Origin of the sequence: Flavobacterium piscis (genome assembly GCF_031457575.1) — a bacterium.
GTDB classification, from domain to species: domain Bacteria; phylum Bacteroidota; class Bacteroidia; order Flavobacteriales; family Flavobacteriaceae; genus Flavobacterium; species Flavobacterium piscis_A.
In genome coordinates this window covers 288,358-346,028 of record NZ_JAVDWQ010000005.1, presented here as the reverse complement: position 1 = coordinate 346,028, position 57,671 = coordinate 288,358, and the positions used below count along the sequence as shown (strand labels likewise).

General features: G+C 32.2%; 47 protein-coding genes (1 of these 47 running past the window's edge). 23 read left to right on the top strand and 24 right to left on the bottom strand.

What is annotated here, in order from left to right; translation table 11 throughout:
- Positions 1-865 carry the 5' portion of a M42 family metallopeptidase gene (locus J2W48_RS09975; RefSeq protein ID WP_310280817.1) on the bottom strand. It extends 224 nt beyond the left edge of the window, so only the first 865 of its 1,089 coding nucleotides appear in the window; it begins with the start codon at positions 863-865; the stop codon falls past the left edge of the window.
- An 83-nt stretch (positions 866-948) separates the two neighbouring features.
- Here J2W48_RS09975 and J2W48_RS09970 point away from each other — a divergent pair, with 83 nt between their 5' ends.
- From J2W48_RS09970 to J2W48_RS09955, 4 genes are all read left to right on the top strand, one after another.
- Positions 949-1,629: a DUF4294 domain-containing protein gene (locus J2W48_RS09970; RefSeq protein WP_310280815.1), complete on the top strand. Its 681-nt coding sequence runs from the start codon at positions 949-951 to the stop codon at positions 1,627-1,629.
- A gap of 237 nt (positions 1,630-1,866) precedes the next feature.
- Positions 1,867-4,002, top strand: a complete 2,136-nt coding sequence (locus tag J2W48_RS09965) for a TonB-dependent receptor (RefSeq protein ID WP_310280813.1) — start codon at positions 1,867-1,869, stop codon at positions 4,000-4,002.
- Between the two features lie 21 nt (positions 4,003-4,023).
- The gene (locus J2W48_RS09960; protein WP_310280812.1) at positions 4,024-5,139 is read left to right on the top strand and encodes a tetratricopeptide repeat protein; all 1,116 of its coding nucleotides are present in this window, start codon (positions 4,024-4,026) and stop codon (positions 5,137-5,139) included.
- A 6-nt stretch (positions 5,140-5,145) separates the two neighbouring features.
- The gene (locus J2W48_RS09955) at positions 5,146-6,285 is read left to right on the top strand and encodes a PepSY-associated TM helix domain-containing protein (RefSeq protein WP_310280810.1); all 1,140 of its coding nucleotides are present in this window, start codon (positions 5,146-5,148) and stop codon (positions 6,283-6,285) included.
- A gap of 79 nt (positions 6,286-6,364) precedes the next feature.
- Here the strand turns inward: J2W48_RS09955 and J2W48_RS09950 are convergent, their stop codons facing one another.
- A complete protein-coding gene (locus tag J2W48_RS09950; protein ID WP_310280808.1) occupies positions 6,365-9,058 on the bottom strand; it encodes a valine--tRNA ligase in 2,694 nt (897 codons plus the stop codon).
- A gap of 241 nt (positions 9,059-9,299) precedes the next feature.
- Between J2W48_RS09950 and J2W48_RS09945 the strand changes: the two genes are divergently transcribed.
- The gene (locus tag J2W48_RS09945) at positions 9,300-9,680 is read left to right on the top strand and encodes a DUF1573 domain-containing protein (protein ID WP_310280806.1); all 381 of its coding nucleotides are present in this window, start codon (positions 9,300-9,302) and stop codon (positions 9,678-9,680) included.
- 70 nt (positions 9,681-9,750) lie between these two features.
- On the opposite strand, the gene J2W48_RS09940 is transcribed toward J2W48_RS09945, so the two are convergent.
- Both J2W48_RS09940 and J2W48_RS09935 read right to left on the bottom strand, forming a co-directional pair.
- Complete coding sequence (locus J2W48_RS09940) at positions 9,751-10,230, bottom strand: hypothetical protein (RefSeq protein WP_310280805.1); 480 nt, start codon at positions 10,228-10,230, stop codon at positions 9,751-9,753.
- Between the two features lie 163 nt (positions 10,231-10,393).
- Complete coding sequence (locus J2W48_RS09935; RefSeq protein WP_310280803.1) at positions 10,394-11,725, bottom strand: PDZ domain-containing protein; 1,332 nt, start codon at positions 11,723-11,725, stop codon at positions 10,394-10,396.
- Between the two features lie 121 nt (positions 11,726-11,846).
- Here J2W48_RS09935 and J2W48_RS09930 point away from each other — a divergent pair, with 121 nt between their 5' ends.
- The 6 genes from J2W48_RS09930 to lgt all read left to right on the top strand — a co-directional run bounded on the left by J2W48_RS09930 (position 11,847) and on the right by lgt (position 17,165).
- Positions 11,847-13,043 carry a pyridoxal phosphate-dependent aminotransferase gene (locus J2W48_RS09930; protein ID WP_310280801.1) on the top strand — a complete coding sequence of 399 codons (1,197 nt, stop codon included), beginning with the start codon at positions 11,847-11,849 and terminating at the stop codon, positions 13,041-13,043.
- A gap of 197 nt (positions 13,044-13,240) precedes the next feature.
- Positions 13,241-13,912 (top strand): GTP cyclohydrolase I FolE, encoded by a 672-nt coding sequence (folE, locus tag J2W48_RS09925; protein ID WP_310280799.1) that lies wholly within the window; start codon positions 13,241-13,243, stop codon positions 13,910-13,912.
- Positions 13,913-13,998: 86 nt separating this feature from the next.
- Entirely contained in the window at positions 13,999-14,253 is a 255-nt protein-coding gene (locus J2W48_RS09920; RefSeq protein WP_310280797.1) for a four helix bundle protein, read from the top strand.
- A 181-nt stretch (positions 14,254-14,434) separates the two neighbouring features.
- Positions 14,435-15,913 carry a cysteine--tRNA ligase gene (gene cysS / locus J2W48_RS09915; protein ID WP_310280796.1) on the top strand — a complete coding sequence of 493 codons (1,479 nt, stop codon included), beginning with the start codon at positions 14,435-14,437 and terminating at the stop codon, positions 15,911-15,913.
- A gap of 22 nt (positions 15,914-15,935) precedes the next feature.
- Positions 15,936-16,175, top strand: coding sequence for a membrane protein insertion efficiency factor YidD (gene yidD / locus J2W48_RS09910; RefSeq protein ID WP_310280794.1), 240 nt, complete (start codon positions 15,936-15,938; stop codon positions 16,173-16,175).
- A gap of 57 nt (positions 16,176-16,232) precedes the next feature.
- On the top strand, positions 16,233-17,165 hold the full coding sequence (gene lgt, locus J2W48_RS09905; RefSeq protein WP_310280792.1) for a prolipoprotein diacylglyceryl transferase: 933 nt from the start codon (positions 16,233-16,235) through the stop codon (positions 17,163-17,165).
- A 670-nt stretch (positions 17,166-17,835) separates the two neighbouring features.
- Here lgt and secDF read toward each other — a convergent pair.
- The 7 genes from secDF to J2W48_RS09870 form a co-directional block, all read right to left on the bottom strand.
- Entirely contained in the window at positions 17,836-20,808 is a 2,973-nt protein-coding gene (gene secDF, locus J2W48_RS09900; RefSeq protein ID WP_310280790.1) for a protein translocase subunit SecDF, read from the bottom strand.
- Between the two features lie 225 nt (positions 20,809-21,033).
- Positions 21,034-21,969, bottom strand: coding sequence for a malate dehydrogenase (locus J2W48_RS09895; RefSeq protein ID WP_310280788.1), 936 nt, complete (start codon positions 21,967-21,969; stop codon positions 21,034-21,036).
- 77 nt (positions 21,970-22,046) lie between these two features.
- Positions 22,047-23,987, bottom strand: a complete 1,941-nt coding sequence (gyrB, locus tag J2W48_RS09890; RefSeq protein ID WP_310280786.1) for a DNA topoisomerase (ATP-hydrolyzing) subunit B — start codon at positions 23,985-23,987, stop codon at positions 22,047-22,049.
- Between the two features lie 274 nt (positions 23,988-24,261).
- Positions 24,262-25,878 carry an asparagine synthase B gene (gene asnB, locus J2W48_RS09885; protein ID WP_310280784.1) on the bottom strand — a complete coding sequence of 539 codons (1,617 nt, stop codon included), beginning with the start codon at positions 25,876-25,878 and terminating at the stop codon, positions 24,262-24,264.
- Between the two features lie 225 nt (positions 25,879-26,103).
- Positions 26,104-27,780, bottom strand: coding sequence for an asparagine synthase B (asnB, locus tag J2W48_RS09880; protein ID WP_310280783.1), 1,677 nt, complete (start codon positions 27,778-27,780; stop codon positions 26,104-26,106).
- A 382-nt stretch (positions 27,781-28,162) separates the two neighbouring features.
- Positions 28,163-29,731 (bottom strand): hypothetical protein, encoded by a 1,569-nt coding sequence (locus J2W48_RS09875; protein WP_310280781.1) that lies wholly within the window; start codon positions 29,729-29,731, stop codon positions 28,163-28,165.
- 18 nt (positions 29,732-29,749) lie between these two features.
- Complete coding sequence (locus J2W48_RS09870) at positions 29,750-30,199, bottom strand: hypothetical protein (protein ID WP_310280779.1); 450 nt, start codon at positions 30,197-30,199, stop codon at positions 29,750-29,752.
- Between the two features lie 189 nt (positions 30,200-30,388).
- Between J2W48_RS09870 and J2W48_RS09865 the strand changes: the two genes are divergently transcribed.
- The gene (locus J2W48_RS09865) at positions 30,389-30,934 is read left to right on the top strand and encodes a DUF2911 domain-containing protein (RefSeq protein ID WP_310280777.1); all 546 of its coding nucleotides are present in this window, start codon (positions 30,389-30,391) and stop codon (positions 30,932-30,934) included.
- A 66-nt stretch (positions 30,935-31,000) separates the two neighbouring features.
- Here J2W48_RS09865 and J2W48_RS09860 read toward each other — a convergent pair whose 3' ends face one another.
- The 3 genes from J2W48_RS09860 to J2W48_RS09850 all read right to left on the bottom strand — a co-directional run bounded on the left by J2W48_RS09860 (position 31,001) and on the right by J2W48_RS09850 (position 36,838).
- Positions 31,001-32,731: a TonB-dependent receptor gene (locus J2W48_RS09860; protein ID WP_310280775.1), complete on the bottom strand. Its 1,731-nt coding sequence runs from the start codon at positions 32,729-32,731 to the stop codon at positions 31,001-31,003.
- Positions 32,732-32,856: 125 nt separating this feature from the next.
- Complete coding sequence (locus J2W48_RS09855; RefSeq protein WP_310280774.1) at positions 32,857-33,720, bottom strand: PhzF family phenazine biosynthesis protein; 864 nt, start codon at positions 33,718-33,720, stop codon at positions 32,857-32,859.
- Positions 33,721-33,823: 103 nt separating this feature from the next.
- The gene (locus J2W48_RS09850; protein WP_310280773.1) at positions 33,824-36,838 is read right to left on the bottom strand and encodes a tetratricopeptide repeat protein; all 3,015 of its coding nucleotides are present in this window, start codon (positions 36,836-36,838) and stop codon (positions 33,824-33,826) included.
- A 428-nt stretch (positions 36,839-37,266) separates the two neighbouring features.
- Here J2W48_RS09850 and J2W48_RS09845 point away from each other — a divergent pair, with 428 nt between their 5' ends.
- The gene (locus J2W48_RS09845; protein WP_310280771.1) at positions 37,267-37,950 is read left to right on the top strand and encodes a cell division ATP-binding protein FtsE; all 684 of its coding nucleotides are present in this window, start codon (positions 37,267-37,269) and stop codon (positions 37,948-37,950) included.
- A 4-nt stretch (positions 37,951-37,954) separates the two neighbouring features.
- On the opposite strand, the gene J2W48_RS09840 is transcribed toward J2W48_RS09845, so the two are convergent.
- Complete coding sequence (locus J2W48_RS09840) at positions 37,955-38,791, bottom strand: class I SAM-dependent methyltransferase (protein ID WP_310280769.1); 837 nt, start codon at positions 38,789-38,791, stop codon at positions 37,955-37,957.
- Between the two features lie 96 nt (positions 38,792-38,887).
- On the opposite strand from J2W48_RS09840, the gene J2W48_RS09835 reads away from it, so the two are divergent.
- Together J2W48_RS09835 and J2W48_RS09830 are read left to right on the top strand one after the other, a co-directional pair.
- A complete protein-coding gene (locus J2W48_RS09835; protein ID WP_310280767.1) occupies positions 38,888-39,772 on the top strand; it encodes a glycosyltransferase in 885 nt (294 codons plus the stop codon).
- Positions 39,773-39,778: 6 nt separating this feature from the next.
- Positions 39,779-40,714 carry a glycosyltransferase family 2 protein gene (locus J2W48_RS09830; protein WP_310280766.1) on the top strand — a complete coding sequence of 312 codons (936 nt, stop codon included), beginning with the start codon at positions 39,779-39,781 and terminating at the stop codon, positions 40,712-40,714.
- Here the strand turns inward: J2W48_RS09830 and J2W48_RS09825 are convergent.
- Together J2W48_RS09825 and J2W48_RS09820 are read right to left on the bottom strand one after the other, a co-directional pair.
- A complete protein-coding gene (locus J2W48_RS09825; protein WP_310280764.1) occupies positions 40,701-41,099 on the bottom strand; it encodes a sugar 3,4-ketoisomerase in 399 nt (132 codons plus the stop codon). The genes J2W48_RS09830 and J2W48_RS09825 overlap by 14 nt on opposite strands.
- 13 nt (positions 41,100-41,112) lie before the next feature.
- Entirely contained in the window at positions 41,113-41,934 is an 822-nt protein-coding gene (locus J2W48_RS09820) for a glycosyltransferase (RefSeq protein ID WP_310280762.1), read from the bottom strand.
- Positions 41,935-42,109: 175 nt separating this feature from the next.
- On the opposite strand from J2W48_RS09820, the gene J2W48_RS09815 reads away from it, so the two are divergent.
- Positions 42,110-42,997, top strand: coding sequence for a glycosyltransferase family 2 protein (locus tag J2W48_RS09815; protein ID WP_310280761.1), 888 nt, complete (start codon positions 42,110-42,112; stop codon positions 42,995-42,997).
- An 860-nt stretch (positions 42,998-43,857) separates the two neighbouring features.
- On the opposite strand, the gene J2W48_RS09810 is transcribed toward J2W48_RS09815, so the two are convergent.
- From J2W48_RS09810 to J2W48_RS09780, 7 genes are all read right to left on the bottom strand, one after another.
- Positions 43,858-44,511 (bottom strand): acyltransferase, encoded by a 654-nt coding sequence (locus tag J2W48_RS09810; protein ID WP_310280759.1) that lies wholly within the window; start codon positions 44,509-44,511, stop codon positions 43,858-43,860.
- 94 nt (positions 44,512-44,605) lie between these two features.
- Positions 44,606-46,096: an O-antigen translocase gene (locus J2W48_RS09805; RefSeq protein ID WP_310280757.1), complete on the bottom strand. Its 1,491-nt coding sequence runs from the start codon at positions 46,094-46,096 to the stop codon at positions 44,606-44,608.
- A gap of 4 nt (positions 46,097-46,100) precedes the next feature.
- Positions 46,101-47,201 carry a DegT/DnrJ/EryC1/StrS family aminotransferase gene (locus tag J2W48_RS09800; RefSeq protein WP_310280755.1) on the bottom strand — a complete coding sequence of 367 codons (1,101 nt, stop codon included), beginning with the start codon at positions 47,199-47,201 and terminating at the stop codon, positions 46,101-46,103.
- Positions 47,201-48,148, bottom strand: coding sequence for a FemAB family protein (locus J2W48_RS09795; RefSeq protein ID WP_310280753.1), 948 nt, complete (start codon positions 48,146-48,148; stop codon positions 47,201-47,203). The genes J2W48_RS09800 and J2W48_RS09795 overlap by 1 nt, the downstream gene beginning before the upstream one ends.
- Before the next feature lie 8 nt (positions 48,149-48,156).
- Complete coding sequence (locus J2W48_RS09790) at positions 48,157-48,759, bottom strand: trimeric intracellular cation channel family protein (RefSeq protein WP_310280853.1); 603 nt, start codon at positions 48,757-48,759, stop codon at positions 48,157-48,159.
- A gap of 16 nt (positions 48,760-48,775) precedes the next feature.
- Complete coding sequence (locus J2W48_RS09785; protein WP_310280750.1) at positions 48,776-49,183, bottom strand: PH domain-containing protein; 408 nt, start codon at positions 49,181-49,183, stop codon at positions 48,776-48,778.
- 25 nt (positions 49,184-49,208) lie between these two features.
- Positions 49,209-49,952 (bottom strand): RDD family protein, encoded by a 744-nt coding sequence (locus J2W48_RS09780; protein WP_310280747.1) that lies wholly within the window; start codon positions 49,950-49,952, stop codon positions 49,209-49,211.
- A 20-nt stretch (positions 49,953-49,972) separates the two neighbouring features.
- On the opposite strand from J2W48_RS09780, the gene J2W48_RS09775 reads away from it, so the two are divergent.
- The 7 genes from J2W48_RS09775 (at position 49,973) to J2W48_RS09745 (ending at position 57,609) form a co-directional block, all read left to right on the top strand.
- Positions 49,973-50,953, top strand: coding sequence for a stage II sporulation protein M (locus J2W48_RS09775; RefSeq protein WP_310280745.1), 981 nt, complete (start codon positions 49,973-49,975; stop codon positions 50,951-50,953).
- A gap of 11 nt (positions 50,954-50,964) precedes the next feature.
- Positions 50,965-51,738, top strand: coding sequence for a DUF4129 domain-containing protein (locus J2W48_RS09770; protein ID WP_310280743.1), 774 nt, complete (start codon positions 50,965-50,967; stop codon positions 51,736-51,738).
- On the top strand, positions 51,731-52,936 hold the full coding sequence (locus J2W48_RS09765) for a DUF4350 domain-containing protein (RefSeq protein ID WP_310280740.1): 1,206 nt from the start codon (positions 51,731-51,733) through the stop codon (positions 52,934-52,936). Before J2W48_RS09770 ends, J2W48_RS09765 begins: the two co-directional genes overlap by 8 nt.
- A 39-nt stretch (positions 52,937-52,975) precedes the next feature.
- The gene (locus J2W48_RS09760) at positions 52,976-53,989 is read left to right on the top strand and encodes an AAA family ATPase (RefSeq protein WP_310280738.1); all 1,014 of its coding nucleotides are present in this window, start codon (positions 52,976-52,978) and stop codon (positions 53,987-53,989) included.
- A gap of 269 nt (positions 53,990-54,258) precedes the next feature.
- The gene (locus J2W48_RS09755) at positions 54,259-55,545 is read left to right on the top strand and encodes a DUF58 domain-containing protein (protein WP_310280852.1); all 1,287 of its coding nucleotides are present in this window, start codon (positions 54,259-54,261) and stop codon (positions 55,543-55,545) included.
- A gap of 34 nt (positions 55,546-55,579) precedes the next feature.
- Positions 55,580-56,614, top strand: coding sequence for a serine hydrolase domain-containing protein (locus tag J2W48_RS09750; protein ID WP_310280735.1), 1,035 nt, complete (start codon positions 55,580-55,582; stop codon positions 56,612-56,614).
- A gap of 206 nt (positions 56,615-56,820) precedes the next feature.
- Entirely contained in the window at positions 56,821-57,609 is a 789-nt protein-coding gene (locus tag J2W48_RS09745; RefSeq protein ID WP_310280733.1) for a TrmH family RNA methyltransferase, read from the top strand.
- The last annotated feature ends 62 nt before the right edge of the window (positions 57,610-57,671 follow it).

Genomic DNA, 57,671 nt, shown 5'->3' with positions numbered 1-57,671 from the left:
TTTTATTTTCTTCGGCAGTATTTACAATCAATTCACGCAGGTTATTTTGTACTGCAGGTGCATAAGCAATTACAGGTCCTTTGCCCATTTTAAGATCACCTTCAACTTTTTTGTCAATCATTGGGGTTGTTGTATCGTGACAAACATCAGTTACGATAGCAACGTTTGGCTTGATTCGTTGTGAAATCATTTCGGCACCACGAAGCCCAATTTCTTCCTGAACAGAGTTTACAATATATAATCCAAAAGGAAGTGTTTTGTTATTCTCTTTCAGTAAACGAGCTACTTCGGCAATCATAAAACCGCCCATTCTGTTATCAATCGCACGACAAACAAATTTATTTTCATTCAGAATCATAAATTCATCAGGGTAGGTAATCACACAACCTACATGTACTCCCATTTCTTCAACCTGTTCTTTGGTTTCACATCCTAAATCAATAAAAATATTACTTAATTTCGGGATTTCTTCCTTATCACGTAAACGTGTATGAATAGCCGGCCAGCCAAAAACGCCTTTTACGATTCCTTTTTTTGTATGGATATTAACCCGTTTTGATGGTGCAATCTGGTGATCAGACCCTCCGTTACGTATTACATATAGCAAACCATCATCTGTAATATAATTTACATACCACGAAATTTCATCGGCATGTCCTTCGATCACTACTTTAAAGGGAGCGTCAGGATTGATCACTCCAACAGCAGTTCCATAAGTATCGGTAATAAAAGTATCTACATAAGGTTTTAAGTAATTCATCCAGAGTTTTTGGCCTTCGCTTTCATAACCGGTCGGTGAAGCGTTATTTAGGTAGCTTTCCAGAAAAGCAATTGAAGTATCATTTAAAATTGATTTTGTACTCATAAAAAATATTTTTTTGCTAATTTATAAATTTGGTATTACAGTTGTGTATATAATGCATAATTTTACACTTAAATATATATTCCATGAGATTTACAACTTGTATTTTATGTTTTCTTTTGATTTCTTTTGCTGCTAAAGCGCAAATAACTCCCAAAAATAATTCTGAAATGGACTACACGCTTACTGAAAACGATTCAATTCTGAATGACACAATTGAATTACCGGAAATTATTATTTCAAAAGAAAAACTGGATCCTGAGGCTCAAAAGCAGTTCATGATTCTTCAAAACAGGGTTTATAAAGTGTATCCTTATGCAAGACTTGCTGCGGACAGGCTTACTGCTTTAAATAATGGAATGGGCCGTTTAAAAACCAGTCGCGAAAAGAAAAAGTATTTTAAAATTGTGGAAGACTATCTTAACAATGAATTTGAAGCCAGCCTTAAAAAACTTTCACGTAAACAAGGACAAATTCTGGTCAAGCTGATTCATCGCCAAACCGGAATAACGACATACGAACTGGTAAAAACTTTAAAAAGCGGTTTTAAAGCCTTCGTATCCAATACGACTGCCAATATGTTTGACATTAGTCTGAAAAAAGAATATAAACCCTATGAGGCCAATGAAGACTACCTTATTGAAACCATTCTCGTCAGGGCATTTGAATCGGGCAGATTGCCCTATCAGAAACCTTCGAATCCAGTTAATTACGATGATCTCGCCAGCCACTGGGAAGAAATGGCAAAAACGCTTAGTAAAAAGTAATAGCTTTAAATATAAACCCCGATCCATTTAAAAAACGGATCGGGGTTTTCTCATTAATTAATTATTATGGAAATAGATTATTCCTTAAAAATTATCATCAAAAAATACATTTTGATAAAATAACAAATGTTAAATTTATTGTAGAATAATTACTTATATTTATTCTAAATAAACTTTGTTAATTCAAGTTCAGGTATTACATTTGCGCCTTATTTTTAATAAAACCAAATAAGCCTGATGAAAAATATTTTACTTTTTATAATTTTTCTTTATACCTCTCTCCTATTTTCACAAAATGAAACTCAAAATCACAAAAAAGATTCTATCTCAAATCTTCATGAAGTTGTTGTTTCTTCAAAAATTGGAGTTACACAAATAGAACCACAAAAGATAAGATTCTCCACAAGTGATCTTACCTCTCAAAATGGAGGAACAGCTGGTGATATCTTAAAAAGTATGCCGTCTGTAGCTATGGGAGGAAGTCCTAATCACAATCGTGACATTCGTTTAAGAGGATTATCAAATGGTTATACACAAGTATTAATTAATGGTAAAAACTCAGGCATAAGTGGAAATAATAGAGAAACGGTACTGGACCAAATTCCGGCAAGTGCTATTGAATATATAGAAATCATTACAAATCCAAGTGCAGAATATCAAGGGGATGGAATTAATGGGATTGTGAATATTGTACTAAAAAAAGGGTATATAAATAACGAATTAAAAGGAAGTGTCACGTTTATGGCAGACAATGCTGATGGTTACAACGGAAGTATTTCATTATCTCAACAAAAAGATAAATTTGGCTATATAGTTTCTTATGATCGTTTGCAACGAACTATAAACAACGATAAATTTGTAGAAAAAAACAACTACAAAAATGGGATTTATGATGGAACCCAATTAACAAATCAGCTTGAAAAGAAATCTTTCCTGAATGAGAATTTACGATTGAATACCAATTTTAAACCATGGAAAGAAGCTGTTATAAATGCAGGTCTGACATACGGTAAACAATTAGAGGTTAAAAATAAAAATATAGACATCAATACTACAAAAGCGGATGAAACATTTAAAGATAGTTCCATTCGTACAGAACCTGAAACTAAAGATAATAAATACTACGAATACAATTTTGACTTTAAGCAATCATTTAAAAATAACGGGGTTTTAAAAGCGGCATTTAGTTATTTAGATTTTAATCAACCTAAAACAAAAAACATTAACATTCAGAAATTGAATGAAAATGGAACTTTCAACGGTAATCCAACTTTACAAGAAGAAACTGAAATGCTAAATGATGATAACTATTTTGGGAACTTGGATTATAGTTTACCTATTGGTAAAAACAATAAGTTTAAAACAGGATATCGTCTGGCTTCATTAAATAGAGAATTATCCAATTCTCTAGCTACTTTCAACCATACTACTGGTGTGTGGGAAACAGGACTAAGTAATGAAAAAAATTATTCATTTACCGAAAATACACATGCCTTTTATATCATTGATGAATTTAACTGGAAATTCTTAAAAATTAATGCGGGACTTAGAGCCGAACAAACCTACTTAAAATTGGAATCTCCATTAGATGCTATTGATGTATCGCGTGACTACTCAATGCTACTTCCAAATCTTACTGCACAATTCACTATTGACGAAACTCAATACATTTCATTAGGATTTGGTAAACGTTTAAGACGTCCTGCCTTTCAGGATTTAAATCCTTTTATTGATAATCGGGATCCTTTAATAATCAAACAAGGAAATCCTGATTTAAAACCTGAGTATTCCTATAATTATGAAATAGGTTACCTTAAAAATTTTAAAAATTTCAATGCTGGTGTTAATGTATTCTATCGTGATATTCATGATCTTATTCAAAAAGTTACCACCGAAGATGAGAACAATATTTTATATGAAAAACCGGACAACTTTACGGGAGCATTCTTAAAAGGAATCGAATTAATCTCTTCAGCAAAATTTACAAAATGGTGGACAGTAAACGCCAGTTACTCCTATTTTGAATCAGAAATTAGCGATTCTATGTTTAATGGTGACGCACTTAAAGATCAAGTTAAATATACCGCAAAACTAATTATGGATTTTAATTTACCTCAAGAATTTAAGGTACAAGTTATTGGAAATCTTATTGGACCAAAACCTTCACCTCAAGAATCTGAAAAGGAATTATACTTTGTTGATTTAGGGGTATCTAAAAATTTTCTTAAAAATGGAACATTCATGTTACGTGTATCAGATATCTTTGACACCATTATAAAACAAAAAACAAAAATAGCAACTAATTCCCTTACTTATGAGACTGAAAACACTAGAGGCCAAATCATAAGCGCTGGGGTAAAATGGAATTTTTAAAAAACATATAAAAATAAAAAAATGAGAAAAATTATTTTAACCACTTTATTATTTATCTGCATAACAGCTAATGCACATAGAACAGAAGTAAACATCCTCGATACCGAAGCAGGAAAAATAGCCGCTTTAGCAAAAGTAGGTGGAGAAATGGGGCGTTATTTTGACAAACAAAAAGGTTTGGAAATTCTTTCAAGAGCACTTTCGGAAATCTACACTATTGACAATAAAAATTACAGAGAAACGGTACTTGCGGCTATTGCTAACGAATATGCAGGATTAGATGAAATCAAAAAAGCAATTAATATAACCCGTAGTATAACTGATGTGCATTTATATGCTACCAATATGGGGAAAATTGCTAATAAATTAGTAAAATCAAATCCTACATTGGCAAATGAATTATTAAACGAAGCTGTAACCAAAGCTCGTAAAGAAGCAGAAGAGCATGATTTACCTGCTTTGTTAGCTGAATTATCAGGAAAGTACATCCGCTTAAATAAAACTGATGTAGCTCAAGAATTACTTAAAGAAGCAAATTTAGCTGTAGAAAAAATCAAAAACATTCATTTGGATGATAAATTGAGTTTGTATGCTGAAATAGCTGCTAATATGGTAGCTGCCGGACAAAAAGAAGACGCTTTTAAACTTTTTGACAAAGCTTATACCCTTTCTTCAAAAATAGAAGATCCTTTCGAAAGAGCAGCTATACTAACTATGTTAGGTGGTGAATTAGCTGAAAAAGGGCAACCTGAAAAAGCAATTCAAATGCTTGACAAAGCACTAAAAGTAAGTTTGTTAATTAAAGACGAACAAAAAAGAACAGATGTAACTAGCGAAATAGCCAGGAATTATGGTCAATCTAAAAAATTTGAAAAAGGAATTGAAATTGCTAAAGGAATTCCAGATGCATATTTCAGCTCAGAAGCATTGATTGTTCTTGCAAAAAATTATGCAAAAACAAAACAACCTAACGAAGCCTATAATTTATTAAAAGAAGTTGTAAAAAAAACTAATGCTATTTCTTCTGAAAGTAAAAAAGCAACAATCCAATCAAAAGCTGCAGCTGAACTAACCGAATTAGGAAAAAAAGAAGAAGGAAAATCTTTATTAGAAGATGCTTTAAAAATACTTATTTAAAAAATCGTGAGTAATAAAAAAAGTCTTTGGAAAATACATGCCTGGCTTGGTCTTTATGTGGGAGCGATGATATTGTTATTCAGTATCACAGGCTCCTTCATTGTTTTTAGAGCTGAACTTGATGCAATACTTAATCCAACATTATATAAGGTAACAGAATCTAAAGAAAAAACTGTTTCATTAGATGGAATTTCAAAAAAAGTACTTTTAAAATATCCCAATTATTATTTGCATCATTTTAAATTTAATGGAGAAAACAAGCCTTTTGAAGTAAAAATAAAACCCGTTAAAAATTATGCTAAAGATAAAAAGAAGAAAGATTTAGATATATTCATTAATCCTGCTAATGGAGAAATAAATGGTATTAGAGAACCAGAATCAGGCTTACTTTATTGGGTAGCTAAATTGCATACCAACTTGTTGGCGGGCAAAATAGGCAGATATATTGTTGGTCTATTTGGATTAGCCTTGCTTATAATGCTCGTTATTGGTTTGTTTATTTACGGGAACTTCATGAAGAAAAAGCGTATGACCCAAATTCGCTGGGGTGAAGGAACTAGAAAAATATCTGCAGACTGGCACAAACTTTTAGGTATAACAACAGTACCTTTCAATCTAATTTGGGCAATTACAGGTATTACATTTGCATTTTTACCAAACATTCTCGAAGCTACAATTGGCAAACCTAATCAAACTTTTGCCAAGCCCGCAACGCTTACAAAGCCTATAGCGATTAAGCCTTTCTCCTATGACCAAATTGTTAATTCTGTTGTTTTAAATTTCCCCGATGCAAAAATAAAAACAATCCGTGAGGCTTATAACGACAACCCATTTATTGAAGTTAAACTTGATTATAATAGTCCGCTAATTAAAGATGATGCCGCAAAATTATATATTGATAAAGATAGAAAAGAAATAATAAGCCATTTTGATCCCAGATTAGCAAGTTTAGGTACTAAATTATTCTATAGCCAAGATCCTTTGCATTTTGGAACTTTTGCAGGACTTTGGTCAAAAATCATATATTCTTTATTCGGCTTATCTTCTGGTATTTTATTCATTACTGGATTTGTAATTTACAGGAAAAGAAAACAAACTAAGAATAAAATCAACTTTTCTAAATGTCAGACACATTTACAACTTTAAAACTGTTGTAATAAATAAAAAATCCCAATCTTAAAAATTAATTTTAGATTGGGATTCTTATTATAAAAAGCTGTTTTTTTTACTTCAAACCAGCTAAACTCTGCTCAATCGTAGCAATTTTAGCCAAAGCATCTGCTTCTTTTTGTTTTTCGTTAGCCAAAACTTTCTCCGGCGCTCCGGCAACAAATTTTTCGTTTGATAATTTTGCCTGAACCGATTTTAGGAAACCTTCTGTGTAAACTAACTCTGCTGCCAGTTTTGCAATTTCTTCTTCAACATTAATATTTCCTGAAATCGGAATGAAATATTCATTTGATTTTACACGGAAAGATAACGCACCGTCCACTTTTACAGCAACATATTCAAAAGCAGAAATGTTTCCTAATTTAGTTACAATTGTATCAAAATAAGTTGAGATATTCTCACTATTAATGGCTTTTAATTCGATTGCATCCTTAAACGGAATATTTTTGTCCTTTCTGATGGTTCTGATTCCGGAGATTACTTCGATTGTATTTTCAAAATCAGCAATTAAACTCGCATTAAACGGTTTTAATTCTGGCCATGTTGAAACAATTAAAGCTTCTTCCGGGGTTCTGTCAGCAATTAAATGCCAAATTTCTTCTGTTAGAAAAGGCATAAACGGATGAAGTAATTTCAAGTTACTTTCTAACATTTCGATTGCTTTATCAAACGTAACTTTATCAATTGGCTGTTGATATGCCGGTTTGATCATCTCTAAAAACCAGGAACAGAAATCATCCCAAACCAATTTATAAATCGCCATTAACGAATCGGAAATCCTGTATTTCTCAAAATTATCTTCAATATCAACTAAAGTTTGCTGCAACTTCGCTTCATACCATTCGATTGCTACTTTTGATGATTCAGGTTGTGGAATAGTTTCAGAAACTTCCCAGCCTTTGATCAGTTTAAAGGCATTCCAAATCTTGTTTGAAAATCCTTTTCCCTGATTACACAATTCTTCATCAAACATAATATCGTTTCCTGCCGAAGCACTCAAAAGCAATCCTACACGAACACCATCGGCACCAAACTTTTCGATCAAGTCTAAAGGATCAGGAGAATTTCCTAATGATTTAGACATCTTACGGCGTTGTTTATCACGTACTAAACCTGTTAAATATACATTCGTAAACGGTTTTTCACCTGCATATTCGTAACCTGCAATAATCATTCTCGCCACCCAGAAAAACAAAATATCCGGACCGGTTACCAAGTCATTGGTTGGATAATAATATTTGAAATCTTCACTTTCCGGATCCATTATTCCACCAAAAACAGACATTGGCCATAACCAAGATGAAAACCAGGTATCTAAAGCATCAACATCCTGTTTTAAGTCCTTAGTCAAAAGTCCAAAGTCCTTAGTCTTTTCTTGTGCTAGTTTTAGAGCATCTTCTATGTTTTCAGCAACTACAAAATCTTCTTTTCCATCTCCATAATAATACGCTGGAATTTGTTGCCCCCACCATAACTGGCGAGAGATATTCCAATCACGGATATTATTCAACCAATGTGCATATGTATTTTCAAAACGTTTTGGATGTAATTTAATATCACCATCAACCAAAACAGATTGGATTGCCGGTTTTACTAAATCTTCCATTTTAAGAAACCATTGATCTGATAATCTTGGTTCGATTACCGCTTTAGTTCTTTCAGATGTCCCCACTTTATTCAAATGGGTTTCGGTTTTTGCCAAAGCTCCAATTTCTTCTAGTTCTTTTGCAATTTCGGTACGAACCACAAAACGGTCTTTTCCCTGATAATGTAATCCAAAACTATTTAGCGTAGCATCTTCATTAAAAATATCAACGATTTCAAGATTATGTTTCTCTCCTAATGTTTTGTCATTCATATCGTGAGCAGGAGTCACTTTCAGACAACCAGTTCCAAATTCGATATCTACATATTCGTCCTCAATAATCGGAATCACTCTTCCACAAATTGGAACAATTGCTTTTTTACCTTTTAAATGTGCAAAACGCTCATCATTTGGATTGATACAAATAGCAGTATCTCCAAAAATAGTTTCCGGACGAGTTGTAGCAATCGTCAGAAATTCCTCCCCCGACCCCTCCGAAGGAGGGGAGTCAGGCGATTCGGCTCCCTCTCCTTCGGAGAGGGCTGGGGTGAGGATTTTATATTTTAAGAAAAATAATTTTCCTTGTTGTTCTTCGTAAATAACCTCTTCGTCAGAAAGTGTTGTTTTAGCTTCCGGATCCCAGTTTACCATTCGGTATCCACGGTAAATCAAACCTTTGTTGTACAAATCAACAAAGGATTTAATTACAGATGCTGACATGTCTGGATCCATAGTAAATTTGGTTCTTTCCCAGTCGCAGGAAGCACCTAATTTTTTAAGTTGCTCTAAAATAGTTCCTCCGTATTTGTCAGTCCACTCCCAAGCATGTTTTAAGAACTCCTCACGTGTCAAATCGTTTTTATTGATTCCCTCTGCTTTTAATTTGGCAACCACTTTTGCTTCCGTTGCAATAGATGCGTGATCTGTTCCCGGAACCCAGCAAGCATTAAAGCCTTTAAGACGTGCTCTCCGAATTAAAACATCCTGAATTGTATTGTTCAGCATATGCCCCATGTGCAAGACCCCTGTAACATTTGGGGGCGGAATTACAATAGTATAAGGTGTTCTATGATCTGGCTCTGAATGAAAATAGTTGTTTTTCATCCAGTAATCATACCATTTATTCTCGATTGTTTTAGCGTCAAATTGTGCTGGAATTGTCATTTTATCGTTTCTTGTTTTATCGTTGAAATCGTTTAACTGTTTAATCGTTTACCTTCAATCAAATAAACGATTAAACAGTTAAACAAATAAACCTTTATACTTTGGTTCAGTTATTGTAATTGTAACTGACGACAAAAGTAAATAATTAAGTACACTATAAAAAACGAAATAATAACGAAATATTAATTTGTGTATTAATTAAAACAAAGTATATTTACTTACAACTTTAAACAATTTCAAAATGAAAAATGTTGCCACATTTATTGTAATAGTCTTATTTAGCACAATAGGTTATTCCCAAAAGGGACCAAAAATTGAATTTGCTGCTCAGGATAATACTATTGATTATGGTAAAATATCGAAAACTGATAATGCAGTCCGATCATTTGATTTTACAAATACTGGGGATGCACCTTTATTAATAACATCAGCAGAATCTACAGTAAGTTCTATTATTGTTACTAAACCAGCTGCAGCCATCATGCCTGGTAAAAAAGGAAAAATTGATGTGAAATATAATATGGCTGCCGGTCCTATTCGTAAAACGATTACTGTTGAAACCAATGCAGTCAATTATCCTGATGGAAGAGTTGCCCTAAAAATTAAAGGGGAAGTTTTATAAAAATTAATTCTAAAAAAAAGCCGTTTCTCAAGTTTAAGAAACGGCTTTTTTTTAGAATTCCGTTTTATTTTTATTCGTCATCACAGTCAATATTTGTAAATTTATATTTTACTTTGTCAAAATCTATAGGCTTATTCTTAACAAAATAAGAAACACCCATACTGGTTTCTATTGCACCATTCCCTAGAATAAGTTCTTTATCCCTTTTTAAAAACGCCATTGGATTTTTGAAAATCTGCTTATTTTTTCCCTGTGTAAATGTATAATCAGCAAACAAAGTATCTCCCCGAAATTCCCCTTTTATTTCTCCGGTCTTTTCTGACGCAAACTCAATTTTCATGGTCATATTTCCAATTATCTTACCGTCTTTCAAAGTGTTCAATTTTAAGTCAATAGTATCACTATCATAAATTGCCTTATAGCACTCAATCTTTACAAACTTTTCAGTTTCGGCTTTGGAGACTTCAGCTCCATCCGGTTTTTCATTTTTTTTACAACTTTGAAATCCAATGCAAGATACAAGCAAACAAGATAAGACTAGATTTTTCATAATTCGAAATTTAAATTAATTAAACGAAAGCATAAATCTACAAATTTTTAACTGCAAATTCACCTCTTCTGTTCAATTCCTGCTTTCTTCTGAACAAGAATCATCAGTTTGCATTTTACAATTGTACCTGATTCCCCAAATCCTTTTGCTGTAAAAATTGAAATCACAATTCATCTTCTAATTTAAAACGAAATTTCAACAACACACTATTACGTTCAATTTCTAAATTAATCCATATATCATCTTCCGATTTTAAAAGCTGATTAATTTGTTCCAAAGTATATTTATAAGGGCGGTTTTTATTAATACTGATTATGATATCTCCTTTTTTCAAACCGCATCTTTCAGCAGCAGAGCTTTTACGAACATTTACTATTTCATAAACAGGCTTTAATTGAAACTTATACTTAAAATCCTGTTCCCTGTTTTTTGAATCCTCTCTTAAGTTAACATCTCCGGCATTAACTACATTTACCATTTCAAAATGAACTGTCTCCTGTACCCACTGCAATCCGTTATGCTGAATTGTAATCCCGCTTTTATTATAAGTAAAAGGCTCTCTGAATTTGCTGTTTGGTTTTAAGTATAATTTTTTATCGGTATAATCTAAAACGAGCCTGAATCTTTTTAAAATTTCTCCCCCAACAGAACCTATCCTGTCTTTAACCATTTTAACATTTTTAATTGAACTGGAATCGGGAAAGGCTACAATTGGTTTTTTAAATCCGAAATCAGCTAAATAAAATTTAGAAATTTTCGCACGATGTCCTTCTATATCGCCACTAAAACCTTTTCCCAGAAAATCAGGAAAATTCTTTTCAGGCAATTTTATTTTATCGTTTTCAAAAATCCAAAAAGAATCACTATTACCAATATCAATTAATAATTTAGCCTGAATTTCTGTTTCATTAACTACAGCAGCGGTATTTATATATGGTTTTGAGTTTTCGATGGTAATCGGTACTGTTTTATATTTTTCTCCTAATTTTTGACGTACTTTTTCATTATTCCTGTGTACGATTACCTTTTTTTTCTGGTAATTAATTTCAACAATATTATTTTTAAAAAATTTATATCCAATAATTCCGTTAACAGGAATTCCTATATGTGAAGACAAATTAAATCCCTGGTCTAAAATAATATAAACCAAATGATTGGTAGATTTCAGACCGTGAGTTTCCAAAATATTATTTGTTGATTTCAATCCCTCAATTTCCTCTTCACTTCCTAAACCGCGAAGTTTAATTTTTTGGATGTTTTTAAAACTAACTTCTTTCTTATCTTCCATACTAAACATAATTGTTTGCTCTACACCCGAATCCAATAAGAAATTTAATTCGACTCCATTTACTTTTACAGGGATAAAAACAAGGTTATTAATCAACTTGAATGGGATTGTGGCTTTATTACGTTGATTTTCTAATAAAAAATCATCTTGTGCTATTATTGGAAAAACTAATAAAAGGCCAAAAAACAGGATAAATATTTTTTTCATTAACAATTTTTGGCTTAAAATTAATGAAAATATTGATAATTGTTACATTTTTACAAGTAATCGTATTGTTCTCGTTAAATTCGAAAAAAATATGCAAATTTGCACTTCAATAATAAAACACATGCCAACAATTTCAAACAAAGGCAGAAACATGCCCGAATCACCGATACGCAAATTGGCTCCTTATGCAGATATTGCAAAACAAAAAGGACATAAAGTGTATCACTTAAACATTGGTCAACCGGATATTAAAACTCCCGAAGTGGCCATCGAGGCGGTAAAAAATATTGATTTAAGTATTATAGAATACAGTCCGTCAGCCGGATATGAAAGTTATAGAAAAAAATTAGCGAAATTTTACCAACGTCAAAATGTAAATGTTAACCCGGAAGACATCATTGTTACTACTGGTGGTTCTGAAGCCTTATTATTTGCATTGGCCACAATTACAGATCCCGGAGATGAAATCATTATTCCGGAACCTTTTTACGCTAATTATCATGCATTTGCATCCTCAACAAGCGCAACAGTTATTCCTGTAATTTCAACTATTGAGACCGGATTTTCTTTACCAAGCATTGATATTGTAGAGCAATTAATTACGCCAAAAACTAAAGCTATTTTAATTTGTAATCCCGGAAATCCAACAGGTTATTTATATTCTGAATCAGAAATCAAGCAATTAGCCCATTTAATCAAAAAACATGATCTCTATTTAATTGCAGACGAAGTATATCGAGAGTTTTTGTATGATGGAGATGATGTGCATTTTTCAGTAATGAATTTAAAAGAAGTTGATCAAAATGTAATTATGGTCGATTCGGTTTCAAAACGATACAGTATGTGTGGTGCAAGAATTGGATGCTTGGTTACTAAAAACAAAACTGTTTTATCAACGGTAATGAAATTTGCACAGGCACGTTTAAGTCCGCCAACCATTGAACAAATTGCTTGCGAAGCAGCAATAGATACACCACAGAGCTATTTTGATGAAGTAATTTCGGAATACAAAAGTCGTCGTGATACTTTGATTACTGAATTAAATAAAATTGAAGGCGTAATTGTAACCAAGCCAAAAGGAGCTTTTTACTGTATTGCACAGTTACCAATAGAAAATGCTGATGATTTTGCCCAATGGCTTTTAGAAAGCTATGATTTAAATGGTGAAACCGTTATGGTAGCTCCAGCTGCGGGATTCTATTCAACTCCAGGGATGGGATTGAACCAGGTAAGGATTGCGTATGTTTTAAACAAAAAGGATTTAGTTACTGCTGTGAATATTTTGAAAGAAGCACTTTTAGTTTACAACAAAAAATAAGACAAAATATAAAATCTTAAAAGACAATAATTCCCATGTTATTGTCTTTTTCTATTATAAAAAACAGGCATTTAATTTTAATTCAAATTATATCATAAAGGAGGTGATTAAATAGTAAAATCAATAGAAAAGGTTTGATTTTTATTAATTATCTTTACCGCCTTAAAAAGATATACCCATACTAACAGTAGTTTTTAATGATAAGTAACGAAGATTTTCAAGACGAAATAGGAGATAATCATATTAGCAATAATGCTCAAAACCCTGTAAGACAGGATGCTTTTGACTTAAGTGATGATGAAAAAATAGAAAGAATAAAAAAAGATGTTGAAAACATTCTGCAAACTCTCGGAATGGATCTGACGGATGACAGCATAAAAGGAACTCCTAACAGAGTGGCAAAAATGTTTGTAAAGGAGATTTTTGGTGGTTTAAACCCTTCAAAACAACCAAAAGCTTCTACTTTTGACAACAATTATAAATACGGTGAAATGTTAGTAGAGAAAAACATCACTGTATATTCTACCTGCGAACACCATTTACTCCCAATTATAGGCAGAGCACATGTTGCTTATATTTCAAGCGGAAGAGTTATTGGTTTATCTAAGATGAACCGTATTGTTGAATATTATGCTAAAAGGCCTCAGGTTCAGGAGCGTCTGACGATGCAAATTGTTCAGGAACTGCAAAAAGCCTTGGGAACTGAAGATGTTGCCTGCGTTATTGATGCCAAACACCTTTGCGTAAATTCAAGAGGAATCAAGGATATAGAAAGCAGCACAGTAACCTCTGAATTTGGTGGAAAATTTAAAGATCCTCAAACAAAAAGAGAGTTTTTAGACTATATTAAACTGGATACGCAATTTTAGTCTAATCAGTAAATCGTTAATTTGTTTAATCGCCTTATTGCAAGTCTTGATTTCTGATCAACAAATTAATAATTAAACAACAGAACATGTATATTTTTTCATTTGAAAAGTTAGAAGTTTGGAAAAACTCTAAATTGTTTATTTTGGATATTTATAAATTAACTAGTAAATTTCCATCAAATGAATTATTCGGAATAACTTCTCAAATAAAAAGAAGCGCTTCTTCAATCGCTACAAATATTGCTGAAGGAACTTCGAGAAATACGAATAAAGATAAAGCTCATTTTTTAACGATCTCTTATTCATCAGCGATGGAAATATTAAATCATTTAATTATTTAAAAAGATTTAAATTACTTATATGATGCCGATTACATACAATATCGGGAGAAAAATGAAAAAATTTGCAATCAGATAAATAGCTTAAAAAAATACTATCTTTCAAAAGAATAACATAGTTAACAAAAAATAATTAAACGTTTTGCAAGATTAAACAAATCAACGATTAAACAGTAAAAAGAATATGCCTTTATACACAAGTCAACATCTAAAAATATACAATTCACTTTCGGGTGAAAAAGAAAATTTCAATCCAATTCACGAAGGAAATGTTGGAATGTATGTTTGCGGGCCTACGGTTTATAGCAATGTACACTTAGGAAATGTGAGAACTTTTATGTCATTTGACGTTATATTCAGGTATTTTTTACATCTTGAGTATAAAGTTCGTTATGTACGAAACATCACTGATGTTGGCCATATTGTGGATGATGTTGATGAAGGTGAAGATAAGATCGCCAAGAAAGCACGTTTAGAGCAACTTGAACCAATGGAAGTAGTACAGCGCTATACTGTTGATTTTCATGAAATCCTAAAAGCTTTTAATTTTTTACCGCCAAGCATCGAACCAACTGCAACAGGGCATATTATTGAACAAATCGAAATCATCAAAAAAATTATTGATACCGGAATAGGATATGAAGCCAACGGGTCTGTTTATTTTGATGTTGTAAAATATAATGAAACCAACAATTACGGAGTTTTAAGCGGCCGAAATATCGAAGATATGTTAGCCAATACCCGTGATCTTGATGGTCAGTCTGACAAAAGAAACCCGCAGGATTTTGCACTTTGGAAAAAGGCAGAACCTGAACATATTATGAGATGGCCTTCACCATGGAGTGACGGTTTTCCAGGCTGGCATTTAGAATGTACTGCAATGAGCACTAAATATTTAGGAAATCATTTTGACATTCACGGAGGCGGAATGGATTTAAAATTCCCTCACCATGAATGTGAAATTGCCCAAAACCAAGCTTGTACCGGTCAATCTCCTGTGAATTACTGGATGCACGCCAATATGCTTACATTGAACGGAAAGAAAATGGCAAAATCGACTGGGAATAATATTTTGCCAGGAGAAATTTTAAGCGGGGAGAACCACATTTTAAGCAAAGCTTTTTCGGCTTCTGTAACACGTTTCTTTATGCTACAGGCACATTACAGAAGTGTTTTAGATTTTTCTGATGATGCAATAGTAGCTGCTGAAAAAGGATATAAAAGATTAATGGAGGCTGTTGATGCTTTAACAGGAATTTCAGTAAGCACAACAAGTTCTATAGATATTGCATCATGGAAACAGCTATGCTATGATGCCATGAACGATGATTTCAATACACCAATTTTAATTGCACAATTATTTGAGGCCGTTCGTTACGTTAATTTATTGAAAGAAGGAAAAGAAACTATTTCTACCGAAGATTTAAAAACATTTACAGTTGCAATTAATGCTTTTGTTTTTGATGTTTTAGGCTTAAGTGATGATAAAGCAACTGACAGCAATAATAATAAATTAGAAGGTGTCGTAAATATGCTCATCGGAATGAGAAATCAAGCCAGAGCTGATAAAAATTTCACGCTTTCTGACCAAATTCGTGATCAGTTGATTGCTTTAGGGATTCAATTAAAAGATGGTAAAGAAGGAACTAGCTTTTCAATATAACAATCTTAATTCCTAATAAATCATGAAAGTAATCACTCCATTTGTTTTATTAGTTCGATTTTATCAAACTGCTATCTCGCCTTTTACACCGTCATCCTGCAGGTTTGAGCCCACTTGTTCTACCTACATGATTCAGGCTTTACAAACGCACGGATTATTTTATGGCGGGTATTTAGGAACAAAACGTATTTTGAGTTGTCATCCATGGGGTAAAACGGGCTATGATCCTGTTCCCGAAAAGAAATGCTCACATAAAGATTAACTTATAATAAAGATTTACTCTGTTTTTAATATTTATTTTTACAAAAAACTTAATAATATGACACACGCCTTAAATATCATTTGGAATCCTTCAGAAGGAATCGATTTAGGATTTTTTATGATTCGCTATTATAGTTTGATGTTTGTAATTGCTTTTGGACTAGGCTGGTTTATAATGAAGAAAATTTTCGAACGCGAAAATGAATCAATTGATAAATTAGATTCATTATTTGTCTGGACTGTTTTAGCAACTTTAATTGGTGCTCGTTTAGGGCATGTTTTATTTTATGATTGGGAATATTTTAGAAATCACTTATTGGAAATATTTTTACCATTCAGATTTTCTCCAAATTTTGAATTTACGGGCTTTCAAGGATTGGCCAGTCATGGAGCTGCAATTGCTATTATTATTGCCATGTTCTATTACAGTAAAAAAATCTTAAAACGCCCTTTATTATGGATTTTGGACAGGGTAGTAATCCCTGTTGCCAGTGGTGCTATTTTTGTTAGATTGGGTAATTTTATGAATTCAGAAATTATTGGACATGAAACGACTTCACAATTTGGAATACGTTTTCTTCATGATCAATTCAGTAAGTCAGAAGCTGTAAACAAAACCCTGATAGCTGAGCCAAAAGACGCTTATACAGCAATTGCAACCGATCCTAAATTTGCTGATTTATTAGCTCAGGTTCCGGCAAAGCATCCAACACAATTGTATGAAGCATTTTGCTACATATTTGTATTTGCAATTTTGTTTTTCCTGTATTGGAAAACAAATGCCAGACTTAAATCTGGATACTTATTCGGATTATTTTTGGTTCTTTTATTTTTAGTCCGTTTTATTGTAGAGTTTGTAAAGGAAAGCCAGGGCGGTTTCGAAAGCGAATTAGGTTTGTTTTCAACAGGACAATGGTTAAGTATTCCTTTTATCATTATTGGTCTTTTCTTTATCATTAGAGCGCAAAGAAATCCATTAGCAACTTCTTAAAACCATATTAAAAAAGAATAAAATAATGCCCAGTATGTTTTTTAAACTACTGGGCATTTCTTATAACGAATATAAAATTCCGAATTCAATATTCTTAGTATTATAATCCGACTTTTACTGGCACCCCTCCATTTGAAACGTATTGTACCGGAACAATATAAAAAATTTAACTATCTCTATAAATATATTCTTCCTGTCCGACAGGCTTCATTTGATTCTTCGATCGTGTACCCTTTATCATAATCATAGGCTTTTACTATTCTAAAAAACTTCATAGCTCTAAGGATTCTGCCTTTCGCTCCGTTTGCATTACAGAAACTTTTTCACTACCATGGTTTTGGCTGACTACAGTATAGAGTCTTTGCCTTCCCAGTTCGCTCGACTTGACCTCCCCATTCTCAATACAGATCTCCTAAGACAAACTCATATCTCTTCCCTGTAACTGACATAATTTACTATCTCTTTTTACGTCCAACCGGCTTTTTGGTCCGTTGGCCTCTAATCCTCACAGCGTAAACCTTGATATTATGTTTCTCTTTATTCCCTCACAATTTTCCCGCCTGCTAGCTCCCGTAGGCCGGCTCGTTCCGGACTTACACTACTATGGTAGCGTACAAAAAAAAAGATTCAACTTGCGTTGAATCTTTTTAATAAAAATATAAGGTAAAATCTATGCGTTTTTATGCTTTTGTTCTATTGAATCTTTATCTTCTTTTGAAAAAGAATCCACCAAAACAGGAGTTGCAATAAACAATGAAGAGTAAGTACCAACAATAATACCAATCAACATCGCAAAGATAAATCCTCTGATTGATTCTCCGCCAAAAATAAACATTGTTAATAATACAATGATCATCATTAAAGAAGTATTTAAAGTTCTTGATAAAGTTGTATTAATAGAAGCATTCATAATATCTTCAAAACTTCCTTTACGGTTTCCTAAAATAAACTCTCTAATTCTATCAAATACAATTACAGTATCATTCATGGAATAACCAATAACAGTAAGAATTGCAGCTATAAAGTGCTGGTCCATTTCCATGTGGAAAGGCATGAATTTATAACATAAAGAGTAAATTCCTAATACAAAGATTACATCATGCGCAACAGCCGCAATCGCACCTAATGAATATTGCCATTTACGGAAAGAGATCATTAAGTATAAGAAAATAACACCCATAGCTCCAAAAACAGCCCAATAAGAATTTGTTTTAATATCTTCAGAAATTGAAGCCCCAACTTTAGATGCCTGCAATACTCCTATCTGTTTTCCGTTGTAAGAATTGATAAATTTATCATACGACGTATTTGGGTAATATTTTGCCAATGCATTATATAATTTTTCATTTACTTCTTCATCAACTGCAACACCATTTTCTTTAATCTTATATTTAGTAGTGATTTTTAATTGATTATCATCACCTAAAACTTTTGCTTCTACAGGTGTACCAAAAGCAACAGATAATTCATTTGAAACTTTAGTAGCATCAACAGGTTTATCAAATTTTACCTGGAATGTCCTTCCCCCAACAAAATCAACACCTTCATCTAGCCCATTTACAAAAAAGATAGATACTAAACTAACAACGACAATGATTGAAGAGAAAATGTAAGTAAATTTCCTAACTTTAATAAAGTCATAATGGAAATTAGTAAACCAATTTTTAGTGATATTTGTAGAGAAAGTCAAATCCCCTTTTCCGGCAATATTTCTATCTATAAAAATTCTTGCTATAAATATTGATGTAAATAATGAAGTTGCTATACCTATAAGTAATGTTAAAGCAAATCCTTTAATTGGTCCTGTTCCAAATATAAATAAGATGGCACCAGTTAAAATATGCGTTACGTTTGCATCAATAATTGAACGCATGGCACCATGCCATCCGTAAGATTCTACAACTGCTTCTGATAATGACTTACCATCCCGCAATTCTTCTTTTGCTCTTTCAAATATAATAATATTCGCATCTACCGCAGTACCTAATGTTAATACGATACCTGCAATACCTGGCAATGTTAATACAAAACCAAAACTTGCCATAATACCAAATAAGAAAAGTAAATTTAATAATAAGGCAAGATTAGCATACCAACCTGCTTTACCATAATAAAATACCATCCAAAGGCAAACTAATAAAAATCCTAAAACAGCTGAAATTGTTCCTGCATCAATTGCAGCCTGCCCCAAAGATGGCCCTACTACAGTTGATTGTACAATATCTGCAGAAGCTGGTAATTTACCCGCATTTAAAACGTTAGCTAAATCTTTAGTTTCTGATACATCAAAAGCTCCTGTAATTTCAGATCTCCCGCCTGCAATTGGTCCACTTGTTACTCCCGGTGCAGAATAAACGACATTGTCAAGAACAATAGCAATATAACTTTTTTGAGAAAAAGCCCTACCTGTCAGTTCTTCCCAAATCTTAGCTCCCTGACTGCTCATTTGCATAGAAACAGCTGGTTTTCCTAATTGGTCAAATGTATCTTTGGCATCAGTTACGACACCACCGCTCATTGCAGCAGTATTATCCCTGTTTCCTTTTAAAGCATATAATTCAACTGCTTCAATATCTTTTTGTTTTGCATCTTTTATTGTAGTTGGTTTACTCCAAACAAATTTTGCATAATGTTGGTCAGCAGCCAATAAAATCTTTATATCTGCCCTTTTTAAGTACCCATTAATAACAGCAGTATCTTTTGGTGCAAAATATCCTAAAACCGGACCACCACCCTGACTAAGCATTTTGTCAAATAGAGGGTTATTCCCTGTTTTTGTATCAACAGAATCTTTTGTATCTGTCAATAAAGCATTTAATGAATCTTTAGCAACTGTTTTAGTTTCAGTCTTTTTAATTTCAGTCTTCTTTAAAGCTTCGTTTGCCGCAACTAAAAAGTTTCCAATTTCTTCAACTTTATACGTTTCCCAAAACTCTAATTGAGCCTTACCACCTAATAATTTTTTTATCCTGTCAACATCTTTAGCACCTGGAAGTTCTACTAAGATTCTTCCGGTTTCTCCTAATTTTTGAATATTTGGCTGTGTTACACCAAATTTATCAATTCGTTCTCTTATTACTTTATAAGCACTTTCTACAGACTCATCAACTTTTCTTTTGATTACTTTTTGTGCCTGAGCATCGGTCATTTGAAAATCAATTCCACCTTCACCCTGTAAGCTTCTGTTTGCAAAAATATCAGGAGATGCTAATTTTACAGTTCCTTTTGAATTTGCCTCAAAAGCTTCAAAAAACTTATTTAAATAGGTTTTGTTTCCTTCTAAATTTGCAGTTGCATCCGCTAAAGACTTATTGAAAACCGGATTTTTAGAATTATTTGATAATCCTTTTAAAACATCCTTAATAGAAATTTGAAGAATTACATTGATTCCTCCTTCTAAGTCAAGACCTTTATTGATTTGCTTATTTTTTACTTCATTAAAAGTAAAATTTGTAAATCCAAGATTCAAAACACTTTCTTTACCTATAGAATCCAAATATTTTATTTCTTTTTCAGAGTTGTCCCCTGCGAAAGCTTTTGCATCACTTTTGACATTGTTTGCGACAAAAGTGAACGAAAGTTGGTAAATACTTACCAATGCAAATAGAATTGCGAAAAATTTAATAAGTCCTTTATTCTGCATTATTACTAAAAATTAATTATGTTTTATTGTTTGTTTTGTTTTAAAGTCCCATAAAATAAGCCCTGACACGATTTTTAAAAACTAAAAAACCAGATCACGAATTACTACATTATTTTTAAACCGAGCAAATATATAATTCTCGAAAAGATTAACCAATTTATTTATTAATTAATCTCAAAAAAAAGACTGCAAAAAGTGCAGTCCTTTCTAATTTTAACGTAAATCTTATACTAAAATCGATTTTAAGGCATCATTCATACTTCTAACTGCATCTGCACTTTTAGCGAATAAAGCTTTTTCCTGATCATTTAACTGAATATCCACAATTTCTTCTATTCCGTTTTTTCCAATAATGCAGGGTACTCCAATACATATATCACTTTGTCCGTATTCTCCTTCTACAAAAACAGAACATGCAATCATCTTCTTTTGATTATTTAAGATGCTATCAACCAAATAGGCAACGGAAGCTCCCGGCGCATACCACGCTGATGTTCCTAAAAGACCTGTAAGAGTTGCTCCTCCAACCATTGTATCTGCAGCCACTTTTTGTAAAACTTCCTCTGATAGAAATTCAGTAACCGGAATTCCGTTATATGAAGCCAAACGAGTTAAAGGGATCATAGTTGTATCACCATGACCGCCAATTACCATTGCTGAAATATCGTTTGCCGGTTTATCTAAAGCCAATGAGAGATACGTTCTAAAGCGTGAACTATCTAAAGCACCGCCCATACCAATAATTCTGTTTTTTGGTACCCCGGTAGACTTTAAAGCTAAATATGTCATTGTATCCATTGGATTAGACACAACAACGATAATTGTATCTGGCGAATGCTTTAAAACATTTTCAGCTACTGTTTTTACAATACCTGCATTAATACCGATTAACTCTTCACGAGTCATTCCCGGTTTTCTTGGAATTCCTGATGTAATAACAACTACATCGCTTCCGGCAGTTTTAGAATAATCATTGGTTACACCAGATACTTTGGTATTAAATCCTGTATTAGTTGCACATTGCATAATATCCAACGCTTTCCCTTCGGCAAAACCTTCTTTAATATCCAACAATACAACTTCGCTTGCAATTCCTCTATACGAAATAACATCAGCACAAGTGGCTCCAACATTTCCTGCTCCTACAATGGTAACTTTCATATTTTATCCTTTATTGGTTATTAGTTAATTTTCTAATTTTTGATGAATAGTCAAACTATTTAATTGAATAAATTTTCTTATGCATCAATATTTGCGTAAACAGCGTTTTTCTCGATAAACTCTCTACGTGGCGGTACTTCATCACCCATTAACATTGAGAAAACCCTATCAGCTTCAGCTAAACTATCAATATTAACCTGACGCAAAGTTCTGAAATTTGGGTCCATTGTAGTTTCCCATAATTGTTCCGCATTCATCTCTCCAAGACCTTTATAACGTTGAATAGCTGCACTTCCACCCATTCTTTCATTGGCCTGATCACGCTGTACATCATTCCATGCATATTCTTTCTTATTTCCTTTTTTAACTAAATATAAAGGTGGCGCTGCAATATAAACATGTCCTTCTTCTATTAGTTCTTTCATAAAACGGAAGAAAAATGTAAGTATTAAAGTAGAGATATGACTACCGTCGACATCGGCATCACACATAATAATTACTTTATGATAGCGCAATTTAGACAGGTTTAATGCTTTACTATCTTCCTCAGTTCCAATAGTAACCCCAAGTGCCGTAAAAATATTACGAATCTCTTCATTTTCGAAAACTTTATGATGCATTGCTTTTTCTACATTCAAAATTTTACCACGTAATGGCAAAATAGCCTGAAATGCCCGGTCACGGCCTTGTTTTGCTGTTCCTCCAGCCGAATCTCCCTCGACAAGATAAACTTCGCAACGTGCAGGATCCTGTTCTGAGCAGTCAGATAATTTACCTGGCAATCCACCGCCACCCATTACGGTTTTACGCTGTACCATTTCACGTGCTTTTTTAGCAGCGTGACGTGCCTGAGCAGCCAAAATTACTTTTTGAACTATAATACGGGCATCATTTGGGTTTTCTTCAAGATAGTTTTCAATCATTTCACTCACCGCCTGGCTAACCGGTGAAACGACTTCTCTGTTTCCAAGTTTTGTTTTTGTCTGACCTTCAAACTGAGGTTCTGCTACTTTTACTGAAATAATAGCGGTTAATCCTTCACGAAAATCATCTCCGGAAATATCAAACTTTAATTTATCCAACATTCCTGAAGCATCAGCATATTTTTTCAGGGATCTGGTTAAACCAGTTCTAAATCCTTGTAAATGTGTTCCTCCTTCGTGAGTATTAATATTATTTACATAAGAAAAAATATTCTCAGTATAACTGGTATTGTAGATTAAGGCAACCTCTACCGGAATTTCCCCTTTTTCATGATCCATAGAAATTACGTGTGCAATAATTGGCTCACGATTTCCATCTAAGTAACGAATATATTCTTTTAGCCCTTCATCAGAATGAAAGATTTCCTGAACAAAATTACCATCTTTATCAACTTCTCTTTTATCTGTAAAAGTAATTGTGATTCCTTTATTCAAATAAGAAAGTTCACGCATACGAGCTGATAAAGTATCATAAGAGAACTCCGTTGTCTGAGTGAAAATAGTATTATCCGGATAAAAAGTCTGACGCGTCCCTCTTTTATCAGTCTCTCCAATTTGTTTAACAGGATATAAAGATTTACCTCTTTCATATTCCTGTTCGTATATTTTACCGTCTCTAAAGACAGTGGACCTCATGTGTACTGACAGCGCATTTACAACCGAAACCCCAACTCCGTGCAAACCTCCGGAAACTTTATATGAATCTTTATCAAATTTACCACCGGCGCCAATTTTAGTCATTACTACCTCAAGTGCAGAAACGCCTTCTTTTTTGTGTAAATCAACCGGAATACCCCGACCGTTATCTTCAACTGTTATCGATCCGTCCTCATTAATTGCAACACCAATCGTATCACAATGTCCTCCCATTGCCTCATCAATAGAGTTATCAACAACTTCATAAACCAAATGATGCAGACCTCGAACTCCCACATCCCCTATATACATCGATGGACGCATTCTTACATGCTCCATTCCTTCTAATGCCTGAATACTATCTGCTGAATAATTGTTCTTCTTGATTTCTTCGCTCATATAATTTATTCTAAAAAAATGTAATTATTGTCTAACACGCAAATATATAAAAACGCAATTTATATATCCATTAAATTACGATTTAAAGCGCCTAAGTTATTAACATATTATCAAAAAAAGTCAATAAAAAAAGAAATACCAATATCAATTTACAAAACCAAATTTTTACTTCAAAGCATAAAGCAACAAAAAAATCCGAAACAAACATTACAATGCTGTTTCGGATTTATAATTATAAAGTCAAATTTGATCATTTAAAATTACAAACTGATATCTAAACTGTTACTCCTGATTTTGCAATTTCAGTATCAGCTTTAACATGAGCTGCATTTGCCCTTCCACTTGGGTCAAGATTATCCTGCCATTTCGGAATCCATTTTCGAACTGTTTGTGCAGCGCTTGTTTGGGGATAAAATTTATGAAAGATGGAACGATACAAATAAGCTTCTTTGGTTGTTGGCGTATTATAAGGAAATTCGGTAGCAGCACCTGCCAATTGTTCATCAGAAACCTGAGAAGAACAGAATTCAATTAATTCATCAACCCAATTGTAACCTACTCCATCTGAAAATTGCTCTTTTTGCCTCCATAAGATATCCGCTGGCAGATAAGGATTTTCAGCTGTATCAAATGCTTTTCTCAAAATATATTTCTCAACATCATCATAGGTTTTGGGCTGTTTTTCGATTGTTTTTGTCCGGATAGACACATCTAGGAATTCCTTATCTAAAAAAGGAAATCTTGCTTCTACTCCATTTGCCATAGTTGTTTTGTCTGCACGCAATAAATCTGCAGTAAATATTTTTTGCACCCTTTCTATTGTTTCTTCCTGAAATGCTTCTATTGACGGGGCATTTCTAAAATATAAATGTCCTCCAAAAACCTCATCAGCGCCTTCTCCGGATAAAATTACCTTTACTCCCGTATCTGCGATTGCTTTTGACAATAAATACATCGGTACGCCAGATCTTACTGAAATTATATCATAAGTTTCAATATGATAAATTATTTTCTCTAAGACTTCCACACCTTGTTCTACCGTAAAATGGATTTCATGGTGCTCCGTACCTAAAAATTCAGCTGCTTTTCTTGCCGCAATATTATCTGGTGAATCAGCATCTAATCCGATAGAAAAAGAACAAAGTTTCTGTCCATTTTCTTTTAGTAACCGAGAGGCAATTGCAGAAGTAAGAGAGGAATCCAACCCGCCTGAAAGCAATACCCCCACTGGCACTTCACTCATGAGGCGCTTGTTGGTCGCCTCAATTAATGTATTTCGAATTAAATCTAAATCCAGTACCAGATTTGCATTTTTTCCATCTTCATATTCTGGTTCGTAATACTTTACAAAACCTGTTTTTGCGGTATAATAATGCCCTGGAGGGAAAGTCGAAAATGACTTACATTGATCAGCAATTGATTTCATTTCTGAAGAAAAGTAAATTCTTCCTCTTTCATCTAATCCATAATAAAAAGGCTTCACTCCAATTGGATCCCTGCCTGCAATATATTCATCGCCATCCATAACCACAAATGTCCAGTCACCGTCAAGCATATTACAGAAATCATATCCAAATTCTTCATACAAATGCACAATAACTTCGGAATCAGATTTTGTCCTGAATATATGATTCTTCAAAACACCATCTTTTAATTTCTGATAATTGTAAATTTCCCCATCATGAATCATCCAGGCATTTTTAGATCCCTGTATAGGTTGTTTCCCTGAATTCAAATCAATAATTGATAAACTTTCGTGGCTAATTATACTTCCATTTTCCATAATATGCAAATCCCTTTCATCAGGTCCCCGATGTGACATTCTTTTAGAAAGCTCTTTTACGAGTTGAGGGTCTTTTCCTTTACCTATGACAGCTAATATTCCAGACATACCATTCTATTTTTATTATATATTTTATTCTTAATTAATTCCCCCTTTATTCTCTAAAAAACCTATTTCATGTGGCGAAAGCCAAATATAAAAAATTTCAATAAACATTTAACCAACAAACGATTAAACTCACAAAATAAAATAAATTAAACAATTTATAAACCAGGAAAACGTTCTCAAATGAGAACGTTTTCCTGGGTATAAGTTCTAAAAAAATTAAACTTTTTATACTTTTTGATAAGCATCATCATGTACACTGGCAACAGCTCTTCCTGACGGATCGTTCATGTTTTTGAAAGCTTCGTCCCACTCCAAAGCGATTTTTGTACTACAAGCCACACTTGCTTCCTGTGGCACACATAATGCAGCAGCATCACTAGGAAAATGTTCTGTAAAAATAGAACGATAGTAATATTCTTCTTTAGAAGTTGGCGTCTGTAATGGAAATTTATATTTCGCATTTGCCAATTGCTCATCAGAAACTTCTTTAGCCACAACCTCTTTCAAAGTATCAATCCAGCTATACCCGACACCATCACTAAATTGCTCTTTTTGTCTCCAGGCTACGCTTGGCGGTAACATATCTTCAAAAGCTTTACGAACTACCCATTTTTCCATTGGGTGTTCTTTATTGATCATTTTATCTTGTGGGTTGATTCTCATCGCCACGTCCATAAATTCTTTGTCTAAAAACGGAACACGTCCTTCAATTCCCCATGCCGCTAAACTTTTGTTGGCACGTAAGCAATCATACATATGTAATTTACCTAATTTACGAACATTTTCTTCGTGAAATTCTCTTGCATTTGGCGCTTTATGAAAGTATAAATATCCTCCAAATAACTCATCTGCGCCCTCACCTGACAATACCATTTTGATTCCCATTGATTTTATAACTCTGGCCATTAACCACATTGGGGTCGAAGCCCTTACGGTAGTTACATCGTAAGTTTCAAGGTTATAAATCACGTCACGAACAGCATCCAGACCCTCCTGAATAGTAAATTTAATTTCGTGGTGAATGGTTCCGATATGATCTGCCACAACTCTTGCCGCTGCTAAATCAGGTGAACCCTCTAATCCAACAGAAAACGAGTGCAATTGTGGGTACCAGGCATCTGTAGTATCATCTGATTCAATACGTTTTTGCGCGTATTTTTTGGCTACTGCCGAAGTAATTGAAGAATCTAAACCTCCCGAAAGCAAAACTCCGTAAGGAACATCACTCATTAATTGCCTGTGAACCGCTGCTTCAAGAGCTTCTTTAATAGCAGGAATACTTGTTTCATTATCTTTTACAGCATCATATTCTGTCCAGTCTCTTTTGTACCATTGTACAAACTCACCATCTTTACTAGTCATATAATGTCCCGGAGGAAACAATTGGATTTTTGTACAATATCCTTCTAAAGCTTTCAATTCTGAAGCCACGTAGAAAGTTCCGTCCTGATCCCAACCAATATATAATGGAATAATCCCCATGTGGTCACGAGCTATAAAATACTCGTCTTTCTCAACATCATAAATTGCAAATCCAAAGATTCCGTTCATTTCATCAACAAAATGAGGTCCTTTTTCCTTGTACAGCGCTAAAATAACTTCGCAGTCACTTTCAGTCTGAAAATTATATTTTCCTTCAAATTGTTTACGCAATTCTCTGTGGTTGTAAATTTCGCCATTTGCAGCCAAAACCAATTTTTTATCTTCAGTAAACAAAGGTTGTTTTCCTGAAGCCGGATCAACGATCGCTAAACGCTCATGGGACAGAATTGCTTTATCATTGCTGTAAATTCCGCTCCAGTCTGGTCCACGGTGACGAATGATTTTAGACATTTCTAACACTTGAGGTCTTAAAGTTTCTACTTTTTGTTTTAGATCAAAGGCACAGACGATTCCACACATAATTATATATTTTTATTTTTAAATTTTATTTTTACAGGGCAAAGATGGGTTATTAGTTACAATTGAAAAACATAAATCTTCAATTCAGTTTAAATTTTAAACCATAAATCAAATTTTACATATAAAATGTAAAATTTTAACGTAAAAAAAAGGGATGAACTTGAAAATTTTAATTTGACTTTAAAACGTAGGATTACGGCAAAACGTTAAAGCAGACTCTGCATTATTTAAAAAACGATAAGGATTTACTAAAGAACAAAAAAAGCTGGAAGATTGTGTTTTTATAGAAATATAAAAAATAATCAAACCATATAAGTTCATTTTAGCATTTGCTTTATAACATCTTTATTTGAACATATATCACTTATGTGGCAGAAAAAAATTATTTTCCAATAACTATTCGAGATGAAATATAATCAGGCATCTTCGAAACCGCTAGTTGTAATTTTGTTTTATTGAGCATTTTTATATTTTCATCAGTCAAACTATAATTATAATTATCAAACAAATAATACATTAATACCCTGTTATAATCATCTAAATCATTATCAGCAATCATATCCAGAATAATCATTTCGGCTAATGTAGCATTTGAGCTTTCAGCAAGTGCACGTCCTACTCTATTTATACTTGAATAATAATGATTTTTAGATGGATTTTCTATTCTTAAAGAAATCCCCAGTATCAAATCCAGAACATTTATATCTAAAACCTCTACCTCTTTTATATATGTATTTCTTCCTTTTTGAGCATAACTTCCATCACTTACCCTGTCAAAACGATCATTCATTATATTAAGATGAGAACGTAGAAAAATTTCCCATTTTATTGTTTCAGCAGATAACATTGCAATATTTAATGCATGTATCCTTGGACTACTATCCATACTACAACCGCCAATAACTCGTCTATTTCTTTTTAATTCAAGTTCAGCTTCTTTACTTACATAACGCCCGACATATTCTTCAAATGCATCATCTGAAGATTTAGTTATTTTAGACTCTGCCAATGCCTCATTCAGTATTCTATCAAAATTTGTGTCTGCTCTCCTTAAAGAATCTAATCGAACCAATTTTAATAATTCCCATTTTTCTAATTTTTTATGAAAAGCTTCATATTCCTTTTCAATAAGCTCTCTCTTAACAACATCCTCTTTCTTTTTTTTCTTCGAATTATCTTCAAAATCTATTTGGTCAAAACTATAAAGAAGCGAAAATTTTTCTTCACTAAAACTTGGCCTTTTCAAAACTTTATCGATGTATTCTTGAAATTCCGTTGCTTTAGTAGGCAATGTGTCTTGATACCTTACACCAGAATCTTTCGCATCCATATAAAAAATCTGTGCTGTGGTATCAACTAAACAATCTGAATATTGAATCAATCTTGCATATTTTTCTGAAATTGGTTTTGTTTTAAATTCTTCAATAAAATAAAAAGCTCTTAAAGATTCTTTTGAATATTCAGTTTTTTCATGAAACTCAAAAAACCATTTTCCCTTAAAATTATTTTTATAAGCATCAATATCTTTTTTAGTGGAAGTAATTTCTTCGCTTCCGCTTTTTCCTAACCGTAAACTTGAGAAATCTACACTTTCCACATTTTCATAATTCGTATAATGAGACTTTAAAACCACTAAATTCTCTTCAAAAGCTGCTTTAGGATACTTCGCTTTAAATTCTGAATATGAAATATTATTTTCTAAATCCTTTTTAGCTTTTAAAATGTCTTTTTTTTCTAATCTTACAAAATTTGATTTTGCCTGAGCACAAGAAAGAAATGTTTTATTGAATTCGCAAACCTTAAACTTCAAATTTAGTGAATCAACTATATATTTGAGTTTAACCACAGCGTTTTCCGAGTAAATCAAACCATTATCATAAACTTTAAATTCATTATCCTGAGCATTCAAATTCATACAAATCAAAAACATAAACCCAAAAAGCTTTTTCATAATTTTTTTTTTAATTAATTATTCAACACTCTCAATTGTATAATGAGTATTATTTATTTCAAAAGTAAACCCAACTTTATTTCCCATCAAATGAGAGCCCAAAGGGGATTGTGGAGAAAGCGCAATCACATTAATTCCGTCGATAGTAATCTTAGGAAGAGCAACACTTAAATACAAGTAAATTCCATTGGCCTTTACCAAACTTCCTGAAATGATATTTTCAGTTGTTTTTGAGGCATCGATTTTGTCTAAAATCGCTTTTTGGGTTATCGCTTCTTTTAGTTTATTAGTCAATTTTTCCTGTTCGATATGCATCATCGACAAAGCTGTTTCGTGTTTATCGCCGGCTGAACCTTTTGCATCATTTTTAGAATCTTCGGTCAGTGCCGAAATCATGTCCCTGAAAACATCTATGCGGTCCTGAATCATTTGCAAATAATGTGAATGTATTTTTTGTTTGAAAGTCATATTTTTTTAGGTACTGAGGTTCTAAGTTACAAAGAAGCAAAGGTTTTTAGCAAAAAACTTCATAAGAAATACAAATCTAATTATTATTTTAAGCTCTAAATTAAATTTCGTTTCAAAAAATTAACATCCGATATTCTGTTATTAAACAAACAATCTATAATTTTAACACTTATTAATTTAACTATTATCATGAAAAAATCAACAATCATTACAACAATTGCATTTGGTATTACGATGTTGCTATCATCAAATGCTAATGCTCAAAAATTTCCGGACTTAGACAAGAGTCCAATGGATGTTGCAGCTTACCCAAACGATTATAAAGTTTCGGCTAAAGTTGTAAAAATTCAATACAGCAGACCTCAACTAAAAGGACGCCCTGTAAGCGAATTGGCGCCAAACGGAAAAGTATGGAGAACTGGCGCAAACGAAGCCGCAGAAATCACTTTCTACAAGGATTTAAAATTTGGAACCAACAAAATAAAAGCGGGAACCTATACCCTATTTACTATTCCTGAAAAAGATACTTATACCATAATTATCAGTAAAGATTTGAATGTTTGGGGTTCATACACTTACAAACAAGAAAATGACGTTGCGAGATTAAATGTTCCAGTTACCGAAGCTGCTGATTCTCTTGAAGCTTTTTCAATGGTTTTCACGAAGTCTGACACTGGTGTTATTCTAAACATAGGCTGGGATAAAGTAAGAGTTGCCGTGCCGTTTACAGAATAAGGGCTTTGTATCCAAAAAAAACAGCTTCCAAATTGGAAGCTGTTTTTTTATAAAATTTACTTAGTCTTAAAAATCAAATTTGTAATTCGCCCCTGCTAGTCCCTGAAATCCCTGAACCGGGTAATTCAGCCATTTTTCATATGCCTGATTTCCTATGTTATTTAATTTTAAGAAGAAAGTCAAGCGCTCACTGAATTTATATCCTATATGTGCATTGGCGTCAAAATAGCTTTTTAGGGTAACTACAGCAGGATCCGTTATTACATCAAGATTTGACTGCATATCCTTACGTTCTCCCACATAAAAAACATTTAAACCGGCATACCATTGTTTAGTTATATTTACATCCAGGTTCGAACTTAATTTCATTGTTGGCAAATTCCAGGCTTCTAAGTTCCCATCATTTTTATAACTGTTAAAAGTTCCGTTAATCCCAAAAGAAACATTTTCCGAGAAATCAGCTTTTAATTCCCCATAAAAACGAAACGTCCTTACATCCTGATAAACTACATTAAAAGAATTTCCGAAAGCATAGTCTTCATTTGCTGCATTTTCTGTATAGTCGTTACTTTTAAACAGGGCTTTATTTTTCTCATTCAAATAAGAACCAGTTAAATTATAACTTACATTACTGGCCAGTTTACCTTTTAAACCGGCAAAAACAGTATATTGATTATCAGTTGGGGCTATTGCTAATGTTGGTGACAAAAACGGGTTTTCGGTAACAAAATCTGCGTATGAATTTTGTTCCAGACCTCCATTAACCCCTGTATAAAAAATCATTAAATCGCCTACCAGCTTATACGAAGCATTTACTTTTGGATAAAAAAACAATTTATTGCTGCTATTTTCAGAATCTAAACTATAAAATATCCCAGCTCCCAATTCTAATGTCCAGTCGTTTTCATTCACTACAAAACTTGGCTCAATTCCGAAATTGGTAAAACTATACTTTAACGGCTCTGTATTATCTTTCGAATAATTATTTTCAAAAGTGCCACTCACATGATCTACAATAATATTGGTATTTATCGATTGTTCCATCACATCAACCTTGAAAGTAGGTTTCAGGTAAAACCGATTTTCTGAAGATGAAAAGTTATCTGAAAAATTGGTGAATTTAGTAGCTATTTTACTAAAGACACCTTCATTAAAGTCCATATTTCCACCCAAAGTAATAGCATTATATGAATGACCAGAGCTTATTCCCGGTATTAAAAGGGGGTTAAAATCAGCTGGTAAGCCGTACCAATTGTAAATTTGGTTTTGATACCCCAGATCGACATTCCAGGACATATCGCGATTATTTTGTCCGTAACCAATATTTAATGCTGTATCATAAAATTCGTCATTCAAAAGCACATCTTTAATTCCGCCTTGCGATGAATGATGACGAAACATTCCCGATACAAAATCATTATTTCCCAAATCATGAGTTACAAATAATTCGGCATTGAGAGTGCCGTAATTCCCAACACCTGCTGTTGCATAATTACTGAACAGATGTTCCTGTTTAGACTTTTCTACGCCTTCAGCTTTGCCTTTTGAAGGTGTAAAAGTTGAAGCTACCGGAACAGATAAAATACTGTACTTTATAGTTTCTTTTGCCTGATTTCCTGAATCGTCAAGTGAAGGGGTTTCTTTTACCTTATAAGCATCAGAAATTGTAGGCGAATATGGTTTAACTACATTTACGGTTTCAGTACCTATGGTTTCATCTCTCTTTTGTGAAAAGGAAAGCTGAAAAACAAACAGCAAAATCAAAATGATGGTTTTATTCTGGAAATTAATTTTCATATTTTATTTTTTTGAGAGTATAGAGTAAAAGAATATAGAAATAGCCATATACTAAATTCCGATTCTTTTATCCAGACCCTTTGTTCTTTATCTTATATTCTAAAATCTATTTTCTACTTTCTTTTTTAAACTTCCCAATCTCCTTTAGCTATAAATTGCGCTTTTCCGCCTATTTTAATATCAAATTGATTTTTGGTTAATTCCCCTTTAAAATAAATTTGGGACGGGCGATTCATATAATCTCCCTGATAATTAATTAGTTCAATTTGTGGTGTATAATATTTTAAAAGAAAAGCTTGTAAACATGTACTTGCACTTCCTGTTGCAGCATCTTCTACTAATTGATTATGTTCGATATATAACATTCTGCTAATTATTTTTGAATCTTCTAAACAATAAAAGTACAACCCTCTGTGATTTGTCTTGCAATGCTTTTTTAGCCATTGATCTGTTTTATCTTTATCTAAAACTAAATTCTCTAAAGCTTTTTTACTTTTTAGAGGAACCATTATAAAAGCACTTCCGGTAGTGACTTCCTGAATTGGAAACTGATCTTCAAAATCCTCGCTTTTTAAATTGCTGAACAATAAAAAATCTTGTTTAGAAAAAACATCCCAAAACTCCGGCTGTGCGGCTTTTAACCAAATCAAACCCTCGGATTGCTGAATTGGAATTTCACCAATTGGAACATTTAATGTTATCTTTTTTGGTGCATTATTAAAAACCTTATTCATCAATACCCAGGAAGTTCCTATAATTGGATGACCTGCAAATTTCATTTCGCTTTCTGGCGTAAAAATTTTAATTTCGGCAGTATTATTTTCCAAATTTAGTTTTGTTACAAAAGTGCTTTCAGCGAAATTAATCTCACGGGCAATCTTTTGCATTTCATCAGCGGCAAGATTTTCTGCATCTAAAAAAACGGCCAACTGATTTCCGGCATATTTTTTTTCTGTAAAAACATCAATGATATAAAAAGGTAAACTCATTTATTTCTTTTTTTTATAACAAATAGAAAAGAATATAGAAAACAGACTTAATACTTTAATCTATATTCTTTGTTCTATATTCTATACTCTTTTCTCTTTATTCTTACTTCGTAATCGATGAATTCGTTTTAGATTCTTCCTGTTTAATGGCATTTAATTCCCTTTTCGCTTCTTCTACCACATCTGGATAATCTGTAAAATTATTGATTACATTATCCAAAATATAGGTTGCCTGATAACTGTCTTTTAATCCATAGAAGTTTTTCGCCATTAAAACCAAACTCTTCGCTCCGTAATATTTATAACCTGAATAATTTTTGGCTAATTTTTGAACTGCGATATTTGAAGTATCAAACTTACCTTCTTTGGTTTTAAAATAAGCATCATAATACAAGGCTTCTGCTGCTAATTCTCCTTTTGATGTTGTTGATAATTTAGCATAGGCATCTTTTGCCTTGTCTTCATCGCCTGTTTGCATTGCTGCACGTGCCACAATAATCTGCGCATCGCTTTTTACATTTGCATCGGCTTTTGGATTCTGCAATACTTTATCAGCATAAATTACCGAGTTGTTATAATCTTTTTTATCATAATAACATTTCATCAGGTTAGCCTGAGAAAAGGTTTTATTCTGAGGAAAATCGGCTTCACTTTCTAAACGGACTAAAACCGGAATCGATTTATCACAATCTTTAGTTTTTAGGAAAATCTGAGACAATCTTGTTAACGACTGTTCTGTAAACTCATTTCTTGGCTGATCAATCACATATTGGTAATTGGATACCGATTTTGTTTCTGAACCTTCAGCGTAAAGCAATTGTGCCAGATAAAAATTAGCTTCCAATGAATGCATTCCTGATGGAAATTTACTCACATAACCTGTAAAACCGGTAATCGCTTGTTTGCTGTTATTTTGGCTGTATTGCTTAAAAGCCCCTTCGTAAGTATCATTATCCAAATCAGCATCTGTAACAGCAACAAAATCTAAAGTACGTACCCAGGCTGCATATTCATCTACTTTTCCAGAATCTACATAAATCAATCTCGCAGTAGAAACAGCTTCCAAAGCTTCAGGTGATCTTGGGAATTCAGCAGCTACTTTTTTAAATTTCACTAATGCCTGCTCATCACGATCAGAGTTATAATAAATTAAACCCTGTCTCAAAATTGATTTTGAAGTAAACGATCCTTTTTTATATTCTGAGATTAACTGTTCATAAGTCTTAATCGCCTGATCATTCTTTTTCTCCGTTACATAAGTGTTGGCCAACTCGTATAAAACATCGTCACGATATTCTGATTTTTTATACATCAAAAGAAAATTGTTCAGCTCATCAATTTTCTTATCATTTTTAGACATAAACCCGTACGAAATTGCTTTTTGTAGCTGGGCATAATCAGCATCGACTCCTTTTGCATTGATTGCTTTACCATAGGCTTCCATCGCCTGGGTATATTTTGAAGTTACAAATCGGCAATCTCCTAAACGCAAATACGAATCATTCAAACGAACTTTATCTTCTTTTGCAGTATCAATTTGTGCCTGAAAAGAGTTTGCTGCCTGATCGTATTCTTTCAGTTTAAAATAAGTATAACCAATATTATAGTTGATATTTTTATATTCTTCAGTAGTTTTCGCCCCAGACAAACCTGCAAATTGTTTGTAGCTTAACAATGCATTCTGAAAGTCATCGGTACCATATTCTGACTCTGCTTTCCAGAAAGTGGCACGGGCTGTAAATTCCGGATTTTTTTGTTCCCTGATAGCTCCATTAAACATTTTTAATGCTTCTGAGTAATTGGATTCTGTATACAATTCTAATCCTCTGTAAAAAAGTACTTTTTGGTAGGCCGGTTTATTTTCAGCGGTTTTGTTTTTCTCTAACAAAACCAAAGCTTCTTTGTAATTTTTAGAAGAAATATAAGAATCAACCAATAGTTTTTCTACTTCTGCCCTGCTTGAATTGTTTGGATATTTTTTCAGGAAATCAAGTAAAATACCCGGAACGGTTTGGTAGGCATTTCCAATTTCATAACTCAGCTTAGCATAATTTAAAGCAGCATCTTCCTGAATCTGAACATTAAAATTCATCTCTGAAGCATTTTTAAAGGCATTTAAAGCTTCCTGTTTTTTACCTGTGTTTAAATAACTCAAACCCAAATGATAATAAGCATTTTGCGCTACGAAATCTTTTCCTTCAATTATTTTATTGAATTGTGATATGGCTTTCTCGTATTCTTTTCGCTCATAATAGGCATATCCTAACTGATAGAAATCGGTATTATTCCATTTTCCTTTTTTACCTGCGTATTGTTCCAAAAACGGAATGGCTTTGTCATATTGTTTTAAATTGAAATAACTTTCTCCTATAATTTTATTGAGTTCTGATTTCTCAAGAGCATTTGATTTTGGCATGGCTGTCTGTCCCAAATCGATTGCCTTTTGAAAATTTCCTAACTTAAAATTCATATCAGCCTGATAGTACGAAAGCTTTTCTTTGTATTTTTCTTCGCCGGAAACTTCATCAAAATACTTGGTTGCTTCTTTATAATCATCCCCTTCATAAGCCATGAATCCGAGATAATACTTGGCTTGAGAACCAAATTCAGGAGAGTTTACCACTTTATTAAAATAGGCTGTGGCTTCTTTTTTCTTTTTTGCATTAAAATAACTATACCCTTTTTGGAAATTGAATTTGTCTAAATCAGATTTGCTCATGTAGCTTTCATCTACTTTGTCAAACCATTGCAGTGCTTTTGGATAATTGCCCTGTTCAAAGAAAAAATGTGCTACTTCCTTGTAAGCCTGATTTTGTTTGGTGCTTGTGGGATAATCGTTAACAAATTTTTCCATCAATGCATCAGCGTTTGGCTGATTGGTCCTAATGGCACAATTGGCAATATAATAGGCACAATCAGATTGTACTTCTTCAGTAGTGGCCTGATTTCTTACATTTTCGAACATCCGTTGTGCAGATGTATATTGCTTATCGTTATACAAAGCCAGTGCCTTGTCAAAATCCTTTAAATCGTAAGTATATATAGCTGATTTTTGTGCCAAAACCGTGGTCGATATAAGGAAAACTTGTAATAGAAAGAACCAGAAAAGTTTACGCATTTTAATTTTATTTAGTATTCAAATGTATCATTTTATACCGTCTATAACGAAACGTTTCCTGCATTTATTATGAACAAATATTTTAACAGTTGTAATTTACAGCTTATAAAACCTCAAAATAGTGGTTTTCAAACTTTATTAAAAGAAAGAAATTTCAAATGGTTTGGGATATGTATAGTATTGAAGTTTTAATTTCTTACAAAGACAAAATATGATAGTCACCGGAGACTGCATTAAGGATGGAAGCGGTATCCTTTTTCCGGATTTTTTAGCCGGAAAAAGATAAAGCGGACAGCCTGACCCGCTTTTTCTGCGGGTAATGCCCAAATATAATAAGCGAACTTCCGCTACATTTTCTAAGAAATGATTGAAATTTATTTTGAATCCAACCGTTAACTTATTACTTTTACAATAAAATCAATATCATTATGTCACAAACCGTACTATCTCTTAAAGATGTCACTATATATCAGGAAGGAAGAAAAATTTTATCTCATATTAATTTAGATGTTCAACATGGGGAATTTATCTATATCATTGGAAAAACAGGATCCGGTAAAAGTAGTTTCATGAAAACATTGTATGGTGATTTACCTTTAACTGAAGGTGAAGGCCATATTGTTGAGTTTGATCTTGCAGCATTAAAAGAAAGTCAAATTCCGTTTTTAAGACGTAAAATTGGGATTGTCTTTCAGGATTTCAAATTACTCCCGGATCGTTCGATTAAAGACAATATGCTTTTTGTATTAAAAGCTACAGGCTGGGTTGAAAAAGATGCTATGCAGCACAAAATTGATGAAGTTCTGGATAAAGTGGGCATGAAGGAATTAATGAATAAAATGCCACATCAGCTTTCAGGTGGTGAACAGCAACGTGTTGCGATTGCAAGAGCTTTACTAAACGACCCTGAATTTATCCTTGCCGATGAACCAACCGGAAATCTTGATCCGCAAACAAGCTCTGAAGTGTTAGAGGTGCTGAAAAAAATTAATGCCAACGGAAAAACAGTAATCATGGCCACTCATGATTATGCTTTGTTGATGAAATTTCCTTCTAAGACATTGAAGTGCGAAGATGAGAGAATTTTTGAGGTGGTGCAGAGATCTGTGTAAAAACTTATTGTTTTTCGAAAACCAAAATATCCTGAAAATCAAACAAATCATTATTGACTCTGTTTACCCAGCTTCCGTATATTTTATTTTCCAATTTTAAATAACTTACTTGAGCCATCTCCTCTAAATAGGTTTCTTTAAAAGCAATATTAGCAGAAGGCACTTTTTCATTCATTAACCTATAATTTTCTCTTTGATAAGCAAAACTATAAGTTCCATTATTATTTGAAATTTTATTCTCAATCTGGTCATCATATAGAAAAAAAGTAGAAAGACATTTGCCCTTTGGTTTTAAAACTCTCTGAATTTCATTTAAATAATTTTGTACTTCTAAAGGCTGCATGTGCGTAAAAACCGAAAACAAAAATATGGTATCAAAAGAATTATCTTCATATGGAAATACAAAACTCTCCGCTTTTTGATCTGTAAAGTGGTACAAATCATTATTTAAAGGAATATACTGAAAGTTAAAATTAGGAAAGTCTTTAGTGATATGTTTTTTACACCACACAATTCCCTTTTCCACTACATCAAATCCTTCGTATTTCCCTTCTGTAGACAAATATTGTGTCAAAGAAACTGCTGCTCTTCCAATCCCACTACCAATATCCAGTACAGCATGATTTTCATGTAGGCCTCCATACTTTTTTAAAAGTTCAAGATGATGTTTCCCTTGCGCTATAAAATCACCAGAGCCAATAAATATATCTCCTTTGTTAGGGACATATTTAATTTTACGTTTAAAAATAGTATCATAAATATCAATTGGATAATAATATAATTTTCTAACAAGAAGTCTTGATTTTGGTGAAAGGGAATAATAAACGGACCTTAAATTCATTTTTTTTTAGAAATTTTAACTGAAATTTATAATAATTGGAATCTATTTTAATAAAAAACATTTCCTTTACAAATATATTTAAAAAAAGGTTAATTAATGCTTTCGATACTGATTCCTACCTATAATTATAATGTTTATCCGCTTGTTTTAGAATTACATAAACAAGCCGATAACCTGAAAATTAAGTATGAAATATTGGTTCAAGATGATAATAGTCGGAAATTTATCAATGAAAACACCCAAATAAATTTATTAGCAAATTGTACTTTGTCTATTAATGCAAAAAATTTGGGAAGAGGAAAAAACATAAATTTATTATGTATTAAATCGAAATATGATTATGTTTTGATTATGGAAGCCGATTCATTTCCTGAAAATAAATCCTATTTGAAAAACTACATTAATTTATTATCAAAATCGACTACAGTAATTTTTGGAGGTGTAAAATATCCTGATGTTATTCCTCCAAAAGAAAAATTACTACGATGGAAATATGGTGTAAAAAGAGAAACCAAATCTTTACAATACAGACTTATAAACAATTATGATTTTGTATTCACATGGAATTTACTTTTAAAAAAAGACATTCTTTTAAAATACACTTTTCCGGAATTCATACGTGAATATGGTTATGAAGATGCTTTTTTTATCAAAAAATTACACTTAAATTCTGTTGTAGTCGCTCATATTGAAAATCCTTTAATTCATTATAATAATGAAGACAGTATTGAATTTATTAAAAAAACTGAAAAAGCCGTCAAGACTTTATATGATTTAATCAGCTTTCAAAAAATCGATTATAAAGATATTAGGCTGAGTAAAATCTATATAATTTTAAAAAAACTTCATCTAATTGGATTCGTAAAAGCAATTTATACCAAAACAAAGCAACAATTACTTAATAACTTAACATCTAAAAATCCTAACTTATATGTATTGGATTTTTACAAACTGGGATATTTTTGTAATCTAAAAAAATAATCTGCCATGGCATTTTTCTCAGTTATTATTCCGTTATACAATAAAGCCGACCATATTGAAAACACATTAAAAAGTGTTCTTAATCAAACTTTCACTGATTATGAAGTGATTGTTGTCAATGACGGATCTACTGATAAAAGTGAGGCTGTAATCCTTGAATTTAATGACAAAAGAATTCAGCTTTATAATCAAAAAAATCAGGGAGTATCTGTGGCAAGAAATCTTGGAATTGAAAAATCTACAGGAAAACTTATTGCTTTTCTGGATGCTGATGATTATTGGTTTCCAAATCATTTAGAAGAATTGTCTAATTTACATCATGCTTTTCCAAATTGTGGGGTGTATTGTTCCCGGTATAAAATTAAAACAACTAAAAATCACTTTCAAACTCCCCATTTTTATGGAATAGAAAACTCTTATTGCGGAATTGTGGAAGATTACTTTTTCTCAAACAGACCATTTAGAATTACATGGACTTCGTCTTTGGCTATGCCAAAGGAAATTTTAGACAAAATGGGAGCATTTACTCCTGGTGTAACAAATGGTCAGGATTTAGAGCTGTGGACTAAAACTGGAATTGAATATCCGGTTGCTATTACAAATACAGTTACGGCTATTTACAATTATGATATTCCAAACAGTCTTGCTAAGGACAATATAGGTACGATGAACTTAATGGACTTTGGGCAATTTAAAACTACTGAACAAAAAAATCCTTCCCTCAAAAAATTTCTGGATTTGTACCGAATCGAATATGGTTTTCGCTATTATATATTTGGATATACAGATAAAACAAACTTTTATCTAAAAGATGTTGACAAGCAAAACATTAGTTTAAAGATTCGATTTTTATTAAATCTGCCTGCTTTTTCTTTGCTTTTTTTCCTTAAATTCAAAAATGCTCTAAAAAAAATTGGGATTAATTTTTCTATTTATGATTAGAATAGTTTATAAATTTTTCAAAATCCCTGATATAATCATCCTCAATATAAACCTCAGAAGCTACCACCAAACACACTGCCCCTGAAGAAAAATTCTTTAATTCTCTCCAAATACCTGTTGGTATTAACAATCCAACATTAGGTTTGTTTAATGCCACAACCCTTTCTGAAATGCCATCATTCAAAACAACATCAAAGCTTCCGTTTAAAGCCACTAAAAACTCCTGCAAATCTTTATGCGAATGTCCACCACGTTCTGCTCCAATAGGAATATCATACACATAATAAACCCTTTTAATTTCAAAAGGTATAGTATCGTTTTCTATTACTGATAGATTTCCTCTTCGATCTTCTATTTTTGGAATAGTAATAATTTGTATGTTCATTTATCTTTTAAATTTATCGTATGGTTTTAAATTTTATATGTCCCTGATTGGCACTTTTTAAGACTGCTTTGAGATTACTAAATCTTAGCTTCTTCTGCTTTAAATCAAAAAATAATTTGACTATTATCCAAAAAACATAATTACTTTTAAAAGTTCTGGTGAATAATGCTCCTTGAATATAGTATCTTTCTGATATACTTTTTTTATATGAAGATGTGAACTCTTCGTGTTTCACAATTACCTCGGGTTCAAAGACAAGTTGTTTTTTTTTCTTTTTCAAATCCAATAAAAAAACAGCTTCTTCTCCCATCTCAAAAGTTTCTCCTAACCCAAAGTTTTCGTCAAACTTAACTTTAGTCGTATCAAGAACTGTTTTATTCAATGTCATCTCTATTGAACTGGTATTAAAAATATCAAAAGCATTTAAATCCTCCTTAGTATATAAAGAATATTTTTTTATTAAATTCCCATCTGAATTTATAGCACAAAAATTGATTGCTGCTGCCTCTGGAAATTTATTGTATGTATTGATTATTTTGGCAGTAAATCCTTCTTGATAAACAATATCATCATCGGCAATTACAAGAATTTTTCCAACAGCATTTTCAAGAGCTAAATTCCGACTCCTTGATAAGCCTTTTTTACATGAATTTATAACCCTGACATTTGAATAGCCTGAGGTTAATTTCTTTTCGTTTTGGGTTTGATTAATAATTAAGATTAAAAAATGAGAAAAATGGGAAAACGGAAATATCGGCATTAAAAAATCTAATGAATCTCTGTTCATTGTAGAAATTAAAATTTCAATATCGCTAATAGTATAAATGTCTTTCAATTGGCTGCTCTTCTTAAACAAATGTAAAAATACTAAACTAAAGATCGCTTTTTTTAGCTTATTTTAATTAAATTATTAAAAACCCAAACTTCTTTCTTTATATTTAGTACAATATTCTTATTTTTGGTTATACTAAAAGTAATTCCTTGTTTGTTTTTCAACATACCAAATTTTTATGCAAAATCTGCCACTAGTTAGTATTATTTGTTTGTGTTATAATCATGAAAAATACGTTATACAAACATTAAATTCAGTATTAAATCAAACTTATAAAAACATTGAATTGATTATTGCCGATGATTATAGTAGTGATTATTCAGAAAAAACAATTCAACGTTGGCTTAAAAATCATCCTGATATTACTTTTATTTCAAATGAAGCTAATCTAGGAAACACTAAAACTTTTAACAAGGCATTAAAGCACGCAAAAGGCAATTATATAATTGATTTGGCAGCCGATGATGTTTTACTAGCCGATTGTGTTGAAAAACAAATAATTACTTTTTTAAAGTCGAGTATGAAAAATTTAGGAATTGTCTATGGCAATGCCGAATTAACTACCGAGAACAACACTCATCTACGTTATTATTATGAAGTCGATTCCGAAAAAAAAGTATTAAAAAAACCAGCTTCTGGGGACATTTATTTAGCAATGTTAAGTCAAAGCAGTATGATTTGTTCCGTTTCTTCTATGGTAAAACGAGAAGTTTTGGAACACTTGAATGGTTATGATGAAAATCTCGCTTATGAAGATTTAGACCTTTGGATCAGAACATCCAGAAACTATAACTTTGAATTTATTGACTCTGTTTTAGTTCAAAAAAGAGAGTTGGACAACTCATTAGGCAATCAGTTTTATAAAAAATTCAATTCACGAACTAAAAAAATAAACCATTCATCTTATCTGGTTATTAAGAAAGCTATTGAACTAAATAAAACCAAAAAAGAAAACAAAGCGCTCTTAAAACGTCTTCATTATGAGATGATAAAAGCTTATAAAACCTTCGATGTTTTGTTATTTATGAAATACATTCCTTTAGAGCTAAAATTAAGATTTTCTTGAATTTAAAAAAAACATTAATTGATTGAACTATCAGAAATTTTTACTACGATATCAAAAAAATTACGCAAATGTATATCTCTGCCTTTATATTATTATATGTCGATTTGTTTTAAAACGAAAACCTCACAAAGTCGCTGACTTTTATAATAAATAGAGATTCCGAATTATATACCCCCCTCCTTCATCTCAACTCTTTTTTATAAAAATAAAACTCATTTATCTTAATCACTACTATTAAGGACACTTAGTAAAATATTGGGAGACTTTCAACAAATTTATCACTTACAAGAAATAAAAAAATTATGCAAAGTCAGAGACATTTGCGTAATTTTTTTATTAGGAACATTTCAGGGAGCGGGATAACAAATAAAATAAGAATTATTCTTAATAAAAATAACTCAAAACACAGAAATAAAGTTTTATTAAAAATAAAAGCAATAATTAGTTTAAATATATTTTTAGGCTTGATTTAATAAGAAAGTGATTAAATAAAACACCATCTCATGAAAGAAGTAAAAGACATAAAGAATATGTTCATCACTCAATAGCAATGTAAACTTTTGTTTGTGGTTATTATAGATTATAACTGCAATTAGACTCCATATTTTTAAGCAAACTTTTATCGTTACTCAAAAAAGAAAATAAGACCCTAAACAAATTAACGAATGATTTTAATTCAGAATCATATTGGGAATATTTAAGATTATTCCATTTTATGGCCAGCTTTGCACCAAAATTGATTTTAAAAGAGCTTTTCAGAAGCTTCCAAAGTGTTAGAAAACCCCAACAAAACCACCATGGTCTGCCCCAATAATAACAATAGCTTTCGGTGAAAAAAGTCTCATTTAACAGCAAAAAATCTAAACAATCAATGACTTTTCCAAAGCATATCTTTCCCTTTCCCAATCCCTTGAAATATTTTCTCTTATTAACTTTGCTGGAATACCACCAATTAAAATATTAGTACCTATTTTAGAATAATCCGAATTACATAAACTATTAGATGCTATGGTACAATAATCAGGTGTTTTTGTTTTTGACATTATAGAAACTCTATTTCCAAAATAATTATAACTACCCAGATTAATTGGCATTGTTAATGGAAATTTTTGTCCTGTAAGCGTATCTATCATCTGATGGAAATTAGTATCCATTATTTGAGATTCTGAACCAATACGACAATATTCTCCTAAGACTATTTTTTCAATGCAGATTAATTTTCCATTAGATCCCAAAGAAGACATATTTCCAAGTTCACAATAGCCATTCTCTTTTATAAAAACAAAATAATCTTTTCCAAACTGCATATGACCTTTAAAAACTATTTTACCTTCAATAGAAATTTCGGCTGTTCCCTCATGCAGCGTTTTCATTTCATAAGGTTGACCAAAACCAATCATTCCTCTTTTTATGACTCCTTCAATTCTAACTTCACCTTTAATTGAAGTGAATTTTACTTTGCCATAAAAAAAAATCGGAAGTTTTTTCGCTATTGAAAAAGGAAATTTTTTCAAATTAAAGTATAACGTTTTAGTCCAATTTACTTTGTAATAAAATTTAACTTTATGACAAAGTGTTCGCAATTTTCTATATTTATCTCTCGCAAAATCAATCATTTTTTTTCTTCTTAACTATTGAATTATATAAAAATTTAAATCCTATTTTTTTATTCATATGATAGAAGACAAATCCTAAAGAAAAAATTATCATTACCAACATCAAGCTATGTCTTAAGAATAAATTTGATATGTATCTTATTAAAAAAGTAGCAAAGCACATCATTATACAAATCGTGTAAGCACGATAAAATGCAACATCGAAATAAAAATTATATCGCTTCTTTGTTATTATTTTTAAAACCATCAAATGTATTAAATAGTAAATCAAAAAACTAAAACCTAATCCTTCTAAACCATAAAAATAATAACCCACAATATTTAAAATCACTGACAAAAAATTAAAACCAAAAGCTGTTTTTATAAACATATTGGAATCTCCTTTTGCTATCAACATATATCCCATTGACCAGGAAACTGCTCGAAATAACATCGCCAATATTCCAAAACATACCATCGGGATAATCGAAATAAATTTTGAAGTATATAAAATTTTAATGATAAATGGAACAAATGCTAAAAATAGAATTATTATTGGAGTAATTATAAAAATAGACATATAGGATTGTTCTATTACACTTTCCCTAATTTTCTTGTTATCATTGCAGACAGAGGATAATTTCGGAAAATAGTCAGTACTCATTACAGTGAAAACAATTCCGACATAAGAATTCAATAGTGTAAAACCTGCATTATAAAAACCAACTTCTATTAATCCTCCATTTTTCCCAATATAAATCTGAATGATATAAGAAGCTAACAATGTAAGTAATCCACTTAATGTGAGCATTACTCCGAGTTTGATTATACTTTTTGCTTCAACGAAAAATTGAGAATTAGTGACATCGCATTTTCTAATTTTATTACTCCTGGAATAATAAAAAGACACTAGTAGAGAAGAAACAAAAGCTACTGTAATCGAGGGTACGATGGCATCTATCCTATAAAAATAATACAAGGGAATAGAAACCAACAATCCTATCAAATTTCCATAAAAATTAGCTCTCGCTAATATTTTCAGCTGTCGCAATCCCTGAAAAACGGCCATTTGGCCAACAGATAACTGCTTAAAAAACAAGGTTACCGACAAATAAATAAAAAGATAGGTGTAATTAGAATTTCCAAAAGTAAGCTCGCTCAACCAACTTGAAAATATCACAACCATTAACATTCCAAAAACACCAGTTACAAATGCTATTTTTTTTACAACTGTAATTATTGAAGAAACATTATTTAAATCATCCCCCTTATACTGTTCTGAAATATGCTTTATGGCACTCGTTTCAATTCCTAAACCCGTAATTCCACTAATCATATTAAGTGTCGAGTTCAGTAATGAAATAATTCCCATTCCTTCTGGACCAATAAATAATGCAATCAGTTTTGTCCTGACAATTGAAACAAGAATATTAAAAAATTGCACTCCACCAAAAATGGATGTAGCTCTTACAATTCGAAGGTATGAAGATTTGCTATCGGTCACTATTTCAATAATTATTTAAAACCTCGACTATAAATTTTACCTCATCAATTGATATCACAGGACTAATCGGTAAACTCAAAACCTCATCATGAATTTTTTCCGTAATTGGTAATGACAAAGTATGCCATTTTGAAAATGCTTTTTGTTTATGCGGCGGAATAGGATAATGAACCATTGTCTGAATTCCTTTATCTAATAAATATTGCTGCAGATGATCTCTGTTTTTGGTTCTAATAACAAACAGATGAAAAACATGATTTTCCGAAAAATCCCAAAATGGCAACGTAATCTTATCATTTTTTATTTCTGCTAAATAGCGTCTGGCAATTACTCTTCTCTTGTTATTTTCAGTATCTAAATTGGGTAATTTCACATTCAAAAAAGCCGCTTGTAATTCATCCAATCTAGAGTTTACTCCAATGTATTCATTCTGGTATTTCTCTTGGGAACCATAATTCCTAAGCGATTGAATAATTTTTGCTAATTCATCGTCATTAGTAGTAACTGCTCCACCATCTCCCAAAGCTCCTAAATTCTTACCGGGGTAAAAGCTAAAAGCGGCAGCATTGGACAAGTTTCCAGATTTTTTATTTTCTACTAAAATTGCTCCATGAGCCTGTGCTGCATCTTCGATTACTAATAAGTTATATTGATTTGCAATTGTATTAATTGCATCCATTTCGGCTAGCTGACCATACAGATGAACTGCCAAAACAGCCTTGGTTTTAGATGTGACTTTTTCCGTAATTAAATTCGGATCAATATTATACGTTTCTAACCTTGGTTCAACTAAAACCGGAACTAAATCTGCCTGCAAAATAGCCAGAATACTGGCGATATAAGTATTTGCAGGAACAATCACTTCATCCCCTTTTTGAAGTTTTCCTAACTGGATATAGCCTTTAAAAATCAAAACCAAAGCATCAAAACCATTCCCAACCCCTATACAATATTTGGATTGGCAGTAAGCAGCGAAAGCCTTTTCAAATGTTTCTACTTCTTTCCCTAAAATATACCATCCGTTATCCAAAACCGATTTGAGTTTTTCCTGAAAAAGAGTCTCATACGGTTCGTTTATTTTTTTTAAATCCAGAAATTTTATCATCAAATATTAATTTTATAAAAATCCTGATTATACACAGAGCAGCCTAATTCTTCCTTTTGCTTTAAAAGTCCGGCATTATATCCTTTTTCATTATTATCACCAACAATCCCCATGTCAAAAAAATATTTGTCTTCACTCTTGTATTTTTCTATTAATTTAATGAATAAAAAATCAAGTGCCCTTAGTTCTTCTCCTTTTTTAGTGGTAGCACCATATTGTGATTTAACAATCTTCTCCGTTTTAAAAATAGTTATTCCTGCGATGATTATATTGTCATAATAAATCGAAAATTGTTTTATATTTTCAGGAAAAACATGTTTTAATATGGTTATCTCTTCTTTTGTATGAACAGGTCTGGCGTTGTGCTTTTCTAATAATCTTGGCTCTAAAACTGTTTCCCAGAAAGGGTGAAAATTTTGTTCTTCAACAAGCTCTAAATCAAAATTTTCAATTCTTCTGAAATGTTTTAATTTGCTTTTTGAAATATGCAACGGAGAAACTAAATTAACTGCCAAATTCATTTCTTTTCGTTCCAAAACTGCTCCTCTTTTTATTAAAAAAAAGTCAACTTCATTATTACCTCCAAAAAGATAAAAATTAGGAACTGGTCTGTAATAAAAGATCACAATTGAATTTTCTTTTAAGAAAAATAAAATATCATCTAAAATTAATTCAACTTTTTCTGCATTTATCCCTGAACGATAAACCAATCCCCCATAAGTCAGTCCCTGATGCGAATACACCCTATTTTCAACAATATTGGCCGGTAAAACGGCAACCAGTTTTTCTCCATCGAAAACCATTAAGGAATAATCTTCAAAACGGTCTTTATGATATTCCATAAAATCACGATGAAACAGAAACGTAGCATTTTTGGCCTCACTTATAAAGTCATTCCAAATTGCGTAATTGTTTCGGGTATATTTTTTTACGGTATATTTATTCAATTTTTTATTTATTTATGATCAAATGCCGGTAAATACCATTTGAATTTCACCGCCATTAAGCGCACCGAAATTATAACAATTGAAGTGGTTAAATACAAAATGTCGTCATTTAATTCTAAACTTCTTAAAGCAAAAAAAACCAAACCTCCAAAAATGCAAATCGTAGCATAGATTTCCCTTCTAAAAATGGTTGGAATTTCAGTACATAAAATATCCCGGATGACTCCGCCAAAACAAGCTGTCATGGTGCCTAATGCAATGCATATTACAGGATGCAGTCCAATCATTATTCCTTTTTCAAGACCTATTAAAGTAAAAACACCTAACCCGATTGTATCGAACAAGAATAATGAGGTACGAAGTTTATCGAATTTTTTTCTAAACAGGATTGCTAATCCAAAACCTAAAATAATCACATAAACATACTGCAGGTCTCTCATCCAGCCAACCGGGGTTCGTCCAATCAAAACATCACGAAGGGTTCCGCCTCCAACTGCCGTAACAAAAGCAATTATAAAAACACCAAATGGATCCAGTTTTTTATGCATAGCTGTTAAAGCGCCTGACATAGCAAATGCCATTGTACCGATAATATCTAAAAGATGGAACAACATTCTGAATTTATTATTATTTCGTTCTTATTTTTACTTCTGGATTAATTTTTTGAATTGCTTCAATAAATTTAATTTTCTCTTTTGGAGAAATCATAACAGTATCAAATTTATTATACAGAATCTCAAGCCGGTCTAAGGAAAGTGCCGGAGAACTCATTATATTATTGGTTTCCGAAATCTTTTTTATGGTTTCAACAGCAATCGAAATATTGATAAGAAAACCACATTTTATAATCAGTTTTTCTCCTTCAATTATATAGAAAGTTGTCATAAACATGTGAACAATGAAAATGATGACCAAAGACATAAAGAACAAAACTCCCCAAACTCCATCGAAGGCCATTTTTATTGCTATTCCACCAAATATGACGCCTAAAAAAAGCACCAGCCAGATATCTATTTTCGATTTAAATCTTTCCATTTTCAAAGTTCAAGAGTTTCCAAACCTACATATTCTGTGTATAAAAATTATAATCTTTTAAAATAATTCTAATAAAATCCCTGTTATTTCCTGATTGGTTCCTGATTCCGGTAACGTTTTCTATTTTAGTAACTAATTTACTAATGATTTCATAATCATTACTGGTATCTGCTTTTAGAAAAGTTTCCTTAATAATTCTCATGTCATTATCTGACAATTTAATTACCAAAGGATATGCAGGCACATAAGCATTCCCTATTACTTCAAGAATCGTATGGCTAATGTTTATATTGTTTTTTAAACTTATAACAGATGTCCCGGCAACCATATCTCCCAATCTTTGCCCTTTTTTGCTTGACGCTATTGTGATCATTCCTATGATTCCGTAAAATATTGAAATATCAATTAATCGAAAAAACCAACGCATCAGATAATCACCAAACCCCGCCTGATAGCCATCAATTTTAACCACTTTTATTTTGTTGAGTTTTTTACCGATGGTTTGTCCTTCAAAAATGCTTTCCAATGTTATGGAATAGATTATAATCGGAAAATAAAAGATTAAAACGATCGAAATTGCAGACCATGGATCAATATTACCAAACAAATTATTAATTCCCATCCAATAGAAAAAAATACCGTAAACTACTATTCCATAAGCAATTTTGATAATCAAATCGATAAAATAAGAGCCTATCCGCTCCCCAACAGAAGCCGCTTTAAAATTTATTTTAACATTTTGCGTCGTATTAATTGATAATTCTGACATATTTTATATTTTAGCCTACAATGAGAGAAATTGCGTTTATAAAACAAAATAAAGAAAAATGGCTGGAATTTGAACTAGCTATTTTTGGTAAAGCTAAAAAAAATCCTGATGAATTGGCTAATTTGTACATTCAAATGATGAATGATTTGTCGTACGCGCAAACCTATTATCCAAAAAGCAAGACGGTAGTTTATCTTAATTATCTGGCCTCACAGATTTATCAAAAGATTTACAAAACCAAAAGAACCGAGAAAAATAAATTTATGGAGTTCTTTAAAACCGAAGTTCCATTGTTAGTTTACGAATACAGGAGATACCTAATGTATGGTTTTGTCTTATTTTTTATAACGGTGGGCATTGGTGTTGTTTCTGCCATATACGACCAAAATTTTGTCCGATTAATTTTAGGGGATGGATATGTAAACATGACTCTGGAAAACATCAAAAAAGGAGATCCAATGGCAGTTTACGGTTCAGGAAGCAATTGGGGAAGTTTTATTGGTATTACCATGAATAACCTTTATGTTGGTGCAAGATGCTATATATGGGGGCTTTTTGGCGGTATCGGTACATTTTACGTTTTCCTGCAAAACTGCATTATGTTAGGCTCCTTTCAATATTTTTTTTACGAACAGGGCGTTTTCTGGAAAAGTGTCCGCGGTATCTGGATTCATGGTGCCATGGAAGTTTTTGCTATTGTAATTGAAGCCGTTGCAGGATTTATTTTAGGTGCATCTATCCTTTTTCCAAAAACGTATTCAAGAGCCAATTCTTTTAAAATAGGTTTTAAAAATAGTTTCAAAATATTCCTCAGTACGTTTCCCTTTACTATTTCAGCAGGATTTCTGGAAGGTTTCATAACCCGTTATTCTATCGATATGCCTAATTGGCTTAGTATTTTTATCATTTTATTTACACTGGGCATAATCTCATTTTATTATTTGGTTTACCCATTTATTGTTCACAAAAAAACAGTAACTATATCCGCCAAATTGAATTAATCGAATCAACAATGAATAAAATTGTACTTGTTTTATCTTTTCTGTTTTACTGCAGCATTTCACATGCTCAGGATTCATTGGCTACCGAAGAAACACCTAAAGTGGCATCAATATCCTATACCGGGAACGATATTCAAATCGATTCGGATGCTATTGAAGCCAAAACGTTCTCAAAAAATTTCCAAAAAAAATATACTGGTCCTGATTTTGTATATAAACAAAAAACGCCTGAAAAAAATGCCTGGGATCGTTTTAAAGAATGGCTGGCCAATATTTTCAGAAATCTTTTCAGTTTTACCAGCGATGAAACTGCAATGAATTTTGTGGGCATTTTATTGAAAGTTTTAGCTATTCTTATCATTGTTTTTGTGATTTATTTGATTGCAAAAGCCTTGATTAATAAAGAAGGGCAATGGATTTTTGGAAAAAATTCAAACAAAAAAACTGTCTATTATTCTGATATCGAAAAAAACATCCATCTTTTGGATTTTGAAAAACTAATCAAAGAAAGTATCCAGTCGGGAGAAAAAAGAATTGCCATTCGCTACTACTACCTTTGGTTATTGAAAGTAATGGCACAAAACCATTATATAAAATGGGATATCGAAAAAACCAATTCTGATTATTTATACGAACTTCAAAGTCCTGTTCATAAAGAAGAGTTTACTTATTTATCCTACCTGTACAACTACATCTGGTATGGCGAATTTGAAATTGACGATAGCACATTCAAAAAAACCGAAAACCGATTCAAAAATTCTATAAAAACTTTTAGCAATGAATAAATCCATCAAAATTTACATCGCTATTCTGGTTTTAATTTTTGTACTGGTTTTAATAGCAAGCCCCAACCAGCAAAAGCCTATTGATTGGCGTCCTACTTATTCTGCCAACGACAAAATTCCGTACGGATTATATGTTTTTGACAAGGAAATCAATAGTATTTTAAAAAAGACAAAAGTTGAAAAAATTGCAACAGTTACCCCATATGAGTTTCTGGAACCTCAGTACAACAGCGATTCTTTAGTTCTTAATTATAATATAAAAGGAACTTTCATTAATATTTCAGAAATTAATAATATTGATGATCAGTCTATTAAGGAGATTTTTTATTTTGTCTCACACGGAAATAATGCTTTTTTAAGCATGAAAAAATTTCCTAAATATTTGGCTGATAGTTTAAAAATCGAATTAAAAACTGATTTTCAATACGCTGACAGTACGTTAACCTGGATGGCAAATGATAAAGTAAGTACCAAAAAATATTTTTTAAAAGAATCTCTGGAAACATATTTTTCTAAAATTGATACATTAACTAGTAGTGTTCTCGGTTATCAGGGCAACAATAAAAAGAAAAAACATATCAATTTCATAAAAGTGCCTTATATAAATGGCTATTTTTATTTACATACCCAGCCAGTTGCTTTTACGAACTTTAATTTACTCAAAAAGAACAATTATCAATATACAGAAAATGTTCTCTCTTATATCCCGAAAGGTGACGTTTTTTGGTATACAAAAAATCAAAACAACGAATCAATTTCCAATTCTCCATTCCGATATATCATGAGCCAGCCTGCTTTAGAATGGGCTTCTTATTTATTTTTAATCGGAATGTTTATTTTTATTGTTTTTAATGCCAAACGAAAACAAAGAATAGTTCCGATACTAAAACCTTTGCCTAATTTAACTCTGGATTTTACAAAAACCATCGGAAATTTATATTATCAGGAAGGGGATCACGATAATATTATTGACAAAAAAATCATTTATTTTCTGGAAAGAATCCGAAATGAGTATTTAATTGATACAACAAAACTAAATGATGACTTTATCAAAAAACTGCATCATAAATCAGGAAAAGAAGAAAGCGATATTAGAGAACTCGTGTTACTAATCAACGAGCATCGAAAAAGCTATCACGGAAGTCTCGAAGAGGATCTGATCAGAATTAATAATGCGATCGAGAAAATTTTACATTAATATTTTTAACGAAATTCATAAAAAGAAAACATACCAAACATGGACGATATCAATACAACAGAAACTGAAATCACAAACGAAAATGTGAATTTTGAAACCAGACTAAATCTGGCACCACTTTTAGACCACGTTAATACGATCAAAAAAGAAATTGAAACGGTAATTGTAGGCCAGCATAAAATGATTGATCAATTATTGGTTGCCATTTTATCAAACGGGCACGTGTTGCTTGAAGGTGTTCCGGGAGTTGCCAAAACCATTACGGCAAAATTGTTATCAAAAACACTAAATATTGGCTTTAGCCGAATCCAGTTCACTCCGGATCTGATGCCATCTGATATTTTGGGAACCTCGATTTTTAATCTCAAAAATTCAGAATTCGAATTTAAAAAAGGACCAATTTTCTCTAATTTAATTTTAATTGATGAGATCAACCGTGCACCTGCCAAAACGCAAGCGGCACTTTTTGAAGTAATGGAAGAGCGCCAGATTACAATTGATGGTTCTGCTTATCAGCTTGAAACTCCTTTTTTGGTCATTGCAACGCAAAACCCAATTGAACAAGAAGGAACGTATCGTTTACCGGAAGCGCAATTAGACCGTTTCTTATTCAAAATCACTATTGATTACCCAAAACTTGACGAAGAAATCCTGATTATTCAAAGAGAGCATTTATTACAGGATCATGGCAAATTAGAAGCCATTAAAACAATACTCTCTGCCGAAGAAATAAAAGGATATCAGGCTTTGGTAAAACAAATAAGGGTTGAACAAAACTTATTAGAATACATTGCCAGAATTGTAGTAAACACTCGTGAAAATGCCTTTTTATATTTAGGAGCGTCACCTCGTGCATCAATTGCGATCCTAAATGCTTCCAAAGGTTTTGCAGCCATTCGCGGACGTGATTTTGTAACTCCGGAAGATATTAAAGAAGCAGCAATCCCAGTCTTGCAACACCGTGTTATTGTGACTCCTGAACGTGAAATGGAAGGAATTACAAGCTCTGAAATTATTAAACAGATTATTGAAACGGTAGAGATTCCGAGATAGTCATCAGTTTGCAGTCTCAGTTTGCAGTCTCAGTTTGCAGTCTCACGTTTGCAGTCTCAGTTTGCAGTCTCAGTTTCGAAACTGTGATTGAAAACTGAGACTGAAAACTAAAATTGTCACCCTGAACGGAGTCGAAGGGCTTTTGATTTTGAAGGGGCTTCGACAGCGTTCAGCCTGACAGCAACGAATAAAACATGAAATGTTAAACCAGAAACTTTAAAATCTTGAAATTCATAAAAAGTCTATACCTCAATAACTTCTTTTTCTATATGCTTTTAGGCATCATCGGATTATTTGTTTGTGCTTTTATTTTTCCAAATTTATACATTGGAGTCTGGTTTGTTGTTTTAGTATTAATTACTTTTCTTGCACTTGATATTTTGATTTTGTATGTAACCAGAACCGGAATTGAAGCTTCAAGAGAAATGCCTGAAAAACTTTCGAATGGTGATTTAAATCCGATAAATATTTCGATCAAAAATCACTATACTTTTCCTGTTTCGGTTAAAATAATTGATGAAATTCCGTTTCAGTTTCAGGTTCGTGATTTTAAAATTTTACGAACTATCAAAGCTTCCGGACTGGACAAAATTGGTTATGATTTACGGCCAACGGAACGGGGTGAATATTATTTTGGAAATTTAAACATCTATGTTTCTTCTCCTTTAAAATTAATTTCGAGAAGATTTACTTTTGATAAGGATAAAATGGTCCCTGCCTATCCGTCTTATATTCAATTGAGAAAATATGATTTATTGGCTTTTTCGAATAATTTGTTTCAGTACGGAATCAAGAAAATACGCCGAATTGGTCATACAATGGAATTTGAACAAATCAAAGAATACGTTCAGGGCGATGATCTTCGAACCTTAAACTGGAAAGCGACAGCCAAGAAAAATGCCTTAATGGTGAATCAGTTTCAGGACGAAAAATCACAGTCGGTTTATATGGCGATTGATAAAGGCCGTGTGATGCAAATGCCTTTTGAAGGTTTGAGTTTATTGGATTATGCAATCAATTCAACTTTGGTTTTAGCCAATGTTATTCTGAAAAAACAGGACAAAGCAGGTATTTTTGCTTTCTCCAAAAAAGTAGAGAATAGGGTTTTCGCTGAAAAAAGAGGTTCGCAAATGCAAAAAATCCTGGAAACCTTGTACAACATCAAAACCGATTTTTTTGAAAGTGATTACAGCCGTTTGTATGTTGATATCAAGAAAAACATCAACCAGAGAAGTTTGATAATCCTATATACCAATTTTGAAACCATGGACGGATTAAACCGTCAAATGCCGTACTTAAAAGGTATTGCAAAAAGCCATTTATTGGTTGTCGTTTTCTTTCAAAATACAGAACTGAACGAAATCATCAATAAAAAAACCGATACGATTCAGGAAGTCTATGACAAAGTAATTGCCGAAAAATTCATGTTCGAAAAACGCTTAATTGCCAATGAATTGAAGAAATACGGAATTCATTCGGTTTTAACTCAGCCTGAGAATCTGACTTTGGATGCTATAAATAAGTATTTAGAAATTAAGTCGAGGGGGATTTTGTAGATCTGCTGTGAAATGAATTTTTGAATAAAGCCAAATGAAGAAAACGATATTATTTTTATTACTGTTCTATAAAATAACAGCCACGACATATGCCCAAAAAATCGCTTTTGAAAAACAAATCGACTCTCTTATTTCTGTTAAAACAGCAAAACCTTTTAACGGAATAATTTTTATCTCCCAAAAAGGAAAAACAAAATATTCTAAAACTCAAGGGTACTCTGACTTAAACAAAAAAACACTTTTAAATCTTACCGATCAGTTTGTAATTGGCTCTATAAGCAAACAATTTACTGCGGTTCTCGTACTTAGAGAATTTGACAAGGGTCGCCTTGAATTATTTATTCCTATTCATAAATACTTACCTGAATTAAAGCAAAATTGGGCAGATACTGTAACAATTCATCAATTATTGACACACACGCATGGAATTGTTCAACTTGACAAACCAACCATCTTTAAACCCGGAACTCAGTATTCTTATTCACAAATAGGTTATGATTTATTAGCCCAAATTATTGAGAAGACTTCAGGCAAATCATTCGTAGAACTTTCTACAGATTTATTTACAAAGTGTAGAATGGATTATACTTTTCACCCTGATTTCAAGAATTATAAAAATTTAGTTAAAGGTTATACAGAAACTGAAAATGGTAAAATTGAATTCGAAAATAAGTCTTTTCAAAACTATGTTGCTGCAGGTTCTTTTATATCAAATTGTAAAGACTTAAATCTTTGGAATAGGGAATTTTACGGTGGAAAATTATTAAAAAAAGAAACAATAAAAACACTTGAAACAAAGCAAAAAAATGCAGTACGAAACCATCCTGTTTTTGGAATAACTGCATATGGTTATGGAATAACTATTGATCAAAAAGAAGAAATTTTACAATTTGGGCAAACTGGGTATTCTTCAGGATTTATTTCTATGAGTTATTATTTTCCTAAAACCAAAACAAGTGTTATTGTACTTGAAAATATTGCTTATGATACTAATGAAATAAAAAAAACTTTCTATTATCATACTGAAATTTTGAAAATAATACGAAATGAAATAAAAAACTATAAATAATAATTTTCTAAAACTACAAGGTTTTGAATCTTTTTTCAATTGACTCCTGCTTTAGCTGGTCTAAAACAGGATTATCAAATTGGCTTTAGCCAAAAATCATCAATAAAAAGCCTTTCCTCCCTTGTACCTTTGCAACTTTGAACCTTTATCTCTTTTTAAAAAAATCTCAGTACCTTTGCCCCTTTGCAACTTTGAGCCTTAAAAAAATGAAACAAATCACTTCAGTACAAAATCCGTTTATAAAATCGCTTGTTTTATTGCAGGAAAAAGCAAAAGCACGCAAACAAACCGGAACATTTTTGATAGAAGGATTACGTGAAATTTCATTAGCGATAAAAGGAGGTTATGAAATTGAAACGGTGTTGTTTTTACCTGAATTGGTTACTGAAAGTGAAATCAATAAATTGGTTAATTCACCAGTTCAATTAATCGAAATCAATAAAGAAATTTATCAAAAACTAGCCTATCGCGATACTACTGAAGGCGTGCTTACAATAGCCAAAACAAAATCCATGCAGTTATCAGATTTAAAACTATCTGACAATCCGTTGATTTTAGTCGCAGAAGCACCTGAAAAGCCGGGAAACATCGGGGCACTTTTACGTACGGCCGATGCAGCTAATCTCGATGCTGTTTTAATTGCAAATCCAAAAAGTGATTTATACAATCCAAATATCGTTCGATCCAGTGTTGGGTGTTTGTTTACCAATCAAATTGCAACCGGAACAACTGCAGAAATCATAGCTTTTCTGAAAGAAAAAAAGATTAATTTTTATTGCGCCACACTTCAAAATTCAACATCGTATCACACACAGGATTTCACTACTCCAACCGCTTTGGTTGTGGGAACAGAAGCAACAGGTTTAACTCAGGATTGGCGTGATGCAGCAACTCAAAACATCATTATTCCGATGCAGGGCGAAATAGACAGTATGAATGTTTCGGTGGCTGCCGCAATTTTGATCTTTGAAGCTAAAAGACAAAGAGGGTTTTAGTTAGAAATTTAAAAGATTGCCGTTTCACTTTGTGAATTAACAAATATACTTTTCATTATTTT

What these genes read in the sequence shown, in the direction of transcription:
- J2W48_RS09970 (WP_310280815.1), top strand. Translation starts at nt 949, where the DNA reads ATGAGATTTACAACTTGTATTTTATGTTTTCTTTTGATTTCTTTTGCT.
- J2W48_RS09965 (WP_310280813.1), top strand. Translation starts at nt 1,867, where the DNA reads ATGAAAAATATTTTACTTTTTATAATTTTTCTTTATACCTCTCTCCTA.
- J2W48_RS09960 (WP_310280812.1), top strand. Translation starts at nt 4,024, where the DNA reads ATGAGAAAAATTATTTTAACCACTTTATTATTTATCTGCATAACAGCT.
- J2W48_RS09950 (WP_310280808.1), bottom strand. Translation starts at nt 9,058, where the DNA reads ATGACAATTCCAGCACAATTTGACGCTAAAACAATCGAGAATAAATGG.
- J2W48_RS09945 (WP_310280806.1), top strand. Translation starts at nt 9,300, where the DNA reads ATGAAAAATGTTGCCACATTTATTGTAATAGTCTTATTTAGCACAATA.
- J2W48_RS09940 (WP_310280805.1), bottom strand. Translation starts at nt 10,230, where the DNA reads ATGAAAAATCTAGTCTTATCTTGTTTGCTTGTATCTTGCATTGGATTT.
- J2W48_RS09935 (WP_310280803.1), bottom strand. Translation starts at nt 11,725, where the DNA reads ATGAAAAAAATATTTATCCTGTTTTTTGGCCTTTTATTAGTTTTTCCA.
- J2W48_RS09930 (WP_310280801.1), top strand. Translation starts at nt 11,847, where the DNA reads ATGCCAACAATTTCAAACAAAGGCAGAAACATGCCCGAATCACCGATA.
- folE (WP_310280799.1), top strand. Translation starts at nt 13,241, where the DNA reads ATGATAAGTAACGAAGATTTTCAAGACGAAATAGGAGATAATCATATT.
- J2W48_RS09920 (WP_310280797.1), top strand. Translation starts at nt 13,999, where the DNA reads ATGTATATTTTTTCATTTGAAAAGTTAGAAGTTTGGAAAAACTCTAAA.
- cysS (WP_310280796.1), top strand. Translation starts at nt 14,435, where the DNA reads ATGCCTTTATACACAAGTCAACATCTAAAAATATACAATTCACTTTCG.
- yidD (WP_310280794.1), top strand. Translation starts at nt 15,936, where the DNA reads ATGAAAGTAATCACTCCATTTGTTTTATTAGTTCGATTTTATCAAACT.
- lgt (WP_310280792.1), top strand. Translation starts at nt 16,233, where the DNA reads ATGACACACGCCTTAAATATCATTTGGAATCCTTCAGAAGGAATCGAT.
- secDF (WP_310280790.1), bottom strand. Translation starts at nt 20,808, where the DNA reads ATGCAGAATAAAGGACTTATTAAATTTTTCGCAATTCTATTTGCATTG.
- J2W48_RS09895 (WP_310280788.1), bottom strand. Translation starts at nt 21,969, where the DNA reads ATGAAAGTTACCATTGTAGGAGCAGGAAATGTTGGAGCCACTTGTGCT.
- gyrB (WP_310280786.1), bottom strand. Translation starts at nt 23,987, where the DNA reads ATGAGCGAAGAAATCAAGAAGAACAATTATTCAGCAGATAGTATTCAG.
- asnB (WP_310280784.1), bottom strand. Translation starts at nt 25,878, where the DNA reads ATGTCTGGAATATTAGCTGTCATAGGTAAAGGAAAAGACCCTCAACTC.
- asnB (WP_310280783.1), bottom strand. Translation starts at nt 27,780, where the DNA reads ATGTGTGGAATCGTCTGTGCCTTTGATCTAAAACAAAAAGTAGAAACT.
- J2W48_RS09875 (WP_310280781.1), bottom strand. Translation starts at nt 29,731, where the DNA reads ATGAAAAAGCTTTTTGGGTTTATGTTTTTGATTTGTATGAATTTGAAT.
- J2W48_RS09870 (WP_310280779.1), bottom strand. Translation starts at nt 30,199, where the DNA reads ATGACTTTCAAACAAAAAATACATTCACATTATTTGCAAATGATTCAG.
- J2W48_RS09865 (WP_310280777.1), top strand. Translation starts at nt 30,389, where the DNA reads ATGAAAAAATCAACAATCATTACAACAATTGCATTTGGTATTACGATG.
- J2W48_RS09860 (WP_310280775.1), bottom strand. Translation starts at nt 32,731, where the DNA reads ATGAAAATTAATTTCCAGAATAAAACCATCATTTTGATTTTGCTGTTT.
- J2W48_RS09855 (WP_310280774.1), bottom strand. Translation starts at nt 33,720, where the DNA reads ATGAGTTTACCTTTTTATATCATTGATGTTTTTACAGAAAAAAAATAT.
- J2W48_RS09850 (WP_310280773.1), bottom strand. Translation starts at nt 36,838, where the DNA reads ATGCGTAAACTTTTCTGGTTCTTTCTATTACAAGTTTTCCTTATATCG.
- J2W48_RS09845 (WP_310280771.1), top strand. Translation starts at nt 37,267, where the DNA reads ATGTCACAAACCGTACTATCTCTTAAAGATGTCACTATATATCAGGAA.
- J2W48_RS09840 (WP_310280769.1), bottom strand. Translation starts at nt 38,791, where the DNA reads ATGAATTTAAGGTCCGTTTATTATTCCCTTTCACCAAAATCAAGACTT.
- J2W48_RS09835 (WP_310280767.1), top strand. Translation starts at nt 38,888, where the DNA reads ATGCTTTCGATACTGATTCCTACCTATAATTATAATGTTTATCCGCTT.
- J2W48_RS09830 (WP_310280766.1), top strand. Translation starts at nt 39,779, where the DNA reads ATGGCATTTTTCTCAGTTATTATTCCGTTATACAATAAAGCCGACCAT.
- J2W48_RS09825 (WP_310280764.1), bottom strand. Translation starts at nt 41,099, where the DNA reads ATGAACATACAAATTATTACTATTCCAAAAATAGAAGATCGAAGAGGA.
- J2W48_RS09815 (WP_310280761.1), top strand. Translation starts at nt 42,110, where the DNA reads ATGCAAAATCTGCCACTAGTTAGTATTATTTGTTTGTGTTATAATCAT.
- J2W48_RS09800 (WP_310280755.1), bottom strand. Translation starts at nt 47,201, where the DNA reads ATGATAAAATTTCTGGATTTAAAAAAAATAAACGAACCGTATGAGACT.
- J2W48_RS09785 (WP_310280750.1), bottom strand. Translation starts at nt 49,183, where the DNA reads ATGGAAAGATTTAAATCGAAAATAGATATCTGGCTGGTGCTTTTTTTA.
- J2W48_RS09780 (WP_310280747.1), bottom strand. Translation starts at nt 49,952, where the DNA reads ATGTCAGAATTATCAATTAATACGACGCAAAATGTTAAAATAAATTTT.
- J2W48_RS09775 (WP_310280745.1), top strand. Translation starts at nt 49,973, where the DNA reads ATGAGAGAAATTGCGTTTATAAAACAAAATAAAGAAAAATGGCTGGAA.
- J2W48_RS09770 (WP_310280743.1), top strand. Translation starts at nt 50,965, where the DNA reads ATGAATAAAATTGTACTTGTTTTATCTTTTCTGTTTTACTGCAGCATT.
- J2W48_RS09765 (WP_310280740.1), top strand. Translation starts at nt 51,731, where the DNA reads ATGAATAAATCCATCAAAATTTACATCGCTATTCTGGTTTTAATTTTT.
- J2W48_RS09760 (WP_310280738.1), top strand. Translation starts at nt 52,976, where the DNA reads ATGGACGATATCAATACAACAGAAACTGAAATCACAAACGAAAATGTG.
- J2W48_RS09755 (WP_310280852.1), top strand. Translation starts at nt 54,259, where the DNA reads ATGCTTTTAGGCATCATCGGATTATTTGTTTGTGCTTTTATTTTTCCA.
- J2W48_RS09750 (WP_310280735.1), top strand. Translation starts at nt 55,580, where the DNA reads ATGAAGAAAACGATATTATTTTTATTACTGTTCTATAAAATAACAGCC.
- J2W48_RS09745 (WP_310280733.1), top strand. Translation starts at nt 56,821, where the DNA reads ATGAAACAAATCACTTCAGTACAAAATCCGTTTATAAAATCGCTTGTT.